At 41.9% G+C, this 57671-nt stretch carries 48 protein-coding genes and 2 pseudogenes (2 of these 50 only partly in view); 17 read left to right on the top strand and 33 right to left on the bottom strand.

What is annotated here, in order from left to right:
* The 3 genes from HGD77_RS01325 to ahpC form a co-directional block, all read right to left on the bottom strand.
* A protein-coding gene (locus HGD77_RS01325) for an SAM-dependent methyltransferase (protein WP_004729214.1) crosses the window boundary here: on the bottom strand, window positions 1-217 show its 5' portion. Its footprint begins 632 nt before the window's first position; only the first 217 of its 849 coding nucleotides appear in the window; it begins with the start codon at window positions 215-217; the stop codon falls past the left edge of the window.
* A gap of 3 nt (window positions 218-220) precedes the next feature.
* Window positions 221-1528 carry an FAD-dependent oxidoreductase gene (locus tag HGD77_RS01320; RefSeq protein ID WP_004729213.1) on the bottom strand — a complete coding sequence of 436 codons (1308 nt, stop codon included), beginning with the start codon at window positions 1526-1528 and terminating at the stop codon, window positions 221-223.
* A 621-nt stretch (window positions 1529-2149) separates the two neighbouring features.
* Window positions 2150-2713 carry an alkyl hydroperoxide reductase subunit C gene (gene ahpC / locus HGD77_RS01315; protein WP_004278673.1) on the bottom strand — a complete coding sequence of 188 codons (564 nt, stop codon included), beginning with the start codon at window positions 2711-2713 and terminating at the stop codon, window positions 2150-2152.
* Window positions 2714-3240: 527 nt separating this feature from the next.
* Between ahpC and HGD77_RS01310 the strand changes: the two genes are divergently transcribed.
* Window positions 3241-3798: a sce7726 family protein gene (locus tag HGD77_RS01310; RefSeq protein ID WP_168730622.1), complete on the top strand. Its 558-nt coding sequence runs from the start codon at window positions 3241-3243 to the stop codon at window positions 3796-3798.
* On the opposite strand, the gene HGD77_RS01305 is transcribed toward HGD77_RS01310, so the two are convergent.
* Genes HGD77_RS01305 through HGD77_RS01290 form a run of 4 tightly spaced genes read right to left on the bottom strand, consistent with a single transcriptional unit; the run spans window position 3778 to window position 6632 of the window.
* On the bottom strand, window positions 3778-4887 hold the full coding sequence (locus tag HGD77_RS01305; RefSeq protein ID WP_168730621.1) for a beta family protein: 1110 nt from the start codon (window positions 4885-4887) through the stop codon (window positions 3778-3780). The genes HGD77_RS01310 and HGD77_RS01305 overlap by 21 nt on opposite strands.
* Entirely contained in the window at window positions 4877-5704 is an 828-nt protein-coding gene (locus HGD77_RS01300; protein WP_168730620.1) for an ImmA/IrrE family metallo-endopeptidase, read from the bottom strand. The genes HGD77_RS01305 and HGD77_RS01300 overlap by 11 nt, the downstream gene beginning before the upstream one ends.
* Window positions 5701-6381, bottom strand: coding sequence for a hypothetical protein (locus HGD77_RS01295; protein WP_168730619.1), 681 nt, complete (start codon window positions 6379-6381; stop codon window positions 5701-5703). The genes HGD77_RS01300 and HGD77_RS01295 overlap by 4 nt, the downstream gene beginning before the upstream one ends.
* A 44-nt stretch (window positions 6382-6425) precedes the next feature.
* Entirely contained in the window at window positions 6426-6632 is a 207-nt protein-coding gene (locus tag HGD77_RS01290) for a helix-turn-helix domain-containing protein (RefSeq protein ID WP_168730618.1), read from the bottom strand.
* Between the two features lie 117 nt (window positions 6633-6749).
* Between HGD77_RS01290 and HGD77_RS01285 the strand changes: the two genes are divergently transcribed.
* Window positions 6750-7211: a hypothetical protein gene (locus tag HGD77_RS01285; protein ID WP_228761454.1), complete on the top strand. Its 462-nt coding sequence runs from the start codon at window positions 6750-6752 to the stop codon at window positions 7209-7211.
* Between the two features lie 15 nt (window positions 7212-7226).
* Here the strand turns inward: HGD77_RS01285 and HGD77_RS01280 are convergent, their stop codons facing one another.
* The 11 genes from HGD77_RS01280 to HGD77_RS01230 all read right to left on the bottom strand — a co-directional run bounded on the left by HGD77_RS01280 (window position 7227) and on the right by HGD77_RS01230 (window position 18937).
* Window positions 7227-7973 (bottom strand): aKG-HExxH-type peptide beta-hydroxylase, encoded by a 747-nt coding sequence (locus HGD77_RS01280; RefSeq protein WP_168730617.1) that lies wholly within the window; start codon window positions 7971-7973, stop codon window positions 7227-7229.
* A gap of 5 nt (window positions 7974-7978) precedes the next feature.
* The gene (gene yhhC / locus HGD77_RS01275; RefSeq protein WP_168730616.1) at window positions 7979-8563 is read right to left on the bottom strand and encodes a cyclophane-containing peptide 2OG-Fe(II) oxygenase YhhC; all 585 of its coding nucleotides are present in this window, start codon (window positions 8561-8563) and stop codon (window positions 7979-7981) included.
* The gene (gene yhhB, locus HGD77_RS01270) at window positions 8560-9684 is read right to left on the bottom strand and encodes a cyclophane-forming radical SAM/SPASM peptide maturase YhhB (RefSeq protein WP_168730615.1); all 1125 of its coding nucleotides are present in this window, start codon (window positions 9682-9684) and stop codon (window positions 8560-8562) included. Before yhhB ends, yhhC begins: the two co-directional genes overlap by 4 nt.
* 2 nt (window positions 9685-9686) lie before the next feature.
* Complete coding sequence (yhhA, locus tag HGD77_RS01265; RefSeq protein WP_168730614.1) at window positions 9687-9845, bottom strand: YhhA family cyclophane-containing RiPP; 159 nt, start codon at window positions 9843-9845, stop codon at window positions 9687-9689.
* 212 nt (window positions 9846-10057) lie between these two features.
* The gene (locus HGD77_RS01260) at window positions 10058-10474 is read right to left on the bottom strand and encodes a hypothetical protein (RefSeq protein WP_168730613.1); all 417 of its coding nucleotides are present in this window, start codon (window positions 10472-10474) and stop codon (window positions 10058-10060) included.
* Window positions 10471-12630: a hypothetical protein gene (locus tag HGD77_RS01255; RefSeq protein ID WP_228761453.1), complete on the bottom strand. Its 2160-nt coding sequence runs from the start codon at window positions 12628-12630 to the stop codon at window positions 10471-10473. Before HGD77_RS01255 ends, HGD77_RS01260 begins: the two co-directional genes overlap by 4 nt.
* On the bottom strand, window positions 12627-14180 hold the full coding sequence (locus HGD77_RS01250) for a site-specific integrase (RefSeq protein WP_228761452.1): 1554 nt from the start codon (window positions 14178-14180) through the stop codon (window positions 12627-12629). Before HGD77_RS01250 ends, HGD77_RS01255 begins: the two co-directional genes overlap by 4 nt.
* Window positions 14180-15547, bottom strand: coding sequence for a tyrosine-type recombinase/integrase (locus tag HGD77_RS01245; protein WP_168730612.1), 1368 nt, complete (start codon window positions 15545-15547; stop codon window positions 14180-14182). The genes HGD77_RS01250 and HGD77_RS01245 overlap by 1 nt, the downstream gene beginning before the upstream one ends.
* A gap of 144 nt (window positions 15548-15691) precedes the next feature.
* Complete coding sequence (ssb, locus tag HGD77_RS01240) at window positions 15692-16279, bottom strand: single-stranded DNA-binding protein (RefSeq protein ID WP_004281391.1); 588 nt, start codon at window positions 16277-16279, stop codon at window positions 15692-15694.
* 51 nt (window positions 16280-16330) lie between these two features.
* Window positions 16331-17695 carry an MFS transporter gene (locus HGD77_RS01235; protein ID WP_035340698.1) on the bottom strand — a complete coding sequence of 455 codons (1365 nt, stop codon included), beginning with the start codon at window positions 17693-17695 and terminating at the stop codon, window positions 16331-16333.
* 153 nt (window positions 17696-17848) lie between these two features.
* A complete protein-coding gene (locus HGD77_RS01230) occupies window positions 17849-18937 on the bottom strand; it encodes a DUF475 domain-containing protein (protein ID WP_004729211.1) in 1089 nt (362 codons plus the stop codon).
* Window positions 18938-19159: 222 nt separating this feature from the next.
* On the opposite strand from HGD77_RS01230, the gene tenA reads away from it, so the two are divergent.
* From tenA to HGD77_RS01210, 4 genes are all read left to right on the top strand, one after another.
* A complete protein-coding gene (gene tenA / locus HGD77_RS01225) occupies window positions 19160-19831 on the top strand; it encodes a thiaminase II (RefSeq protein WP_004729210.1) in 672 nt (223 codons plus the stop codon).
* A 222-nt stretch (window positions 19832-20053) separates the two neighbouring features.
* Entirely contained in the window at window positions 20054-20422 is a 369-nt protein-coding gene (locus HGD77_RS01220; protein ID WP_004729209.1) for a hypothetical protein, read from the top strand.
* A 181-nt stretch (window positions 20423-20603) separates the two neighbouring features.
* Window positions 20604-23435 carry an excinuclease ABC subunit UvrA gene (gene uvrA, locus HGD77_RS01215; RefSeq protein ID WP_004729208.1) on the top strand — a complete coding sequence of 944 codons (2832 nt, stop codon included), beginning with the start codon at window positions 20604-20606 and terminating at the stop codon, window positions 23433-23435.
* A 117-nt stretch (window positions 23436-23552) separates the two neighbouring features.
* The gene (locus tag HGD77_RS01210) at window positions 23553-24407 is read left to right on the top strand and encodes an AbiJ-NTD4 domain-containing protein (RefSeq protein WP_004281382.1); all 855 of its coding nucleotides are present in this window, start codon (window positions 23553-23555) and stop codon (window positions 24405-24407) included.
* A gap of 122 nt (window positions 24408-24529) precedes the next feature.
* On the opposite strand, the gene HGD77_RS01205 is transcribed toward HGD77_RS01210, so the two are convergent.
* Entirely contained in the window at window positions 24530-26236 is a 1707-nt protein-coding gene (locus HGD77_RS01205) for a sensor domain-containing diguanylate cyclase (protein ID WP_129716247.1), read from the bottom strand.
* 1118 nt (window positions 26237-27354) lie between these two features.
* Between HGD77_RS01205 and omp33-36 the strand changes: the two genes are divergently transcribed.
* Complete coding sequence (gene omp33-36, locus HGD77_RS01200) at window positions 27355-28269, top strand: porin Omp33-36 (RefSeq protein ID WP_257220113.1); 915 nt, start codon at window positions 27355-27357, stop codon at window positions 28267-28269.
* 68 nt (window positions 28270-28337) lie between these two features.
* On the opposite strand, the gene HGD77_RS01195 is transcribed toward omp33-36, so the two are convergent.
* From HGD77_RS01195 to HGD77_RS01185, 3 genes and pseudogenes are all read right to left on the bottom strand, one after another.
* On the bottom strand, window positions 28338-30308 hold the full coding sequence (locus tag HGD77_RS01195) for a BCCT family transporter (protein ID WP_004729199.1): 1971 nt from the start codon (window positions 30306-30308) through the stop codon (window positions 28338-28340).
* 172 nt (window positions 30309-30480) lie between these two features.
* Window positions 30481-31197, bottom strand: coding sequence for an ion channel (locus tag HGD77_RS01190; RefSeq protein ID WP_004729196.1), 717 nt, complete (start codon window positions 31195-31197; stop codon window positions 30481-30483).
* 245 nt (window positions 31198-31442) lie between these two features.
* Window positions 31443-32195: pseudogene (locus HGD77_RS01185) on the bottom strand (sodium:solute symporter family transporter); the annotation flags it as partial.
* A 56-nt stretch (window positions 32196-32251) separates the two neighbouring features.
* Between HGD77_RS01185 and HGD77_RS01180 the strand changes: the two are divergent.
* Window positions 32252-33280 (top strand): transposase, encoded by a 1029-nt coding sequence (locus tag HGD77_RS01180; RefSeq protein ID WP_080591915.1) that lies wholly within the window; start codon window positions 32252-32254, stop codon window positions 33278-33280.
* Between the two features lie 16 nt (window positions 33281-33296).
* Here the strand turns inward: HGD77_RS01180 and HGD77_RS01175 are convergent.
* Together HGD77_RS01175 and HGD77_RS01170 are read right to left on the bottom strand one after the other, a co-directional pair.
* Window positions 33297-34256 (bottom strand): annotated as a pseudogene (locus HGD77_RS01175) (sodium:solute symporter family transporter); the annotation flags it as partial.
* Between the two features lies 1 nt (window position 34257).
* Window positions 34258-34590 (bottom strand): DUF485 domain-containing protein, encoded by a 333-nt coding sequence (locus HGD77_RS01170; protein ID WP_004281374.1) that lies wholly within the window; start codon window positions 34588-34590, stop codon window positions 34258-34260.
* Between the two features lie 182 nt (window positions 34591-34772).
* On the opposite strand from HGD77_RS01170, the gene HGD77_RS01165 reads away from it, so the two are divergent.
* Together HGD77_RS01165 and HGD77_RS01160 are read left to right on the top strand one after the other, a co-directional pair.
* Window positions 34773-38264, top strand: coding sequence for a PAS domain-containing hybrid sensor histidine kinase/response regulator (locus tag HGD77_RS01165; RefSeq protein WP_004729193.1), 3492 nt, complete (start codon window positions 34773-34775; stop codon window positions 38262-38264).
* 409 nt (window positions 38265-38673) lie between these two features.
* On the top strand, window positions 38674-39435 hold the full coding sequence (locus HGD77_RS01160; protein ID WP_004647267.1) for a hypothetical protein: 762 nt from the start codon (window positions 38674-38676) through the stop codon (window positions 39433-39435).
* 88 nt (window positions 39436-39523) lie between these two features.
* Here HGD77_RS01160 and HGD77_RS01155 read toward each other — a convergent pair whose 3' ends face one another.
* Entirely contained in the window at window positions 39524-40174 is a 651-nt protein-coding gene (locus HGD77_RS01155; RefSeq protein WP_004281370.1) for a response regulator, read from the bottom strand.
* A gap of 376 nt (window positions 40175-40550) precedes the next feature.
* On the opposite strand from HGD77_RS01155, the gene msuE reads away from it, so the two are divergent.
* The 3 genes from msuE (at window position 40551) to HGD77_RS01140 (ending at window position 43980) form a co-directional block, all read left to right on the top strand.
* On the top strand, window positions 40551-41285 hold the full coding sequence (msuE, locus tag HGD77_RS01150) for an FMN reductase (RefSeq protein ID WP_004647265.1): 735 nt from the start codon (window positions 40551-40553) through the stop codon (window positions 41283-41285).
* A 26-nt stretch (window positions 41286-41311) separates the two neighbouring features.
* Window positions 41312-42424 (top strand): dimethylsulfone monooxygenase SfnG, encoded by a 1113-nt coding sequence (sfnG, locus tag HGD77_RS01145; RefSeq protein WP_004647263.1) that lies wholly within the window; start codon window positions 41312-41314, stop codon window positions 42422-42424.
* A 146-nt stretch (window positions 42425-42570) separates the two neighbouring features.
* Window positions 42571-43980, top strand: a complete 1410-nt coding sequence (locus HGD77_RS01140; protein ID WP_168730611.1) for a cryptochrome/photolyase family protein — start codon at window positions 42571-42573, stop codon at window positions 43978-43980.
* A gap of 61 nt (window positions 43981-44041) precedes the next feature.
* On the opposite strand, the gene HGD77_RS01135 is transcribed toward HGD77_RS01140, so the two are convergent.
* Window positions 44042-45223 (bottom strand): acyl-CoA dehydrogenase family protein, encoded by a 1182-nt coding sequence (locus HGD77_RS01135; RefSeq protein ID WP_004647261.1) that lies wholly within the window; start codon window positions 45221-45223, stop codon window positions 44042-44044.
* 128 nt (window positions 45224-45351) lie between these two features.
* Window positions 45352-47298 carry an acetate--CoA ligase gene (gene acs / locus HGD77_RS01130; protein WP_004647260.1) on the bottom strand — a complete coding sequence of 649 codons (1947 nt, stop codon included), beginning with the start codon at window positions 47296-47298 and terminating at the stop codon, window positions 45352-45354.
* A 269-nt stretch (window positions 47299-47567) separates the two neighbouring features.
* Between acs and HGD77_RS01125 the strand changes: the two genes are divergently transcribed.
* Complete coding sequence (locus HGD77_RS01125) at window positions 47568-48146, top strand: DUF805 domain-containing protein (protein ID WP_004729189.1); 579 nt, start codon at window positions 47568-47570, stop codon at window positions 48144-48146.
* A 106-nt stretch (window positions 48147-48252) separates the two neighbouring features.
* On the top strand, window positions 48253-49233 hold the full coding sequence (locus HGD77_RS01120; RefSeq protein ID WP_004729187.1) for a mechanosensitive ion channel family protein: 981 nt from the start codon (window positions 48253-48255) through the stop codon (window positions 49231-49233).
* Here HGD77_RS01120 and HGD77_RS01115 read toward each other — a convergent pair.
* From HGD77_RS01115 to prfB, 5 genes are all read right to left on the bottom strand, one after another.
* Entirely contained in the window at window positions 49207-49920 is a 714-nt protein-coding gene (locus HGD77_RS01115) for a 16S rRNA (uracil(1498)-N(3))-methyltransferase (RefSeq protein ID WP_004729185.1), read from the bottom strand. The two genes, HGD77_RS01120 and HGD77_RS01115, sit on opposite strands and share 27 nt — an antisense overlap.
* A gap of 400 nt (window positions 49921-50320) precedes the next feature.
* Window positions 50321-51601, bottom strand: coding sequence for a 3-deoxy-D-manno-octulosonic acid transferase (locus HGD77_RS01110; protein WP_004729182.1), 1281 nt, complete (start codon window positions 51599-51601; stop codon window positions 50321-50323).
* Between the two features lie 82 nt (window positions 51602-51683).
* Window positions 51684-52769 carry an alkene reductase gene (locus HGD77_RS01105; RefSeq protein WP_004729181.1) on the bottom strand — a complete coding sequence of 362 codons (1086 nt, stop codon included), beginning with the start codon at window positions 52767-52769 and terminating at the stop codon, window positions 51684-51686.
* A gap of 15 nt (window positions 52770-52784) precedes the next feature.
* The gene (locus HGD77_RS01100) at window positions 52785-53084 is read right to left on the bottom strand and encodes an ArsR/SmtB family transcription factor (protein WP_004281346.1); all 300 of its coding nucleotides are present in this window, start codon (window positions 53082-53084) and stop codon (window positions 52785-52787) included.
* 147 nt (window positions 53085-53231) lie between these two features.
* A protein-coding gene (gene prfB / locus HGD77_RS01095; RefSeq protein WP_101627160.1) for a peptide chain release factor 2 occupies window positions 53232-54327 on the bottom strand; the annotation gives its coding sequence in 2 pieces (ribosomal slippage) (window positions 53232-54254 and window positions 54256-54327; 1095 coding nt in all).
* Between the two features lie 500 nt (window positions 54328-54827).
* Here prfB and HGD77_RS01090 point away from each other — a divergent pair.
* A complete protein-coding gene (locus tag HGD77_RS01090) occupies window positions 54828-55607 on the top strand; it encodes a putative porin (RefSeq protein ID WP_004729179.1) in 780 nt (259 codons plus the stop codon).
* Window positions 55608-55782: 175 nt separating this feature from the next.
* Entirely contained in the window at window positions 55783-56661 is an 879-nt protein-coding gene (locus HGD77_RS01085) for a putative porin (RefSeq protein ID WP_004729177.1), read from the top strand.
* 53 nt (window positions 56662-56714) lie between these two features.
* Here the strand turns inward: HGD77_RS01085 and recJ are convergent, their stop codons facing one another.
* On the bottom strand, window positions 56715-57671 hold the 3' portion of the coding sequence (recJ, locus tag HGD77_RS01080; RefSeq protein ID WP_004729175.1) for a single-stranded-DNA-specific exonuclease RecJ. It continues 744 nt past the right edge of the window; the window shows 957 of its 1701 coding nt (coding positions 745-1701); its start codon lies beyond the right edge, outside the window; its stop codon occupies window positions 56715-56717.

Genomic DNA, 57671 nt, shown 5'->3' with positions numbered 1-57671 from the left:
CGCAGCCTAAATCCAGCAGTTTATCTTTTGAATTTAAATTTACAGTTTGCGCAAGGTGATCGGCCAGCATACGACAGGCAGCCGCATAATCCTGCTGACCTGCTTGCCAATACCCTAAATTGCTCCAGGGCAATTGCGCGTGATCGCCCAACACAGCGGCATCAATCGCATACTTGTGCTGGGGAAGACGCTGACGCAGTGCCTGAAGCCATTGCATGGATTAATAACCCAGTTGTGGAGCCACCTCAACCACAGGTTTTAAACCCTCAAATGGTAAAGGTGCACCAAAGATTTCTGCAATTTTCATCGCTGAGGTCACTGCCGATTCCAGAATTGGCAAACCGTCACATGACCATGAACCGCAGAAGAAGACTTTACGATTGGCATCCAGATGACGTTGCTGCAATTCCTTATTCAGTGCCACGGTATTGGCATCGACCACTGCACGCGTTAGCATCACCGATTTGATCACTTTTTTCGGATCAATCTCGGTTACCGGACGCCAGGTCTGAAATACGGCCGACTTGCCGACCAGAGAAGGTTCAATCGAGTTAAGCCACACGGTAAATTGCTGACGGGTAAATTTACGATCCATCATATAGCTGAGTACGGCCCAGTCTTTACGCTTTGGCGGCATCACGCTGGCATCGGTATGGATGACCAGTTCACCCTGTTCGAATTTGAATTTCTTCAATAATTCAATTTCACTGGCAAACTGTTCTGGATCCAGGAACTCCTCAATTTTGGTGGTCGGTGTCGCGACAATCACCCGGTCAAACAGTTTTGAATAACCGGCCGCATTTTCAACTTTGACCTGATCGCCCTGCTCTTGTACCAGTGTAATTGCTGAACCGTCTTCAATCTGAATGCCTTCAATCAGCTTATCGACCAACGCTGGTGTACCGCCTTGCAGACGCAGTAACGCATCGCCATCGGTTAATTGACGCAGAAAAATTAACAACGGTTTAGCTGGCCATTCACCAATGGTTTTCGGATTGCAGGTACAGATGGTATATAGCACCGGCATCACCGCACCGTGCCAGAACACTTCTTCAATCTCGTTACGATTGATAAATTCTGCCAGGCTGATGTCCTGATTTTTCGATTTAAAGAATTTGGTCAATGCAACTTTTAACTGCAACAGGCCTTTGACCAGACGCCAGCCATATTGTTGCAGGCCTTTCCGGTTATTGATGATCGGGATATTGCCAATTCGGCTACGCGATGTGGTCAGCCAGGTTTCAGTTTTATCTTCAAATAACCAGCTGCAGGCCATATAGGTCCGCACCGGATAAGTTTTAATGCCCAGATGTGTGGCTAGACTCAGGGTGTTTTTCCACAGATAGGGGTTCATCACACGTAAAGGTGCGTCAATCAGGCCCCCTTCAAATTCAAGGCTATGACTGTCCATGCCGCGACCTGGAAGTGCTTCAAAAATCGTGATGTGATGCCCTGCGTCCTGGAGAATTCTGGCTGTAGCCAGTCCGGCCATGCCACTACCAATTACTGCGATATCCAAACTGATCATCCGTCATTGAAAAACTACAGAAATTATGTACCATGCGCCAATCAAACAGGTTATTAAAATCTTCCAGAATATATGTTTTTCGTAAAGGCCTTTTTGTTCAATTTCACCTGCTTTTTATTCATTTTTCTGCCTTAGTTAAAATTCCATCAAATCTAAGATTTTATTCATATTTTTATCTAAAAACTTGAAAATTCGCTTTAAAAACAAATAATTTAATTAACCATTTTTATAATCCTTGGTTGACAAATACTTTTTAAATACCTATGATTCGCAGCATAAGAAAACCATAAATTCATCCGGTTCCATTCAGATGCGTTTATGCGAAAATTGTTTAAAACGACAAGAAACTACAGCGCCTTATAAAATAAAAGCCTCTGCGAAAGCAGAGGCTTCTTTGTTTTCAGGCCTAGTCAATCATGCAGCAGGGTATTGCGCTTACTTGATTGCCTCGCATAAGCCGCTTAAAAAGCATAGAGTGCAATTCCTCAATTCTCATTTTGTTCTCAAATAGAAATCAAATGGCATGATGTTTTTGTCTAGAATTCATAAATCTCTAAACTAAAAAAATAAAAAATCCAGCAACTTGTGCTGGATTTTTTGCTTCAAAGAACTAGGTTTGAATTAGATTTTACCCACCAGGTCGATTGATGGAGCAAGTGTTGCTTCACCTTCTTTCCATTTTGCCGGACAAACTTCACCTGGGTGCGCATGTACATATTGTGCAGCTTTCACTTTACGCAGAAGCTCTTGTGCATCACGGCCGATACCACCCGCGTTGATTTCAATGATCTGGATTTTACCTTCTGGATCAATCACGAAAGTACCACGATCTGCCAGACCTTCGGCTTCAATCAATACTTCGAAGTTTTTAGACAAAGTCCAGGTTGGATCACCAATCAATGGATACTGGATTTTACCAATCACGTCAGAGGTATCATGCCAAGCTTTATGGGTGAAATGAGTATCGGTAGACACGCCATAAATTTCTACACCCATTTTCTGGAATTCAGCATACTGATCAGCAAGATCGCCTAATTCAGTTGGACAAACAAAGGTAAAATCTGCAGGATAGAAAAACACCACTGACCATTTACCTTTCAGGTCTTGCTCAGAAACTTCGATGAACTGACCATTGTGGTAAGCAGTTGCATTGAATGGTTTGATTTCAGTATTGATTAAACTCATGATATATTTCCTCTGGCTTATTTCTGGGATTGCTTATCTTGTGAAGCTAGAATACGAAAAATTTTAAAATAGGTAAAACCGCAAGTTTTTATAAAAATGATCGCTTTTTTAGATCATAAATTTCTATCAGTATTTATTATCTTATTTATTTTCTCGATGCAGAGTTGTCCCCATCAAAAGCAACCTGATGTTTTAAGATTTATGATTCTTTTAATAAGTCGGGCTTTATTCAAACTTAATATAAATCTCGAGGATATAAAAAACCCACCGTATTCAGGTGGGTTTTAATGATAATTTACCGTTCTGATAAATCAAAATGGTTAACTATATAAAAAAGAAAATTATAAAATTTACTTAAAAATTTCATAAACTTACAGATTTTTTAATTAATTTTTTATCAAAAAATTTGATTTTATGCACTTTTTTATAAAAATTAGCTATAAATACAATTTTTACTATTAATTTTTAAATTAGAGGTAAGGCTAAAATCAGCTATAATTATTACACTATTTACATAGCGCAAAGTCATGCTTGATATGAATGATGCTGAAATCAGGTTAGCCCTGATTGATTGGCTGAACCAAAAGAAAATTGCTCCTCAAAAGATTCTGAACGAAGTCACTATTTCGGATGGTTTAGCACGCCCAGACCTTATAGCAATTTATAGTTATTCTCATTGTTATGAAATTAAAGGCGATAATGATCAAATACAGCGTATAGTCAAACAGTACGCCCATTATCAGTCATCATTTAAAAAAAATACACTTGTTACCACTCAAAAGCACCTAAAAAAAGCATTAGGACTTATTCCTAATTTCTGGGGAATTATTGTGGCAATGAATGAAAATGAAATAATAAAATTCAAATATGTAAGAAAGTCTTCTCACAATCCATTTTATCGTAAAGATATAGCTTCCAAAATCCTATGGAAAAGTGAGATGCAGCAACTTCTAGAAAAAAAAGATATAAATTTTAAAGCAAGCTCAACACGAAATGATCTGATTGACCTAATAAATACTTGTTACACTTCATATGAATTGGATCAATCAATTTGCATCAGATTACTAAATAGAAAAGTCTCTTAACATGAACGTCATATGTAAATTAATATTTGGATTTAATATTGAAGATGCGTTCACTTTAAGCCCTGTTGGTTGTTTGTCAAAAATGTACTTATCACCAAATGAATATGATTTCCCTCTATAGAATGGCTTACTAACTATCTCATCAAGTAGAGGTTTAAATGGTGTAATTACTCCTTTAGTTTTCCCACTTCTTGTCACATAAAGTTGATTATCATAAGGATAAAAAATCTTCCCAGTCATATAGGATTGAATTTCTTCAATATAGATATCTAAAAAGCTAGTTTCAGGACTAACACAAGTATAGTCTCCATAGTCGAAACTAATTCCCTCATCTTTTAAATACTTAAAGATCAAAACCTCATTTCTCTCAACAGTTACATTATTTTTAGTTTCCACTAGTTCAGTGATGATTTTAGGAATTGTTGAGCCTGTGATAATTAATCTAGAAAATTTTTTAACATCTATTTTATTAATGAAATCTTTGAGATTTTTCTTACAGTCTTCAATATCTGAGATCACTCTTAAATCAAATATAAGTATAATTTCTCTAAAATGATTAGCTAATCTATCCACACAGCTTTCAAACTCGAACTCATTATAATCATAATCTTCAATTACTGAATTGGTTAGTCTAATAGCTACCTTACTTTTTACAAACTTGCCTTTTTGTGCACTTCTTAATATACACTCCAAATGCTCTGGAATACGATCATCTATTCCACATACTGGTATCATCCCAAAAGGAGAAAGTTCATCTATAATTGTTTGATAATTATACTCTTTACCATCAATCTTAACCAAAGGATCAATATCATAATTATCAACAAATAGATCATTCAAAAAATTGATCTTACTTTTTAAATAACCTTTTTGTGCTACTATTTTTCTAGTTAAAGCATCAGTTTTAAATGCTATTAATTCTTCTGGGGAAAAAGAATCAATCCCTGCATTACGAGATTTTGAGGGAAGCTCATTAGGTAAATCAAAAAAAACATCTATACCTTCTGCTTTCAGAGCTTTATCTAAATAGTCTAATGCATAAATTTCATTCTTTTTAAATTTTAAAAAGGGGATATACTTAGAAGTCATAAGCTATTTTATACTCTGATCTCAATCTTGAATAAGTAGCCCAATCATCATTTTCGAAAGATAATCGACCAGCGATAATGCTAGGATGTATATTATAAAGCTGTGAGTAGCTCTTCAATTCCTCTAGGTTTCTAGTATTTTTTATAGTTCTCCAATGAGCATTTGGAATCATGGTATCTCTTGCAAGCCTATTAGCTTGTTTCTCCAATTTGTTAATGTCTATATCTGTACTATCATCAAAATAGTCAATGATCGGTTCATTAAGCTCATCAAAGTGTAATATGATATGTGATAGTTCATGAAGTAAAGTAAACCAAAAACTATCTAAACTTTTCAGTCTTAAAGACATAGCAATAACAGGTTTTTCATTAATTTTTAAAGAGACACCATCAACTTTTGTACCTTCTTTAGCGGTCTCAAAAATTAGATATATACCTTGTTCTAATAGGAAACTTTGTATTTCTATCAAATTGGTTTGTTGGATGAATTCGTTAAATAGTACTCGCAGAAAATCTCTATTTATTCCTTTATACGGTTTATTCAAAAAACCATCTAAAAATATAGCTTTACCACTTACAGTAGATACCCAAAAATCAATTAGATATTGATCAGCAGAATCTGTTTTTTTAAACAAACTTTTGGTTGGACTATTAAGGTAAAGTCTAAAAAACTCATGATAGTTATTGTCATTTATTCCTATTTTGGTCTTTACCTTAGCAGGCATGTTCAGGAAATAAGAATGAAAATTGTTGAATTCATTGTAAATATCACTACTGTTAGATGAATAACCACCTATCGATTCTATTTCTAAGCTCATGCTACTGCTCCAATAATATTTGAAACTTCATGCTCTGGTAATTCAAAATACTTTAATTGAGGCTTATCTTGAGTTTCAACATGTTGCATCTTCAGTCTATTAACATAATAACCTTCAGCTTGCATTAAGGAATGTAACGAGAAACGTCCAGAAGTATTATATTTTATGGCTAGATAATTAATTGCTTTCAATAGTAATAAGCTACCCAACCCTTTGTTACGCTGTTCTTCAAGAGGTGTATATCTATTCCATGGAGCAACTGCTAAATACTCCACATAAAAGATACTTTCTAAAGGATGCAGGTAGCTATTTTTGGGATAATAAATTAAACAAGCAGCCTCTACTTTTGAATCAATTTCAAGATAAAACCACTCATTACAATTATCAGTCTTCGTATGATATGTTTTATTGATCCATTTCCATTGCCAATCTTGATAGTCAATCTGACTCAGCTCTTGACGGGCATTCGCTTCATCCAAAGTCCTTAAGTGAGCTAAAACCTTTGCTTGATACGACTTCCAATCTTGATCACAACTCAAAGATTTTATAAAACTGTATCCATTTGAAATTTTTAAAATGCTTTTTGAAGCTAATCCTTCTGAGTACACCACTTGTTCATTTTCTGTTTGGAGTTGTATCCCCATTTTTTCCAAGTCAGCTAGAATATTCTGTCCCATACCACACCCATTTTTCTTTAAATTATAACAAATAAAATTAATAATTAAGGTAAAAGAGAGCAGAAATTTACTTCTAATATTTTGGCAATCTCATATGCTTTCTCTAAAGTAATATTCACTTCTCCACGCTCAATACGTCCCATATAACTACGATCAATATTACAAAGCAGAGCTAACCTCTCCTGAGAGATATTTTTCTCTTTTCTATGTTTCCGAACTAATTGTCCAAAAGCCATACTAAGTTCTGACATTTCAATTCAAGTGATCAAAAAACAGAACTATTACTATTTGAGGACTATATATCCACGGACTATAATCCTCTTTTGTATTTTTATGCTGTGATTGTTATGTCTATAAGCAATATGCCGATGTTTGAACTTTTCCCACCACTTTTTAAGCGCAAAAAGATTGAAGAGTGGACAGCAAATGAGTTTTGGAAACACTTAAAACTTAGTAAAAAAGAACGTAATCGCTTTAATCGACAACGCATGTATCGATTACTGAGAAAGCTAGTAGAAGATGGTTTTTTAACAAAAGAAACCAATTTGGTTAACCCTCGTTTTTCAACATTTTCGGAAACAAGTAAGCTCGATCAATTGCGAGAAATTACAGGGGCATCTTTAGATTTTATAGAAATGAGTCACTCTATAGAAGAAACTCAAAAGGAAATCTCAATATTAGAGAAACAACGGGAAAGCTTCTCTTTATTAGAAAAGAAATACCCAAATTCAGCTATTAGAATCAATGCTGAAAAAAATAAATGCATTGAGAAATTAAATGATCTCAATGCATACACTACTGCTTTAAATTGCGTCCTAACCTCTCTTTAGAGGTTATGGCTCCATTTACGGTTTAAGACAAAACTTTAAAATATCCTTTCCAGCTTTAGTATAAAAATCTGATAATTGATCAAAATTTAGTAAATTAAGCTGTTCCTGAATATCGTCTATACGATGTTTAGCAAATATAGTCTGGTTAGCAATATAAACTTTTTCCCAAAAACTCTTTAAATGTGAAAATACATATACAGCATGTAATATACCTTTATTATTGCGAGGCTCATGCTTCCAAGGAGAATAAATCTTAGAGTCAGTTAATGTATAAAAATTATATTTTCTTTCAAGTAACGATAACTGTAGATGCATAGCTTCATGAATCACATTCTCCACAGTCCTCTCGAGCCAATTCTTTAAATGTATATTAGGCAGATTTATGAAAATCGTATAAGGTAAATTAGGGTCGCTAAAACTTATATCATTGTCTTCATGCTTTGTTTTTAACAGGTGAATTGATTTGACTAAAATATCAACGTAGATACCAACAGAAAAACTATCATTTTTCCAAATATATTCAAAAACCTCATTTATTTGTAATAAAGCATCTTGCTCATTGTATTCTTGATCTAACTCAATACCGACATCTAGCCAAGTTTCTGAAAGATTTTGGGGAAGTTTTTGTAATATCCTTGGAGTAGTTTTTTTTTCACTAGATGAGCCATTTATATAATCAAGAGTATTATAATTTTTATAATAAATATCACTTAAAACTATGTTTAAAATTTCATGTTTATCAGGATATAAATAATTAATCATAACCTTTAACCTGAATAAAAAGTAAAAATGATTGTTAATCTATTACCGGAATATATCTCACTCACTGCATGATGAGAATTCTCTGATATTTCAAAGCCTTGTAATAAATTTCCTTCTGGAATTATTATATTATGTATTGATGAAGCATCATTACTAGAAAAGACCATACATAAGCCTCCATTCTCCACATTCCAATTAGAGTTGAAATGCATAAGAAGCCTATGACTTTCTTTTAATTGATCATCAACTAAAAAATCATTATGTATTTTAATGACATGTCCTTTAGTTAATTTGTGTGCTACCACATCAACCTGATTATGTAGACTTACTTTATATGTTTTTTCTACAATTTCCTTTAATTCTGTAAGATAGTCTTTTGATATTATAAATTTTAAAAATTCAGGAAGCTCTATATCTTTTAGACTAAATTCATATTGTGTATAGAAACTAGCTTTTACCAAATTCCATGGTGCTTCATTTAGCAACCAATACTGGATATTTTTCTTCAAACTATCATCAATATAATACTCTGAAAAAAAATGTTTATATGGGGTTAATTCCAAAGAGATATAACTAGGAATAGAGATCATTTAATACCCATTAAATCCAGTAATTTATATATATAATATTTGTGATCATTACAATAAATAGAAGGATTATCAAATTCCTTCTCTTTACTCCATCTTGATAAAGGCATACCACCACCACAAATAAAATTAATTTCGCAATTTATACAATTTTGGCATGTAGGTTTTTGAATTTTAGATGCCTCTACATATTCTTTAGATTTAAGGGTATCTATTAAGGTATTTGGCTCATTAATATTAGGATGTTTTTCAAAATAATCTGCACCATCAAAAGTAGCTCTTAATGTATCGTTTTTACGTATTTCACCATTAGTTTCAATTACTAAGATACCAAAATTGTTTTCACCCTTACCTTCTTTATCAGGATTTCCTCCTAGAATTATTTTTATTAAATCATCAAAAAAGCGAATTGGTACAGGTTCAGGATCTCTTAAATAATATTCTAATAGCTCTCCTAACCATTCACCATATTCAATACTTTCAAAACTTTCTTTTCCTTTGGGAAGATAAGTATGATTCCCGTCCTGCAAAAGTACATCAATACTTTTACTACCAATACTTTTTAAATATTTATAATTTTCAATTGGTGAAGTTGTTGGCTGAATTACTGATAAAGTACCTGAAAATAGAAAATCTCTATCAGGATGTGAAACCAATTTGTCTATACCATTAACAACTTTTTGAAATGAGCTTTTACCATCATGGGTAAATCTAGCTATATCATTTGCCTTTTTCACACCATCCAAACTCACAGAGATACTAGTTTTATATCGGCTACAAATTTCTAGTATTTCATCATTTATTAACATCCCATTTGTTTGAATAGCAATTGGATACTTATGATGGTTTGGTAAAACCATACGAAAATTTGAAAGCATTTCTTCTAATCTAGTAGCCCCCAACAGCAATGGCTCTCCACCATGCAAAACAACGGCAAAACCACTTTCTTGGAAAGAAATTACCTGATTCAAACTGTTGCAAATCGAGCCAATAGTTCCTTGACTCATTCTTTTTGGCTGATTTACCCAGTTTTGATCTTGCCCTTGATATACATAACAGTAACTGCAATCAAGATTACATCGGCTTGCAACCTTGATTAACAACGTATCGAGACGATTTAACATTATTAGCGATTATGACGGTTATGAACTCGATCATAATTACCACCAACGCATGACATTTTCTCTTTCTCCATCTTAACTTCTTTAATAAGCCTTTGTAAAACAACACTATTTAAAGAAACTTGTTTAACATTTTGTGCTACTGATTGTGATTGTGGTTGCATTGTAAGACCCTCTTTGTTTATTTCTTAATCTAATTCTAAAATAGAATTTCAAAAAAATAAATAAAATAAATAACTTACAACACTTTAAAAATACAAAAAAACAATTAAATAATTGTTTTATAATCATATTTATTTTAAAAAATAGATATCACTATAAAATCTCGCAAAACATACAACTCTCGATCTATTACGCAAGAAGGTGAATATATAAATTATTTCTTGGTTAATGATCTATCCAATGTAGCCAAATCTACATTCGGCATTTGAGATAAATTATATTGCCATCGTCTGTACTGGTCTGCCCATAAACTTTCTTTTGCTTCAAGTAACTTTTTCAAATGTGAAATTTGGCTTCTTAACTCTTCATTCTCTTTGATAAGCATATCAATCGTTACATCACCCATTGAAGCTATAACAGTCGATTTTGCCTCTCTGAGCGTCTTTTTTCGAAAATTAAAAGCCTGTTTTACAGGCTCATAGCTCATTAAGGTAAATTTAGAAATAGAGGGTTTATCTAATGCTCTAGCTACTGACACTGCGAAAAGATCCCAAGTTAACTTACCTGACCATTTATTAAGGATACTTTCGATAACTTTCATTTCTTTGACATCAATGAATTTATGTTTCATAAGCCACCTTGCAATAATGCTAAGAATGAACTCTTTGACTCATTCGCTAATTGTTCAGACATAGGATTCTTTTCATCTACCGTATTCATAAAATTTTGTTCACCTAATGCAATTTTTGTCAGGCTCACATCTAACTCTTCTGGGATACGAAGTATTAAGCCATCAGGTAATTGATCATCTTCTAGATACTTTAATAATGTCTTAATAATGGCGAGTTTTTTACCATGGTAAACTAACCAAGCATTTGCACCATGAAAGCCTTCTTGCGTAGCAGCAGCGGCTCGATTAAGTTCATTTTGCACAACATCTTCTAGCTGCTTGAGATGTTCAACATTTTTTGGCAATCCTTTTACACATGCATGTTCTTTACAACTGATACATTCACCTGCTTTAGTACAGGGTGTCATTGTCCAGTCATGCTCACAGTATCCATAACCTGAGACTTGTACTGTACCTATTCGATCTTTACGACCTAACATTTCAAATGTTACAGGCACATTGACTTTGACAGCTTCTAATGCGGTTGTACCATCCAAGCTTTCTAGTCCTAGTTCTAAAAGCTTTCTAGATTCTGCCTTAAATTCACTCATTGGGCGCAAATCATAAGCACGATTATCTTCAATTCTTGAACGTCCAGCAAACATAGCTAGATCCAGAGAGTCCATCTCACCACGCTCTGCCATCGTGGATAGCCAAACTCTAATTTGATGGGAGGAAATAACTATTTCGCCTCTCTCTTCATTTTTAATGCCTAATTCACTGAATAGAGAGTGTGTACCAGGTAATCTCTGATGTATTGCACCTAATGCGTCATTTAGTAAGTTTAGATTTGGACATTCAAAACTATACTCTTTGGGTGCAAATTCAATATGAAATTCATTCTCTCGAACCAAGCACAATAGATCATAAACTGGCTTATCAATTTCAGCTATTTGAGGCCAACTTGGGAATTTTTTCTTATATTTTTCAACAGTGAATTGAGCTAAGTCTCTGTAAGTAATATAACTCTTTGAACCAATCAGATTTGTAACCCATTTTTGTCTATATAGTTTCTTAATAACCTCAGTATCTGTGGATGTACTTTCTAAACTTGTAGAGCGATCTACTAAATTGAATGCAGCAGCGAATTCACCAACTGTAAGTGGTGTATCTTCATCGTGTTCCTTAGATGTTATGCAACCATCATGTCGATAAAATTGACTGGATTTTTCAATAGCCCATTTTGCAGCTTTTCTTGCAGGCTCTCCAATCATAATTAGTCGCTTAACAGCTTCCTTAACTGTAGATGCTATTAACGGATGAACAGGTTTAGAAATAAGCCCCCCACCTTTTTCAGCCTTCCATCGAATATAAAGAATTGTCGTTTCTTTATCCTCAAGCTGCTGATTTTCCTCATTTCTTACTTTTTCACTATGAGTTTCTTCAAACAAACAATCTACTGTTAAAAAACTTAACTCCCCACCACGACTAGGAGCACACATCAGTAAGACAGCTTGAGCTGAATAAAATTTTTGATAAGCTGTTGTTGCTAATCTGAACGCATCAGCTAATGCTGTAATTTCAAAACTTGTTAATAGCCTATCTTTTTGCCATTTTCTATCTTCTTCTGATGTTCCCTGTGCTTTATTTCCAGGCCGTTTCCACGGATTTGTCCATACAGGAATAGTTATATTAATTTTAAGAAGTCGCAAATCTTCTAAAAATTTTTCCAACATTTGTCCATAACGGTATCTTGAAGATTCAGAACTCCGTTCATAAATCAGCTCAGTAATCTTTCTTAATACAATCCCATCAAGTAGTAAAACATCTGCCTTAGAGTAAACAAAGAGTAGTGCATCATGACAAGTCTTTAATACCATCATCATGTTACCGGGATTTGTTGCATTCCATGTTTGGCTATCTCTTACATAAGCTTTAGCAAAATCAACAAAAGGGGGTTCCATCGGAGAACCAGTTTTTCTACCTTTTTCCGCTAAACCAGTAAACTCCATAGATTGAGGACGACCATTAGCTAAATAATGCTTCCAATTTGAGCTACTGAAACCACCTTGATCTTCATAAATAGTTAATTGATTCTTGGCCCGACAAATGAAATCATTTAAGTTTTTTTGACAATCTAATTCATATTTGGGTACAAATGGAATAACTTCACTCATGCTCTTATTTCCTCCATTTTAATGCGCTTATCACACGCATCTAAAATGGCTTTTACACGAGATAATTGTAAGTCATAAGATTTTATAACTAATTCGCTAGCACCCTCTTTATGTCGCTGTTCAACTTCTTCTAATAGATCTAAAAACAATTCATCCCAAGGTGCATAGAGTAAAGGTTGAAATTGATCACATAGCAGACATGCTTTCATACCAGCTTGACAGGATGGAGAGCCTCCACAATTACCAATCTGTTTATTGTCCCCCTTATAAATTCTGCTACTAATATCTTGTCCTCGTCTGGCTTCTCTCTCATCCTCGATTAGTCGGCCTTCAAATTTAGTAGCTAGGAAAGTCATAGGATCATTCATATGCTCAAAGATGCGTAAGGCCAATTCATGGGTATGAGCTGTATAAACTTTCAATTGTTGAGTATCTGAATGATCCATTAAATATGCCATTTGAACTCCCGTGATTCCATGTCGAACTAGGTTTGTTGCACGTGTTCGTCTGCATCGTACTGGAGTAAAGTGAATATAATCTGATGTTCTTTCAGAAATAGCGTCACACTTTCGAGATAGACTTGTAGTTAAAATATCAACATCTTGGATTGAAGCATGAAAATAATCAGGTGTTGTCTTCAATTTTTCGCGGAATAATTCTACCGAATTGACTACCTTAAACCTATTAACATTGAAAAAAATCGGAAGTTCTTTTAAGTCTTCTTCTGTTAATTTTGGGATGTATTTTCTAGCTACTTGCTTGTTTTGCTCAATTAAATTTTTCAGAACCAGATACATATCTTCACTGATACATATTGACCTTGATTCTCCTCTGAACTTACTACCTCTTTGCTTAGCCCTTGGAACATCAAGCTCGTACTTTAGACCATCAACATCAGTTTTGACGGTTAAATCAACTGTTCTTAATGCTCGTATTTGATTTGATCGGCGAGCCGTAGAATAAATTGTATAAAACCATGCAAACTCTTCTAAACTAATCAATTCACTTTTGAATGCATTACCAGCCCATACTAACAGTGATTGTTGTTCAGTTAATGTATATGGACCTGTATAAGGACAATGGTGAGTAACAGCTTTTCCTTTAGTATTTCCAGCTAATACAATCTTATCTAAAACTTCTTCAACACCAATAGTTAAGCCATTAAATCCCCAAGAGATCCAACTACGTAATAGGGCACGAATAGTTCCTAATTTATATTCATCATCTTTACTTAAACTAGCTTTAATATTCAAAATCAATTCAGGTGTAATAAGTCCACCATCATAAATATCTGTATCTAGGAGGTATCTTCTAAAATAACTCCAACAATTATGCGTGTAATGAGCTGATACTTCCTCAGCTAATCTTGCAATTGTTAAGCGGAAACCCTTAAGTACTTCAGGATGGATTTTTTTATTTACAATATCCCAGTTTATTGTCAAAGAATTATCTAAAGACCAAAGAGAATTGAAAAAATCAAATCCATAACCAGCCTTACTTAAGCGTGTTTCAAGATAGAATTCAGCAACATCTGAATGATCGTGTTTCATTAAACCTCTCCAATTCTTAGATGTTCATCAATTCTATTTTGTTCATTTTTCAATAGTTTCTCTGCCTGCTCTTTAGTATGTCTCAAATTATAAACTGTGGCAGAATCAGCACTACGATGACCATTTAGATACATCCTTTGTTCTATTTCCTTTTTTTCTGAAATAACATCATTTAGCCTACCTTCCTCTACTGCTAAAGCATTGTTTGTATCAATAATTTTAGAAAATCTATTATTAAAATTATGTCTAAAGCTGTGTTTGGTTAGAGTTATAGATGTAGAAAAACCGTTTTTCTTAATAAAATCGGCTAGTTTTTCACTAACAGCGACTTTCTCTACCATTTTAGAAAATTGAATTAGCGACAATGGATCCCCTTTACTTTTTCCTTTATTTGAAACAAACAAAAAACTATGTGATTTTGTATTAGGTATTTCTCTACGCTCATATAAAATATAATTTCTAAGTTCATTAGATAGTTTACGTGAGATAGGAATATCTCTTTCTTCAGTTTTTGCATTCGGTTCGAATCTACGCTTTGTATCTTCGGGATCGTTATGCCTTCTTCTTATTTGAATTGCTGAGTCCGAAAAATCAATATCTGTAATCTTTAGCTGTAATATTTCACCCGTTCTCATACCTGTTTCATAAAGCACTCGAAACAATAAATAATTTCTAGTTCTAACAGCAGAAGTAAATGGATTCATTGGATTCTCTAAATCAACAATCCTCATGACTTCATCAAAGACTTCGGCAGGAGGTGCCTTTCTATCAGGATCAGTTACTTTGTTTCTGGAACTACGGCCTTTACTCTTTTGCTTCAAAATATTGCTTTTAATTCGAGATATCTGATCTAAGTAAGCTGAAAAAGAAGGTTTAGATTTTAAGATATTGATTGCTAAAAATTCAAAATATTCTGCGAATTCATGAATTCGACCTATTTGTTGCTCTACCCCCACTATCGGATCAGGGATTTTACTTACCGGAGATATGAATTTAATTAAGTTATCATTTCTTGTTTTTTTCGATGAGGCTTTTAAATTTCTTCTCGCAGCCTTTGAAGTTAATTTACAATGATAGCCAATCTGATGGATTTCATTTGTCGTAAATAAATCATCATTTAGTATTTTAGTATGGTCATTAAATGCACGGATTATCGTATCTGATAAACGTTCACCTACAATTTGTTCCCAAATATTGATATGAACCAAGTTGTTTAAATGTGCTCTTTGAGTAGCCTGAGTCTGAGATCTTACTTTAGTAGTCATATAGAGTGTAGTCCAGAAATCAGGAATACCATCTTCATTAACCAACAAAGTAAATCGCTCACCATCTTGAGCTATGAAATTTTTACGGTGTAAGTCAGGCATACTTAAGAATAATAAATACAATGTTTTATATTGTATAAAGTTATTTTACAAGAAATACAAGTTTTTTAGAGTAAAAAAAATAAGAACCCAATCTAAATCAGGTTCTTACTTTATATTAAATACAATATTTAATTATTGTATAGTCTAAAATGGTAAGTCATCATCTAGATCTGCTGCAGGCGCTGCTGTTGGAGCAGGTGCAGATTTCGGCGCAAAACCACTCGGGTTATTGTTGCCATAACCGCCGCCCTGATTGTTGTTAAAACCGCCTTGCTGTGGCGCTGAACCATAACCTGATTGCGGGTTATTGCCATAACCACCCTGGTTGTTGTTCGCCTGATTATTGTTATTAAAGCGTGGCTGGTTAAAGCTGCTCTCGCCCTGATCATTTTGAGGACGGCTAGAGTCTAACATCTGCATTTGTTCACCACGAATTTCCGTCGTATAGCGCTCCTGACCATTCTGGTCAGTCCACTGACGGGTACGTAATGAACCTTCAATATATACTTTTGAGCCTTTACGAAGATATTGCTGTGCAATTTCACCTAAACGGTTATGCAACACGATACGGTGCCATTCCGTTTGTTCTTTACGTTCACCGGTACTTTTATCTGTCCACGAATCGCTGGTTGCGATCGAGAATTGAGTGAGAGAGCCACCATTTGCAAAAGTTTTGGTTTCCGGATCTTTACCCAAAGTACCCACTAAAATAACTTTATTTACACCACGCATTTGCCGTTTACTTCCTATATATTTCTGTATTTTACTTTATAAGAGTTATGCTTAAATGGCTACCTCTTTACCCAACAAGTGCGTTAATTGTTGTCGCGAAGCATCATCAATCTGCTGTTTATCGACTTTTACATAGGCAACTTGCTGTTCAGACATCACCACGACCTCTTCAATACCACGAATCGCCAAAAGCTGAGAAGTCCATTCGTCAGTTTGTCTGCTTTCCGGCAAGCGCAACACCAGCGATGACAGATAGCGTGGCTGTGCCAGGCCAAAACTCATCAGCAGCCAGATTATCGCAATCCCTGTCAGGATACTCCAGCCCATCGAGGTATTGTTCAGCAGTAATAATTGTCCGCCAATCATACCGCCAAAGAACGCCCCTAAAAACTGGCTGCTGGCATTTACGCCCATTGCGGTGGCTTTGGACTGGATCGGTGCCGCTTTCGACAACCAGGACGGCAACAAGGCTTCCATCACATTAAAAGCAATAAAGAACAGCCCTAGACCAATCAGCAAGACATATTTGGATTCAAAACCAAATGCCATCACCATTAGGCCCAGAATAATGCCAGTAATGGCCACCAGAAAAATCGCGCGCATTTTGTGGTATTTTTCTGCCAGGATAATACTTGGAAAAGCAAAAAACAGGCTCAGCACCAACAGCGGCAAATATACCCAGCCATGACTGGACAGTGGCAGATCAGCAAATTCGATCAGCTGCGAAGGTACATAGATAAACATCGCGGTGAGCAATAAATGCAGGGTAAAGACCGACACATGCAGACGGTTCAGATCCCCGATTTTGATTACCTGTTTCAACTGTGCCAGATAGCCCTGCTGAAAGTTTTTATGATGCCGCGTGACTTTAGGCACCATCAACAGCATGGCAATCGCCGCCAGGCCCATCACCGTGGTCACCCAGAACAACCCAGAGATACCGACCAGACCCGTCAGCCAAGGCCCCAGACTAAAGGCCACCACAAAAGACAGGCCGATACTCATGCCCATCATGGCCATGGCTTTCATGCGGTTTTCTTCACGGGTAACGTCTGCCAGCAGTGCCATCACCACAGCGGATACCGCACCACCACCAGCGATTGCACGGCCGATAATCACGCCATAAATGGTGTCCGACATGGCCGCAATTGCACCGCCCAGCGCAAATAGTAGCAGCCCTAAAACCACCAGTGGCTTACGGCTATAACGGTCCGCAATCAGGCTGAATGGAATCTGTAACAGTGCCTGGGTCAGACCATAGACCCCGACCGCCAAACCGATCAGTGCAGGCGTCGCATATTGATATGCCTGCCCTGCCACAGAAAATACCGGGATAATCATAAACAACCCCAGCATGCGCAGTGCAAAAATACTGCTCAGGGCAAAGGTTGAACGACGTTCTAAAGCATTCATCATAAATTATGGCGATTGGGTTAATTAATCTGGAGCCCAGATTATAGGACATTCAGCTCATTAATAAGACATGAATTTTATTTGAAATAAAGATGATGCCAATCTAAAAACAAAAAAGCGCAGCAGGAGCTACGCTTTTTATTCAGGAACAGCGCTTTATTTGTCTAAAGCCGCCTGACGCTTTTTGTATTGAATCGAGGCAAATACTGCCCAGACAATAAAGGCTACACCGATCAGACCGGTTACCACTTCTGGCACATGCAGACCGGTTCCGCTGGCAATCATAATGAAAGCCAGTGCACCGATGGCATAATGCGCACCATGTTCCAGGTAGATATAAGCATCCAATGTGCCCTGCTCAACCAGATAAATCGTCATTGAACGGACAAAGATCGCACCAATTGCCAGACCAAGCATGATGATGACCACGTCTGAGGTAATCGCAAAGGCACCGATCACGCCATCAAAACTGAATGAGGCATCCAGGACTTCTAAATAGAGGAAACCACCAATACCCGCTTTCACTACACCCGTCGGTACGCCATTTTCATCATGACGAATCGCATTGCCTTCTTTATCGACTTCTGGTTCACCACCGAGCATATGGCTCAGAACCTGCACCCCGATATAAATCACGATGCCCCAGATCCCGGCCATAGTCACTGCCAGACGTTTGGCTTCATCGACATTGGCTGCCATGATTAACAAAGCCACCAGTGCAATAAACACCGACATCGCCGGCACATTGGCCAGATTGGACAGACGGCGTTCTACGCGTCTAAACCAGTGCGTGTCTTTTTCTTCATCCAGGAAGAAGTTCAGGAATACCATCAACAGGAAAGCACCACCAAAAGCAGCAATTTCAGGATGATGTGCCATTAAACGTGCTGAATATTCTTTCGGATCATTCAGGGCCAGGCGTACCACTTCCATAAAGCCCAGGTCTGCAGTCACTGCAACAATGACCACTGGGAAGATCAAACGCATCCCGAAAACTGCAATCAGAATACCGACTGTCAGGAACAGCATTTTCCAGAAATGATCCCAACCCCGTAGGACTGAGGCATTGACAACCGCGTTATCAAAGGACAACGACACTTCCATAATCGCCAGAATAGCGGTAATGGTCAGCGCTGTGAGCATGGTTTGCAGGCCTGCGTCAGGACCATGGGTATAACCCCAATACGCAGACAAACCAAGACACACGATCGAAAATGCAATCGAGAAACCAAAATGTTTCAACATACACAACGACCTTGGATAAATTAAATAAATGTATGGCTGCGAGAGAGCAGCTATACGAATAGGAAAAGTTAAGCTAATTATGAAACTTTTAGCGCATAAACCAAAGCACTTCCTGAGCTGTTTTATCTTATTTTCTGTTTTTAAAATTTGCCGATCTTTTAAACAGCCCGATCTTTGCTATAGTGCCGCATGGTTTAACTTGAACTGCGAAGGATTTTCAGCATGAGTTTTTCACAAGAGGTATGGCAACGTAATCTCGGACTTTATCAGAAGACCCTGGCCCTGCCCTTTAATCAGCAACTGGCGCAAGGTACTTTAAGCCGTGAAGCCTTTAGTCATTATGTGATTCAGGATGCGCATTATTTACTGGCCTATGGCCGTGCACTGGCCGTGTGTGCCGCCAAAGCTTTTGAAGCGGACGATGTAATCCAGTTTGCCGAGGCAGCCAAAATTGCGATTGTGGTGGAACGTAGCCTGCATGATGGCTTTATGCAAGATTTTGGCATTAGCAAAGAGCAATTTGAGCAGACACCGTTGACGCTGGCATGTCATCACTATACTTCTTATCTGACTTCGACCGCCTGGTCAGAAAGCTACCCGGTGGTGCTAGCCTCGTTGCTGCCTTGTTTCTGGATTTATGCCGAAGTTGGTAAAGATATTGTCGACAACTCTGCGCCGAATAATCCGTATCAGGCTTGGGTGGATACCTATTCAGGAGAAGAATTCCACACTGCGGTGCGGAATGTGATTGCGACCGTTGACCGTGTTGCGGCGCGTGTTGATGCCGATACACTAGAAAAAATGCATGCAGCTTATACGCATGCGGCCCGTCTGGAATGGTTGTTCTGGGACAGTGCCTTTGAGCAACGCCAGTGGCCTGGTCTGGATGAATAAGACGGACGAATAAAAAAAGCCCTGTTTAAGATAGGGCTTTTGGGTTATAGCTGATCAAAAAATTTCTACTGTCATAAACCGATCATAAAAACGGCTTAGTCTGAAAAAAACAAGGATAGAACTGGCCGGTACGCTAGACCTAGCTATAAGCCCCAAATTGCCGAACAATAATTGAGAATAATTATCAATTAATAAAATCAATCCCGGAAAGAGGCAGATGATATGCACACTTTAGGCACCGAAGCGATTCGGGCATTTTTTACCCTGCAATGTTGCTGGCTCAATAATGAAGAAATCTATTTGGAACAAGGCTGTCCAGATTGTAGCTCGGCAGCGACTTATCTGATTTACCATACCAACACGCATATCCAGAAACATCTGCTGAAATTTATTGAAAAGTATCGCTGTCATCAGGCGCGACGTAACGATTTGCTCGACCTGGATTTTTTCCAAAAAGACTATGAGGACTTTCTGCACATTCTGGAAAATGAAGTCAATTTTTATGCACGTCTGCATCATGATGTGTCACGTGAACGCTGCTTTGAAGAGATCGAGTCTATCTTTGAACGCCATTATGCAATGGCTTATTAGGTATTGGCCTTGTACATGATCATTGTGAATATTTAAATGATCTGCTGTTGTGTTTCTTAATGTTGTGATGAATTGACCAATCACCGACATAACTTGACGTTTAAAATACTTTTATTTGCACTTGAACATTTTTCATCCGGTATCATATAAGGGTTTTTGATGAATATTCTAGGATCCTTGCATGAGCCAAAGCCACATCCGTATTCGAGGCGCACGTACCCATAACCTGAAAAATGTGAACCTTGATATACCACGCGACAAGTTTGTGGTGATTACGGGACTGTCTGGTTCAGGAAAGTCCTCGCTTGCCTTTGATACCTTATATGCCGAAGGTCAGCGCCGTTATGTGGAATCGCTGTCTGCCTATGCCCGCCAGTTCCTCTCCCAGATGGAAAAACCGGAAGTGGATTCTATTGAAGGCTTGAGTCCAGCGATTGCCATCGAACAGAAATCTACCAGTCATAACCCGCGTTCGACCGTGGGTACCATTACCGAAATTTATGACTATTTACGCCTGCTGTATGCGCGTGTCGGTACACCGTTCTGTCCTGAACATGATCTGCCGATGGTGGCACAAACGGTTACTGAAATGGTCGATGCAGTCAAAGCATTAGAAGAAGGCACTGCTCTTTTACTATTAGCACCGGTGGTGCGTGAACGTAAAGGTGAATATACGGCGCTGTTTGAACAGCTACAAAGCCAGGGTTTCGTCCGCGCCCGCGTCGATGGCGAGATCATGGAAATTGATCCGCCACCAGAACTGGACAAAAAGAAAAAACATACCATTGAAGTGGTAGTCGATCGTTTTAAAGTGCGTGATGATCTGGGCAACCGTATTGCCGAAAGTTTTGAAACGGCGCTGCGTCTTGGTGGTGATATTGCGATTTTATCCTGGATGAAGGGCGAGCATAACGATCGCGTATTTTCAGCCAAGCACTCCTGCCCGCAATGTGACCGCGCGGTGGCTGAACTGGAACCGCGTTTATTTTCGTTCAACAACCCTTTTGGCGCCTGTCCGGTCTGTGATGGTCTGGGGACCCGCAGCCATTTCAGTGCCGACAAACTGATTCCCAATCCTGAAGTCAGTGTCAGTCAAGGCGCGATTCGTGGCTGGGACCGTCAGCGTCCTTACTATTACAGCATGATCCAGAAAGTCGCCGAGCATTTTGGTTTTTCTCTGGAAACTCCATGGAATGAACTGGATGCTGACACCAAGAAAAAATTTCTGTACGGCACTGGCAAAGAAAAAATTGATCTAAGTTATATCGATGAACGTGGCCGACGTCATAATCGGGTCATTCCTTTTGAAGGGATTTTGCCGCATCTGGAACGCCGTTATCGTGAAACTGAAAGTAATTATGTGCGTGATGATCTGGCGCAGTATTTATCCAATGCTGCCTGTGATGCCTGTGATGGTTCACGTCTGAATGAAATTTCGCGTAATGTGAAAATTCTGGACAAGACCATTGCTGACATTACCCGCATGTCGATCGGCGATGCTGAAAGCTATTATCAGGGTATTCATTTGGAAGGTGCACGGGGTGAAATCGCCGACAAGATTTTCAAGGAAATCCGTGAACGTCTGCACTTTCTGGTTTCGGTCGGCCTGAATTATCTCAGCCTGTCGCGTTCTGCCGAAACTTTGTCTGGTGGTGAAGCGCAGCGAATTCGTCTGGCCTCACAGATCGGTGCTGGCTTGATGGGCGTCATGTATGTGCTGGATGAGCCATCAATTGGTCTGCATCAGCGTGATAACGACCGTCTGTTACAGACCTTGATCCGTCTGCGTGATCTGGGCAATACCGTCTTGGTGGTCGAGCATGATGAAGATGCGATTCGTGCCGCCGATCATATTATTGATATCGGTCCGGGTGCCGGTGTACATGGCGGGCATGTGATTGCCGAAGGGACTTATGATGAAATTCTGGCCAATCCTGACTCGCTGACCGGAAAATATTTATCTGGCAAGTTAAAAATTGAAGTCCCGAAAAAACGGATTCAACCGCCTAAGCCTGAGGAACAGATCAAGCTGATGGGGGCATCCGGGCATAACCTGAAAAAAGTCGATCTGACCATTCCGTTGGGCATTATGACCTGTGTCACCGGGGTGTCCGGTTCAGGTAAATCGACCTTGATTAACCGGACTTTATTGCCATTAGCAGCGACCCAATTGAATGGTGCCACCACCCTGACGTCGGAAAAATTTGAATCGATTGATGGTTTGCAGTTCCTCGACAAAGTCGTGGATATTGACCAGAGCCCGATTGGACGAACCCCACGTTCTAATCCGGCGACTTATACCGGTCTATTTACCCCGATTCGTGAGCTGTTTTCCCAAACTCAGGAAGCCAAGGCACGCGGTTATGCTGCCGGTCGTTTCTCGTTTAACGTGAAAGGTGGCCGCTGTGAAGCCTGTGAAGGTGACGGCATGATCAAGGTGGCGATGCACTTCCTGCCGGATATGTATGTGCCATGTGATGCCTGTCATGGCAAACGCTATAATCGTGAAACGCTGGAAGTGAACTACAAGGGCAAGAATATTTCCGATGTCTTGCAGATGACCGTTGAAGATGCGATGCATTTCTTTGATGCCATTCCGGTGATTCACCGTCGTCTGGAAACATTGCATCAGGTGGGTCTGGGTTATATCCGTCTGGGTCAGTCTGCGACCACTCTTTCTGGTGGTGAAGCACAGCGTGTCAAACTGGCGCGTGAACTGGCCAAACGCGATACCGGTCAAACCCTGTATATTCTAGATGAACCGACCACAGGTCTGCATTTTCATGATATTGCCAAACTGCTGGATATCCTGCATCAGCTCCGTGACAAGGGTAATACCATCGTGGTGATTGAACATAATCTGGACGTAATTAAAACTGCCGACTGGGTGGTGGACTTAGGCCCTGAAGGTGGTTCGGGTGGCGGTATGATTGTCGCGGAAGGAACGCCTGAACAGGTCGTGAAAGTCAAAGCTTCTCATACGGGTAAATTTTTGAAACCGTTGTTGAAATAAAAATCTCCTCCTAGCCTCCTCTTTGATAAAGAGGAGGCATTCCCTCCTTTCGCAAAGGAGGGTTAGGGTGGATTAAAAAAATAAATCTATTCTTAAATTTGTTTGAGGGGGAACAAAATGCGATTTTCTGAAAGATATGGTTATAAGCCCGTACGTGACATTATTCAAAAAGAAAGTATAGATGATGCTTTAAAAAATGGTTTGTGGAGTGTTTTTCATAGCTATATTTGGAATCGGATTGAACATGGACATAATCAAAGCTCTTTTACCCGTAATTCAAATATATACTCGTTAGTAGAATCTTATTGGCTTAATCTTTTTAAAAACCCTACAGATACCATCCCTCAATGGACATCTGATTCTTTAAAAATAATTAGAGATTACTTTTTTAATTGTGCATGGCACGAAATTTATAGCTTGATTGAAGAAACAATTGAGCACTACCCCTATCAAAGAGTAAGTAATAAAGATTCATTTATAACTAATATCAACAATATGCTAGAGCGTGAAAATAGTGCTTACCGAATTATAAATGACGAAATCATTCCAATAACTTCCGAACAAGAAATTCAATCCATCGAAACTGCTTTAGAAAATACAAATCAATATTTAGGTGTTCAACAACATTTAAATCAAGCTTTAAAACTGATGTCAGATCGTCAAAAGCCTGACTATCGAAATTCGATTAAAGAATCTGTTTCGGCATTAGAAGGTATGTGTCAAAAAATATTAAAGAAGGACAAAGTAACTTTAGGTGATGCAATTGGTCAAATTGAAAAACAATATCCAATACATCCTGCATTAAAAGCCAGTATTAAATCTTTATATGGTTATACATCCGATGCAGATGGTATTCGCCATGCAATGTTAGACGAATCAAATCTTTCTTATATCGATGCAAAATTTATGCTTGTTGCCTGCACAAATTTTATTAACTATCTGATCGACAAAACCAGAGATCATCCAAATTAGATCACATGACTGGCGACATGGATGTCGCCCGTTCGACTGTGCTAAAGGGACTTAGCATCAGTCGAACAAATGCATTTTGCTACTTTTGTGCAGTTCAAAAGTAGAGAAAACAGTCTTTTGAACTAAACCTCTGCCACCGCATTACGTCCTTTGGCCTTTGCTGCAAACAAAGCATCATCTGCATTTGACAATAAAGCCATCCAGGACACGGCACCAATGGCAACCCCAATACTGACCGAAATCTGAATCTCGTCTCCTGCTGCAGTCACAATATGACGCTCAGCCACTTCAGCCCGAATGTTATCGGCCACAATCAATGCCTGCTGCATCTGGATATTTTCAATCAGCACCAGAAATTCATCGCCCCCATAACGTACCAGCAAATCTGTAGCACGGACATTGGCCTTTAAACGCTCGGCCACCAGCTGAATCACCTGATCGCCAATAATATGCCCATATTGATCATTCACCTGTTTAAAATGATCAATATCAATAATCATCAAACAGGTTTGGCTCAATTGACCCGGCTGATTTTCCATAAAACGAATATATTCTTCTAGCGCGAAACGGTTGGATAATCCGGTTAAAGAATCGGAATGGGCAATATTCTTTAAACGGAACTCTAGCGCATCACGTTCTTGCAACATCTGTTGCAATTTCTGAATGGCAGCGAATAAAGAATCAGAATGATTCACTTCACGCAGCCGCATATCAATTTTCTGACGACCCAAGTTTTTAGACAAACTCAACAACATGCGGCGTGCCTGAATTAGCGGCAGAAAAACCTGTTTACGTGCAAAAATCATGGTTGAAATCGCGGTCAGCAATGAAATCAGCGATACCAACACGCTCCAGATCAAACGCTGCATATTGCTGTTCATCTCTTGAATAGCGGCATCTCTGCTATATTGCAGCAGGTAAGTTTGCAGGTCTACCACAGTCGAAAATTTATCTACGATCGCTTCAGTCAGCTCTGTTCCGCTCAAACGGTAGTCACGTTGCTCCAGACTGTCACTGATCAGCTCACTCACAATCGGTAAGCCTTGCTGAATAAACTCGGTTTCCACCCGCCGATGTAAACGGATGAATTCCTCAGTCTTATCTTTAACAGGTTGAATGGTATCAATCAAGGCCCACAAATAACGCACCTGATGTTGGGTCTGTAAAGAGCGGGTAATATTTTCAGTGGGAAGCGGAGCTTTAAAAGTCACATGCGCCATGATAGACGAGGCCACACGACCGGCCTGATCACGTAAATCAGATAAAAATAGAATCTGGCTAATATAGTTATTCAGAGGGGTCGATGAGCTATCTGAAGCCACCGCCACGTCACGCAAAAGTTCACGGCAACTTTCCCAGGCAGCAAACATCGCCAGAATCGCCTGATCAAGTTCTTGTGCACTACGTTGCTGACGTGGCATCCGGGTATAGGCATCAACCTGTGCACGCCCTTTTTTCAAACTATTCTCAAGCTGTGAAAGTTGCTGACTCAGGTTGTTAAAACCGACCTCCGTCAAAACATCAGCCGTCTGGGAGAGCTGCCGATCCACCTGTTGACGGTAGCTGATTAACTCTTGCTGATGCTGGGCAAATTCCTGCACCGAACTGGACATGGCCTTATTGGCAGGCGCACGCTCACGCGAAATTTTATTTGCCAGGTCAGCGACCTGCTGCAATGCATTCAATTGTTGATAGGTTTGTCTGGATTTTAAATAACTTTGACTGCTACTCACAATTAAGGGAATACAGATGCAAAGTAAACATAAAATAATAATCGACATCGACCAGTACAAACGTTTACTGATCCACTCAGAGCGTAAGGTATTCATGCTGTTGTATTACGCCCCAATATGACAAGCAAAGCTAAATAGATTGATTATTATACAAATAAAACAGGATGGTCTTAAAGCCTTTAGTCTTACTTCACTTATGTTTTTAATGAATTTTTATCATCTATTATTTTCAGATACTTAAGTTAGTTCATTTGAAACTTTAATGCAGGGTTTCATAACCACAATTCCCTATAAAGTCTTACAAAAGCAAGGGAATTTAAGCAGCTAAAAAATATAAAAACTTGCTTTCTGCACTATTTACACCTGCAACAAATAGGTGCATAATGCACCGCAATAGGGCGAGTTAAATTATTCCTCAGCAGATATTTTAGTTTACCCGCAAATTTTGGCGAAAAAAGCCCGATTTTCTATGAAAATCGGGCTTTTTTTTAGCTATTGAATTTTAGACCTCTATTTTTACTTTTCAATATGCACTATTTTGGTGCTTAAAATTATTCTAATATTTATTTTTCTCATCTTGTTTTGAGTTGAAGGTTTTTTCAGAAACGGAATGATCCGAAATAAAAAATGCTGGACAAAAAAAAGCCCAACCTTGGGGAAAGCTGGGCGATAAAACAAAAAATTGTGGAGAATCAGGCTAAATCACTATAAAAGTGTGAACTCTAACTTGATTTTCATATTATGTAAAATTCCCCTCAAAATGTAAAGCCGATTGCTCCAGTCAAGATTATAAAACATGCCCATTTAGCTCAAAAAACAGACACCTATTCTAAGATCCAAGCTGATGATGCTTTAAAATCAAGCAATCCAATCAAAGACCTGATGCGCCAGACATTTTGCACTTCTTGACACATTTATGAATTAACTCACCTATTATTAATTGTTTTAATAGATAAATGTATTATAATTAATCGTATTAATTGATTAAAATAACAACATAATTTCTCCTTAATCTTTAGTCCCGATTCTATATTTAAAGTCTAGATTTTTGTTATACAAGAGTTTTTATATAAAATAGCTTCGGAGCCTAATACTTGAATTTTACACAAAATTAATACAATGATTTAGCTTAAAAAATAGCGATTTCGAATTGGATTGACTTAATAAATTGTTACAATACAATACGTTTTATGTTGTACATCTTTTGTAACAAAATGGTAAATATCATGAAAAAACTAGGTTTAGCCACTGCTGTATTATTAGCGATGACCGGTGCTCAAGCATATCAATTCGAAGTTCAAGGTCAGTCAGAGTACATCGACAACACTGCAAATGACAAAGACTTCACTGGCGCTGTTCAAGGTACTTACTACTTCAAAGATGTAGACGCTTCTAAAGGTCCTTTAGCTGAAGCTGCTTTCCTGAACCAAGCTTCTAATGTTGCTCTAGCGTATAGCTATGGCGAAAACGGTCAAGAAGAAGCTGGACGTTCACGTACTGTAAATCATACTTACGGCGTAAAAGGTGAAGCTTACGTTCCAACTTCAGTTGTGCCTGTTTATGCAAGCGCTTCTTATAGCCATACCATTGCTGATAGCAAAACTGCTAACGCAACTGACGATCAAGGCGACCGTTATGCATTAGAACTTGGTGCTTTAGTTGCTCCTAACTTCTTAGTTGCTGTTGGTTATACCAGCGTTGCTGACCAAGCTTCTTTAGATGCATTCAATATTGTGTCTAACGGCGTTGCTAAAGCTGCTCTTGAATCTGCAACAATTGCTGATAAGACAGATGCGATCACTGCACGTACTAAATACGTTGGTGCAATCGACGGTACTAACATGTCAATTGGTTTTGAAAGCGGTTTAGTTTATGGTGAAGATACTGCCTACAACTTAGGTACAACTCTTTTCCTTAACCCACAGTTAAGCGTTGGTGCTTCTTATATGGAATCTAGCTTTGCTGGTTCTCCAGACAAAGCTTGGGGCGCGAACGTAAACTACTTCATTACTCCTGCTGTTGCAGTTGGCGCATCTTATGTAAATGCTAACTACGAAGCAAATCTTGCGCAAACTGCTCAAGTTCGTGATACTCAAACGATCGGCGTAAATGCCAAATTCCGTTTCTAATTTCTGATTAGATTCTGAATCAAAAAAGGACGCATATTGCGTCCTTTTTTATTGTTTTATGACTCTGTTTACTCAGGCGTACGTACCAGACTTAAGAAGTGCAAATGACGTTCATATTGATCAATGATATCCTGCAATAGATCTTCTTGCGTCCACTCCATCACATCATAACCCTGCCCACCTTCTCTTAAAAAGACTTCTGCCTGATAGGAATCTACTCCCGCATTCTCCAGTTCAGCCATAAAGCTTGGACTTAAAGTCTGAGTGGCATTGACCTGATAGATAAAATTAATTTCATCCTGATGATCAACACGGAGCTGTATACCGTCTTCTAGCGGGCTAATCGCTACATGTAATCGGCGCCGTTTCAATTCACTTTGAAAGCTGAGAAATGCCTTATTCACCGTATTGTGAATATACTGCTGCACCTCTTCCTGAGTATGCGGATAATGCATGATCAGGCCTAAGCGCTGTTGCCAGCTGCGTGGATTCTGGATCGCACGCGGGGTAATCCGTGCGGCTTGCAGTGCATGCATTTTGGTGACATCCAGATGTAGGGCTTTGATTAATCCCCAACACATCAGCAGCATAATAAATGTAAATGGCAAAGCGCTCATAATCGTGGCCGATTGCAAGGCCTCTAAGCCACCGGCCAGCAAAAGGATGATGGCTAATAAAGCCATGAGTACGGTCCAGAACAGACGCTGCCAAGTCGGTGAATTATCACTTTTCGCTGTCAGATAATCAGTCACCAATGCCCCTGAATCGGCAGAAGTCACAAAGAACAGCATGACCAGTAAAGTTGCAATGATGCTGGTCACTGAGCTGAAAGGCAGATTGTTCAGAAACTCAAATAGGGCCACTGATGAATCACGCTGAACTGCCTCTAATAAGCCAGTATTGGCTTCATGCATAATGCTGTACAGTGCGGCATTGCCCATAAAGCCCATCCAGATCAGGGTAAATCCAGTCGGAATCAGCAATACACCCACGATAAATTCACGAATACTGCGGCCTTCCGAGACCCGGGCAATAAACATCCCGACAAATGGCGACCAGGAAATCCACCAGGCCCAGTACATGATGGTCCAGCCCCCAATCCAGCCACTTGGCTGATAGGCATACAGATTAAAGGTCATACTGAACAGATTTGAAACATACTGGCCGGCATTCTGAATAGTCGTCTGTAACAGATAAATACTCGGACCTGCCACAAAGACAAAAATCAGCAACAGCAGTGCAAGTACCAAATTTAGTTCAGATAAACGTTTAATTCCTTTGTCTAATCCAAAAAATACGGAAGTCGCCGCCATGACACTGACCACAATAATCAAAATGACCTGAGTACTGGGTGCCTGTTCAATGCCAAACAAATAGTTCAAACCTGAATTGATTTGGGTCACCCCGAAACCAAGCGTAGTAGCGACACCAAATACCGTACCAATGGTGGCAAAGGTATCGACGCCATCTCCAATCGGTCCATAGATCTTTTGACCAATCAGCGGATACAAGGCCGAACGGATTTTTAAAGGCAATTGATGCCGATAAGCAAAATAAGCTAACGATAGGCCAACAAGCGTATAAATGGCCCAGGCATGTAAGCCCCAGTGGAAAAAGGTGACCCGCATAGATTGTTGTGCAGCCAGTACGGTTTCAGGTTCACCGGCAGGTGGCGTGACATAATGCATCACCGGTTCGGCCACACCAAAGAACATCAGGCCAATCCCCATCCCTGCGGTGAATAGCATCGCAAACCAAGAGGCGCTGCTATATTTCGGCTGGCTATGGTCGGGTCCCAGTTTGATTTTGCCCATATCCGACAGGGCAATATAAACCAGAAGGATGAGAAATATCGCCACCGACAATACATAGAACCAGCTAAAGGACGTAGTAATCCACTGGTTCAGTTGCTGGGTGAAAACTGAAAAAGCATCGGGTGCAAATACGACCAACGCTAAAAATATCGCAATAATGGCGACAGTACTAATAAAAACATTTGGATTGATATTGGCAAAACAGGATGGTTTTGTGGAAGGCATACATCCTCCATTTTTTAAAAATTGGATCGACAAACAGCGTCAAATAATTATTGGTAAGGTCAAAATGATCAGACAGATTCAGTCTATGGGAGCTAGATCTCCTGCTATTTTAGGATGTGACACAAAATAAAGCCGTTAAGTTACTGTAACAAATACAATAAAAGGATGAGTCTTATTGCCCAGGCGGGTTTTCTCTATTTTTCACGTTCTTTTTATGCGGTAGACGTGCGATATATTGCAAGGCAATTAAGCGGGATACAATCAGCGCCAGATACATCACCCCGACAAACATCTGGATAATGGCTAGCATCCGTGCGACCGGACTGACCGGCATGATATCAGACAGTCCTGTTGCAGATTGCACACTGAAACTAAGAAAAATCAGATCCAGCCAGGGTTGATAGGCTTGCAGATCGGGGTCTGAAAAGCTGTACGGCACCAGCAGCTGACAGATACTGTAGAGGAAGGCAAAGCCCCAGGCCAGCAAGGTAAATACTGCGCCAGCGGCAAAGAGTTCATCCTTGGTCAGATAACGGTCATGAAACATATAACGCAGTAGGCCATAGGCTGCACTAAAATAAGCACCAGCTTCAAACAGGTGGGCGGTGACATGGATCCAGGTATAACGCAGTCCCAGCACAATCAGGGAGGAAAAGAGAATTGCACCGGCGACAAAGCTGAGTCCTAAAATGGTAAACATCGGAGTCTGGCGAATGACTCTGGCAATCACCAGCAAAACCAGAACACCCAGTACCCAGGTTCCCGCCCGATAAGACATGCTTCCATAACTCAATACCGACAAGATCAGGATCAGCAATTGCAGGCACAACAGCCATGCCGAAGGCAAATGGGTAAAGCTGTTCCAGAACTGCTGCAGAGATTGCTTCATAATGCCCTTCTTGTTGCTATTCTTGTTACTATCTTCATGTAGGGAATACATTGTTATTGTTAACAGCTTTTAACATAGCATGCTCAAAGCCACTTGCAGATATACGATTTGTATGAAAATTACTGAAATAACACTGCACAAATCCAGCCAGCTCAATGCAATACGGCATTTATCCTAAAGAAAAAACTTGATGATATCTCCATAAAAAAAGCCCCTGACGGGGCTTTTTTAGCGTAGCGCAGATCTTAGTGATCCGATGCGCCTGAGATACCAATACCGGTTTGTGAGCGTACAAACTGCGCATCAAAGGCTTTGCGTTCTGCCTGAGCCTGTGCCGAATTATCCGTCACAGAGAACAACCAGCAGCACAAGAATGATAATGGCATCGCGAAGATTGCAGGACCATTGAACGGGTTCACTGGCGTATCAGAAATACCCAAAGTATCGACCCATACTGCTTTAGACAGCACAATCAAGGTTACTGCGGTTACCAGACCTGCAACACCACCAATCACTGCACCACGTGTCGTCAAGCCTTTCCAGAACATAGACAATACCAGTACCGGGAAGTTGGCACATGCCGCAACAGAGAATGCCAGACCGACCATGAAGGCTACGTTTTGTTTCTCGAACAGAATCCCGAGAATCATCGCGAAGATCGCAAGACCTAAAGTCGCAATCTTAGACATACGTAGTTCCGATTCAGGCGTGGTTTGGCCTTTCTTCAACACGTTGGCATACAAGTCATGCGAAATTGCTGAAGCACCTGACAGGGTCAAACCTGCAACCACTGCAAGAATCGTGGCAAATGCAACTGCAGAAATAAAGCCCATGAACAGGTCACCACCGACTGCATCAGACAGGTGAACCGCCGCCATGTTATTACCACCCACCAGCTCCAGCTTGCCAGTCACTGCCATTTTCGCAACATCAAGGAATTGCGGGTTGTTCGATACATAGAGAATCGCACCAAAACCAATGATGAAGGTTAATAGGTATAGGACTTACGCATTGACGGATTCAAAAAAGTATTAAAATAGTTTATAAAGTATCTGTGATCAGACGAACTAAACATGCTTCTACAGCAACTTGTACATTACCCATTTATATGGGCTTTCTCATGACAGAACCGAACTCTATTAGCTGCACACAACTTGCCGAGACTTATAATATCTCGCATGATAGTGTAAATCGCTTTCTAGAGCGTGAAGACTACACACCTCACGACCTATATCAAGAAGCAATTCAACATATTGATAATAATAAACTTATAGTCAGTATTGATGATACTGTTTTAGATAAACCATATAGTCAACATATGGACTTGGTTAGCTATTTTTGGTCAGGCAAACACCACCGATCCGTCAAGGGGATTAATCTCATTACCTTGTATGCGACAGATCAGAATGGTCAAAATATTCCAATTAATTTCCGAATTTATGACAAATCTGAGGGTAAAACCAAGAATGATTACTTTATGGATATGTTAAGTGAAGTACTTAGTTGGGGTGCAAAGATTCAATTTATTACAGGTGATAGTTGGTATTCATCGACTGCAAATCTAAAAACCATAAGAAAACATGGTATTCGATTTATGTTTGGTATCGACTGTAACCGTAAGGTTTCCCCTGAAAAAGGACAATGGTTTCAACTGCGTTTATTGCCGAATTTCCATCAGGGTCAAGTGGTCTGGCTCAAAGATTTTGGCTTTGTACAATTATTTAAGACTCAGTTAAAAGAACAGCAGAGGTTTTATATTGTGTATCAAGATGAAGATGATTTATTGTCCTTTGAGGGTTTTCATGAATTACATTCAAGTCATTGGAAAATAGAACAATATCACCGAGTGATTAAACAGGTTTGTCATATTGAAAAGTTTCAAGTAAGACGGTCTAAACTGATTTTGAATCATATTTTTTCAGCCTTAATGGCCTACGTTGAGATACAAAAGAACCAGTTTGAGGGGATCTTTGAAAATGTATATCGTTGGCAGAAGAAATTATTTAGACCAATGATCAAAAACTTCATTGATGACTTTATTCTCGATAAAAATCATCTGCTACCACAGAGAGTCTATAAATAACAGTGCGTAAGTCCTATAGGTAGAAATAACCAATAAAACCTGTAGCAACTACGACTGATTTACGCGCTTCTTTGGCATCTTTTACCGTGAAGAAACGCATCAGGATATGTGGCAGACCTGCGGTACCAAACATCAATGCCAGACCTAAAGAAATCGCATCAATCGGATTAGATGCCAGACTACCCGGACCCATGATTTTGGTCGCATCTGTCAGGCTCAAGTCATGTACTTTTGAGTAGACTCCAATCGCCTGTTCAAACATGTTGGTAAAGCTGAAGCCCACACCTTTCATAACCATGAATGCCATAAAGGTTGCACCAGACAGCAACATCACCGCCTTGATGATCTGTACCCAAGTGGTTGCCAACATACCGCCGAACATCACGTAGGCCATCATCAACAAGCCAACGATCACGACTGCAATGTTATAGTTCAGACCGAATAGAAGTTTGATCAGCTGACCTGCACCCACCATCTGTGCAATCAGATAGAACGCGACCACAACTAGTGAACTTAAAGCAGCCAAGGTACGTACCGGTTTTTCCTGCAAGCGGAAAGACACTACGTCTGACAGGTTGTATTTACCCAGGTTACGCAGACGTTCTGCCACCAGGAACAATACAATCGGCCAGCCCACCATGAAACCCAGTGAATACAGCAAGCCATCAAAACCGGACAGGAATACCATCGCGGAAATACCCAGGAACGATGCAGCTGACATATAGTCACCGGCAATCGCCAGGCCATTCTGGAAACCGGAAATACCGCCACCGGCAGTATAGAAGTCTTTGGTATTGGTGGTTTGTTTTGCTGCCCATTTGGTAATAAACAGCGTAGCACCTACGAAAATCACAAACATGATAATCGCGTGCCAGTTGGTCGCCTGCTGTTCTGCTGCACCCAGATCAGGACCAGCGAATGCAACGCCTGAAGCCACTATCGTGGTCGCTAGGGCAATAAGAGAATTCCATTTCATCTTAGTGGTGTCCTTTTTCATGCGCAATCGCTTCGACTTCACGGATTGCTTCTTCAGTCAATTGATCAAGTTTGTTATTGGCAATGTAGGAATACACACCACACAAGATAAACGACAGGACAATGATACCTAGACCAAGTGGAATACCCCACGTGGTCACACCACCTGAAATTGAAGACAATAGAAATTCTTTGTTGTAACCAACCAGCAACATGAAACCCACATAGACAAATAGCATAATGCCGGTCAACGTCCAGCTGAGCATACTTTTCTTGCGGACCATTTCCTTGAATTTTGGATTTTGTAGAATACGATCTACTTGTACCTCATCCATAATTACTACTCCTGTAGCCCAACCTTGGGCCTACTATTTTTAATTCGAATTATCACTATCACAAGTTAACAAGATTCGTATGTGCTTGTAATTTAGACTTTGGTCGTTAAAAAATGATCAATTTAAACTGCAGCGTTCATGATGCGCTATCATAGCGGCATGCTCAGCACACATCAGGCTATATGAACAGTTGGCTCATCATAGGGGTACTTGCCCTCTATATCGCATTACTCTTTATCTGCGCTTTTTACGGAGAAAAACATGCCAGCCGGCTGAGTACCCGTGGGCGCATGTTATTGTTCAGTTTAACTTTAGGGGTGTACTGTTCCTCTTGGACCTTTTATGGTGCCACGGGTGCTGCGGTACGTGAAGGGATTATTTTCCTGCCGATCTATCTGGGTCCGCTGCTCTTTGTTGCTGTCGGCTATGACATCTGGCGCCGTCTGGGACGGGTGAGACAACATCATGCCATTTCTTCGATCGCTGACTTTGTCGCAGCACGCTATGGTAAAAGTGGTCCCCTCGCCTCGCTGGTAACCATTCTGGCAGTGGTAGCGATTGTGCCTTATCTGGCCTTGCAGTTACGTGCGATTGCCTTAAGTGCCGCCGTCATTCTGGAACCTTCCGCAGGTGTAACCGGCACGACCAATGGCGTACTGTTTCTGACTGGGGTTCTGGCAATACTGGCGATGATGTTTGGTACCCGGCAGATTGCCAATACTGAACAGCATGGCGGCCTGATGCTGGCCGTGGCATTTGAGTCTTTTGTCAAACTCTTCGCCCTGCTGGCAGTTGCCTGTTTCTTTATGTTTGAAGCACCAGAAAATCTGGCACAGATCAGTAGCGATATCAGCACTACTTTTCATGATGTACAACTGTTTGGCGTGCCACAAAGTTTCTGGATTCAGACCCTGCTCGCGGCACTGGCCATTATCTGCCTGCCGCGTCAGTTCCATGTAGCTGTGGTTGAGCTACGTGATGAAAAACATATTCGTGGTGCGCGGCGCTGGTTTGCGGTCTATTTGATTCTGACTACCCTGGCGATTATTCCAATTGCCAGCTGGGCGCTACATGCTGCACCGCAATATCTGGCCATTCCGGATGTGGCGGTCCTGTCCTTACCACTTAGCTATAATCAGGACTGGTTGACCTTATTGGCATTTCTGGGTGGTTTCTCTGCCTCTACCGGGATGCTGCTGGTGTCTTCCGTGGCACTGTCAATCATGCTCAGCAATGACCTGATCATGCCGGCGTTGTGGCGTTTAAAGCTGATTTCCCGGCATGACAAACGCTTGCCGCTGGTGCTGAAATTTACCCGCCGGGTCTGTATTCTGGGCGTGATGTTGATGGGCTTCCTGTTCTTCAATTTCTTTAATGATATTGACCAGTTGTCGGTTTTTGGTCTGTTGGCATTTAGTGCGGTGGCACAATTCGCCCCTGCCCTGATCGGTGGCCTGTACTGGCGTGGCGGTAGTAAACAGGGTGTCTATGCTGGACTCCTGACCGGTTTTGCCTTGTGGGCTTATACCCTGCTGTTTCCAACCATTTTGCGAAGCCTGCCAGAAGCCTATAGCAGCTTTAGCCAAAGCTTGCTGAATCAAGGGCCTTTTGGCTGGAACTGGTTAAGACCGGAAGCCCTGATCGGTTTTGAGTCTTTTGATCCACTGACGCATGGCGTAGTTTGGGCACTGGGCTTAAATACCCTGCTGTATATCTGGATTTCCCGTATTTTCCGTCCGAGTATTGCCGAACAGATTCAAGCCGAAAGTTTCTTCTATTATGAAACCAAGCCACTACCCTCGCAGAGTCCTTCTAACGAGGTCAGCTATTCGCATCAGGATGTCGCCCGTTTAAAAGTCGGTGATCTGATTACCCTAGCTAAACGCATTACCGGCGAAGGCCCAACCACACGCGCTTTCCAGCAGTTCTGCACCCAAAACAGTGTTGAGCTGAATGAAAACAGCAGTGCCAATGGCATGTGGTGGCGTTTCACCGAACAGTATCTGGCGGGGACTATCGGGGCAGCCTCGGCACGTACCCTGTTGACCACAGCTATGGTTAATAATGGTTTGGCATTGGGTCAGGTCGCCAATATTCTCGATCAGGCCTCGCAATGGCAACGCTTTAATCAGAACCTGATCATGACCATGATTGATCACATGACCCAAGGGGTCAGCGTAGTTGATGAAAATATGTGCCTGGTCGCATGGAACAATCAATATCTGAAACTGTTCGATTATCCGACCGATATTGTCTATGTCGGTTGTCCAATCGCAGACCTGATCCGTTATAACGCTGAACGTGGTGAATGTGGCCCGGGCTCGGTTGAAGAACATGTACGGAAACGGATTCACTGGATGCAGGTCGGCAGTGCCCATGAATTTGAACGGATTCGTAAAGATGGCCGCGTCATTCAGATGCGCGGCAATCCGATCGAAGGCGGCGGGTTCGTTACCACTTTCGCCGATATTACTGCCTTCCGTGAAAATGAAGCCGTACTTGAAGCCCGGGTTCAGGACCGTACCCAGCAGCTGGCCGATGCCCTGTCCGAGCAGCAACTGGCGCGGGAACAGGCGGATAAAGCCAATATGTCGAAAAGCCGCTTCATTGCCGCCGCCAGTCATGACCTGTTGCAACCAATGCATGCTGCGCGTCTGTTCAGTACCGCACTCGAACAAAGCGTGCAGAATGATGAAGACCGCAAGACCTTACAACAACTGGATCGTGCTTTGCATGGTGCAGAAAGCATGTTGTCTGCCCTGCTGGATATTGCCCGACTGGAAGGCGGCACCATTCAGCCGAAACGTCAGGCTTATCCGCTGCATGACCTGCTCAGCGATCTGGAACTCCAGTTCAAATCCATCGCTGCACAACGTGGTATCAAGTTCAGTGTGCATGATGCACAGTTCTGGATTGATACCGATCCACAATGGATTCGCCGCATTATCCAGAACTTTGTCAGCAATGCGTTGCGTTATACTGCCAGAGGTAAAGTGGTGGTCGGTGTATTACGTTCGAGCAGCAGACCGAATCATATCCGTATTGGCGTTTGGGATACCGGACCCGGCATTGCCGAAGAACAGCGCATCAAGCTGTTTCAGGAATTTGAACGTTGCGGTCACACCTCACCTTGGGGTGAACAGGGTCTGGGTCTAGGTTTGGCGATCGTACAACGCATGACCAGCATGCTGGACTATCCGGTGCATGTATCTTCTGCGCTGGGCAAAGGCTCCTGCTTTATGATTGAAGTGCCTGTGATTGAGGCACCTAAAGTTGTTGCAGCACCGGTTCAGGCCGTACCTTTAAAGAGCAAGGCCTTTAAGATTCTATGTCTGGATAATGATGAAACCATTCTGGAAGGCATGTCGACCTTATTGACTAAATGGGGCTATCAGGTATTTAAAGCCACCGAACCTGAGCAAGCAGCCATGCTGATTCAGCAGGAAAATATTCAGGTTTGGCTGGTGGATCAGCATCTCAACCAAGACAAGATTGGTCTGGATTTCATTCTGGAACATCGTTCAAAGGATATTCCGGTCGCCTTGATTACCGCTGACTCCGATCCGGAATTACCGCAACGTCTAAAAGAGCTAAACATTGTTCTGCTGAAAAAACCGCTGAAACCGGCCTCATTACGTTCATGGTTATCTGGACTGAAAATTTCCGACTCCTAAGTAGATACTGATCTGATCAATGCCCATTTCAAACCTTGAGATGGGCATTTTTTATACTCAACTGCCACATAAACTTACCTAGCTTGCATAAAATTTATTCTAATGTGCTAAAAGCAGCAAATATGCCGAAAATACAGCTGAATAAATTGACCAAAATGCTCATTTTTTAATTCACTATGGCAAAAACTGACGAATGTATTAATATACATGTGTACACTTAGTTACAATTAATTATCTTATTGTTTTTAATAAAAATTAAAGAGTAATTTTCCACTACTATAACTTTAGTCGTATTTTTATCCCTTGTACTTGGCTCTAAAAATAGAGGAATAAGAAACGATCAGTTCCCATCTCATGCAGCCTTAATTTTTTGGTCGCTGATCTATTTCTGCATATCGGAGTTCTTCACATGAACATAGATCAAAACCATGGCCTGAATCAGACCCAGCAGTTTCACCGTCAATATGGCGCCAATGCCTTATTGCCAAGCATTGACTGGGCACAGATCTTTAAATACAGCAAGCTGAATGATGCCCAGTATCAGGCACTGGAAACGCTGTATCAGAGTGCAGTCCCTCTGGCACTGCAAGTCTTTGATGAATTACATTTTGATGTCTTTGAACCTTATGCCTACAAGCCGCAAGGTCTGGGTCTATTTGAAAAGATTGCTGAACAGGAAGACAAGCTGATTCAGTCTTTAGAAGCTGAAACAGAGGATCTTCCGGCAAAGACCCGTCATCAGATCTGGAGCATGTTGCTGCGTGGTGGCGCGGTACTGGTCTTTAAGGCCTGGCTGGGTAAAGTCAAAAATGAAGAAGATTGTCTGGACACCAGCCAGTTTGATGAGCTGTCTGATCTGTTATTTATCAAAACCTGCCCACATGAACTGGCACAACGTTTACATGTCGATCCGAATACGCGCGACGAACATGTCTTCCTGATGTATGACAATGAAGTTTATCTGGATCGTTTTAACAGTCTGGAAACTGCAGCACTATTTGTCGATCTCGGTGTTTATGATGCGACTTTCCTGAGTCTGCGTGATGATCGCGTGGCGGAATATCTGAAATCGAAAGGTTATGTCACCGAAGAGCAGATTGACGAATTGCAATGTGCCTTAAATCCATTGTTTTGTGATGATTTCACCCGCAAGCAGGATTATATCGCCTAGCTGATTCAGGCCTTTGCACTCAATTTTGCAGATTTTGCCCATAAAAAAGACCTCCAAGGAGGTCTTTTTCAATTCGTATATGCAGAATTTACATTTTGCGGTCTTCAATATTCAGTGCATTAATGGCCAATACCGCTTGTGTCCGGTTTTGTACGCCAAGCTTACGGAAGATTGCAGTCACATGCGCTTTAATCGTCGCTTCTGATACATCCAGTTCATAAGCAATCTGCTTGTTTAATAAACCTTCAGCCACCATCATCAATACCCGGAACTGTTGCGGCGTCAAAGACTGGATCCGTTCTGCCAAAGCCGTTTCATCGGCAGCACGCGGATCAAAATTCATATTGGCTGGCAGATTTGGCGGTAACCAGATTTCACCTTCCAGCACTTCACGAATCGCTTCACCGATATGGCTTGGGTGAGCAGATTTAGGAATATAGCCCATCGCACCATGCGCGATCGCACGCTGGATGATGCTGACTTCTTCATGTGCAGACACAACAATAATCGGTAAAGACGGATACTGTGCGCGGACATGCACCAGGGCAGAAAAGCCGGAAGCGCCCGGCAGGTTTAAATCCAGCAGCACAAGATCAGGCTCAGGGCCATTTTCTAGACGTTCATAAAATTCATTGACTGCCGCAGTTTCATGAATCTGGGCTTGTGGCAGGCTATAACGTACAGCTTGAATCAAGGCATGACGAAATAGTGGATGATCATCAACGATTAAAATATTCATAGGCAACGTGAGAGAGATCTTGGCACGGTAGTCCCTATTCTAACCATACAACCCGGTTAAGGATATGCAAGACACTACAATTTTTAAAATAATATGCAGTTTTTCTTCAAAATTGCCCATTTTTGCACTATTGCAATAATTGTTTAATTCTCATCACTTTTTTATATATCACTTATTCCTCACTGAAAAAGCTTATCTTTATTCAATATAAATATAAATATCATTCACTTACCCACAAAAACTTCCTTAAAAATCAGGCCTTTGTCGTATATCGCAAAATCAGATAACTTTTCAGCTTTTCGTTATTTTACAGCCCTTCGCTGAATCGGGATTAATAGGGTCATTCCGAGATTAACCCTATTTTCAGGTTCTAAATATGTCTAATTTTAATGCGCAAAAACCCTTAAATATTGTTGCCGTATCTGGCGGTTTAAATCACCCCTCAAAAACCGAAGCCTTGGTTCAGGCCATTCTGGATGAGCTTGGGGAAGCGACACCAATCAATGTGCATTTCATTAAATTTAGTGAAATTGGTTCGCTCTTGGGCGGCGCGATTTATCGCAATCAGTTGCCGCAACGCGTTCAGAATGATCTGGCAGCAGTAGAAGCCGCAGATGCGCTGATTGTTGGCACTCCTGTGTACCGCGCTTCATTTACCGGCCTGTTCAAGCATTTCTTTGACTTTGTTGAGCAAACGGCACTGGTCGATGTTCCGGTATTACTGGCAGCTTCTGGTGGCAGTGACCGTCATGCGCTAGTGCTTGAACATCAACTGCGTCCTTTATTCAGCTTCTTTCAGGCACAGACTTTACCGATTGGGGTCTATGCCACCGACCGCGATTTCACCCCTGAATATACCATTCACAGTGAATTGCTCCGCGACCGGATTACCCTGGCTGTGGCGCGTGCATTGCCGATTCTTGAATGGGCACCAGCCAAGGGACAACGTGCTGAAGTCATCAAAGAAAAAACCATTCAAGCGAGTCAAAATCTGGGCATTAACAAGCAGATCGAACAGGAAGAAGTGCTGCCTTCAGCAGCCGTGCCGAGCCTGGATGCCGCAGAATCGCGCTTGCACAGCAAGAAAGCACCAAAGACTCAAGTGGCTTGAACACAGCATTGCAGAGGGCGATGAATATGTCGAATGATAAAAATATCGTATTTGCCTATTGGGTGCCGAATGTCAGTGGTGGCCTGGTGGTTAGTAATATCGAGCAGCGCACCGACTGGAGCTATGACTATAACGTGCGTCTGGCACAAACCGCTGAACAGGCAGGCTTTGATTATGCCCTGACCCAGATCCGTTTTACTGCCGGCTATAACGCAGAAAACCAGCATGAATCGGTCAGCTTCAGTCATGGCATTCTGGCCAAAACTGAACGCCTGAAAGTCATTGCCGCGATTCTGCCGGGTCCATGGAAGCCGGCACTGGCTGCAAAACAACTGGCGACGATTGACCATCTGAGCAATGGCCGGATCGCGATCAATGTGGTCAGTGGCTGGTTCCGCGGTGAGTTTGATGCCATTGGTGAAGAATGGCCGGAACATGACGAGCGTTATGCCCGTTCGGGAGAGTTTATCCGTAGCCTGAAAGGGGTCTGGAGCCAGAATAACTTTAATTTTGAAGGTAAATATTATCAATTCAAAGACTATACCCTGAGTCCAAAACCGCTACAAAAACCGCATATTGAAATCTTTCAGGGCGGCAGTTCCCGGGCAGCACGTGATATGGCTTCTCGCGTATCTGACTGGTACTTCACCAATGGCAATACCCCGGAAGAGCTGAAAAAACAGATCGATGATATTCGTGAAAAAGCCAAGGCAAATCATCACTCGGTGAAAATCGGCGTAAATGCCTTTGTGATTGCACGGGATAGCGAAGAAGAAGCTCAGGCTGTATTGCAGGAAATTATTAGCAAGGCCAATGTGCAGGCAGTGAAATCTTTTGGTGAAGCGACCCGTGAAGCCGGCGCAGCAAGTCAGGAAGGTGAAGGCAACTGGGCCAAATCCACCTTTGAAGATCTGGTGCAATACAATGATGGTTTCCGCACCAATCTGATCGGAACACCGCAGCAGATTGCTGAACGGATTATCGAACTAAAAAAAGTGGGCGTAGATCTGATTCTGTCAGGCTTTTTGCACTTTATTGAAGAAGTCGAATATTTTGGCCAGAAGGTGCTGCCTTTGGTCCGTGAGCTTGAAGCACAACAGGCAACGCCTGTACAGCAAGAAGAAGCTGAGCCCGTATAATCCTTCCAATAAATCTCAGCAGATTCACTCCCCCCTCAAGGCTCGGCTTGGGGGATTTTTTTATGTGATAAAATTGTTGTCTGGCTAGGCTTAAGACCAGCAATTCCTTAAAATTCTGCACTAACGACTTTCCAAGAATTTTAACAATGCAACTGATCTGGTTTCGTCAAGACCTCCGCATTCATGATCATGCTGCGCTCTGGCATGCCACCCAGCAAGGCAGCTGTATAGCACTGGTGGTGCTCTCTCCTGAACAATGGAAGCGGCATCAGGATGCCCGGATTAAAATCGATTTTTATCTGCGCCGCCTCGACGTCTTAAAGCAGCAGTTAGCGCAGCTGAATATTCCATTAATCATTTTAAATGTTCCCTTATGGCAAGACCTGCCGGCCGAAATGCTAAGCCTGTGCCAAAAACTGCAGATTGATACGCTACATGCCAATATTGAAGTGGGCATGAATGAACTGCAACGTGATGCACAGGTACAGCAGATGCTGGAACAGCAGCAGATCCGGGTCGAGCTGTATCATGATCGCAGCCTGTTTCCACTGACCAGTATCCGCAATCAGTCCAATCAACCCTATCAGGTCTATAGCGCATTCAAGAAAAAGTGCTATGAGCGACTGATTCAGAATATACCGGGCTGCTATCCTGCCATTCAGCCTCAAGATCCGCTTGAATTACCAGACCAGCTGACCAGATTTGATCTGCAAAAATTTGCGGCTGATTATTCTGTCGATCATACTGCCCAGCTCTGGTCTACAAAAGATCAAGCTGCCTTTGAGCTGCTCGATGATTTTATCTTGGATAAAATGGCTCACTATAAAACCGAGCGTGATTTACCTGCAGTCGATGGTACCAGCCGCTTGTCACCATATCTGAATATGGGGATCCTCTCGATTCGCCAATGTATGCAGGCCCTATTTAAGGACGGATATTTCCAGATTGATGATATCGGTCAGCAGACCTGGCTGGATGAACTGCTCTGGCGCGAGTTTTATCTGCATACCCTGTTTGATTTTCCCCGTGTATCTAGGCATCAGCCTTTTAAAGAAAATACCGATAACATCCAGTGGCGCGATGCTCCTGAAGATCTGGCTGCCTGGCAACAAGGACAAACCGGGATTCCAATTGTCGATGCCGGTATGCGGCAAATGCGGGCCACTGGCTGGATGCATAACCGGGTGCGCATGATTACTGCGATGTTTCTATGTAAAAACCTGCTGATTGACTGGCGCTTGGGAGAAAGCTGGTTCATGCAACAGCTGATTGATGGTGATCTGGCGGCCAATAATGGCGGCTGGCAATGGTGTGCTTCGACCGGCATGGACGCCGTGCCCTATTTCCGGATTTTTAATCCAGTCAGCCAGTCACAGAAGTTTGACCCGAATGGGGATTACATCCGTCAATGGGTGCCAGAACTGACACATCTGAATGCTAAATCTATTCATGAACCCTATGCTAAAAATCCGGATCTTGCACTGGATTATCCAAAACCGATTGTGGATTTAAAAGCCTCTCGTGTAAGAGCGATTGAAGCGTTTAAGCAAATTTAAAACCAAACTTTTTCATCCCGAATAAAACAGCCTCCGATAAAGAGGCTGTTTTATTTTTAGATCAGGAATAAAAACTCGGATCAGGCACTTTTCCAGTCAGCACCCATTCCCCCACTTCCTGATATTTATAATCGATCGGGTCATGCAAGGTCTGGGTGCGGACATTGCGCCAGAAACGGTCAAGATTGAGCTTGGCCGTGGTGGCCCGCGCACCCATCACCTGGAAAATATTCTGGGTAATATAGAGAGAGGTATTGGTTGCGGCAATTTTGGCTGTGGCAATGGCAACTGAGACTTCACCGCGCTGCTCAGCTGTTAAATCATTCCCAAGCTCCCAGGCTGCCTGTAAAGTCTGAACCGCTTTATCTGCCAGTAAGCGTACACTTTCCAGTTGTACATAAAACTCGGCAAAATGCTTCTGGATAAAAGGATCATTCACTGCATCGTCTGCCAGTGATTTGGACCAGGCTTTTTGGGTTTGTACGGTCTGCTTGGCGACGTCAAATGCCCCTTCTGCCACGCCCAAAAACAGATGCACAAAAATCAGCTGGGCAATCAAAGGCCGTAGACTGGAATATGGCGTACTCAGTGGACCGGGATTTAACAGCAATTCATCTTCATGAATGTTGACCTGCTCAAAATGGCTGGTACCACTGTCGGTCTGGCGTTGGCCCATATTGTTCCAGTCGCCCAGAAAGCTCACGCCCTCTCGCCAGGTAGGAATCACTCCTATCAGTAATTTTCCTGCTTCGTCATAACCTGAACACAGCAACATATCCGAATCAATCGAACCTGAGCAGAAGCTTTTATCACCATGGAAAATATATTCGTTTTCTGAAACTTTTGTAACTGTGGTGCGATGGTCCAGCGGATTTAGAGTATTACCCCAGAATAGATTATTTTGGGCAGTCTGTTCAAACCACGGGCCATATTGTTCCGATTGGGAAAATAATTGCACGGTCGCAATCAGCAAATGATGAAAGCCATAGACATGCGCCAATGAACTGTCGACTTGGGCTACAATTTGAATAGTTTTAAAAATGGTCTGCCAATCTGTCTCCTGACCGCCATACTGTTTTGGAATGGACAGGCCCAGCAAGCCACTCTGGCGAATCAGGTCACGTTCGGCTTTAGGATTCCCACCTTGCCGATCCCGCTCTGCTGCAGTCAAAGCAAAAATTTCAGCAAGTTTCTGGGCAATATCGACAGGAGACTGATTTAAATATGGGGATTGTGCATTCATTATTTTAACTCATGTTCAGCATGGAAACAGCTTAGCAGATCAGGGTACTGACCTGTATCCGAAAGCATGCAGAGCTTATGACTGATATAAAAATACCGGCAGAATGCCGGTATTGGAACCGCTTGAATTTAAACTTTATTACGCTGTACCTCTGCGATCAAATGATCCACCACCTGCGGTTCAGCCAGGGTTGAAGTATCTCCGAGACTATCCAGCTCATCGGCTGCAATTTTTCGCAGGATCCGCCGCATGATTTTGCCGGAGCGGGTTTTTGGCAAGGCCGGTGCCCAGTGCAAGGCGTCTGGTGTAGCCACTGGACCAAGAATCTTGCGTACCCAGCTGACCAGTTCTCCACGTAATTGATCTGAACTGGCAACATCAGCCTGCAAAGTCACAAAGGCACAAATGCCCTGACCTTTAATGTCATGCGGCATACCCACTACAGCGGCCTCAGCCACCGATTCATGCGCCACCAGTGCACTTTCAATTTCTGCAGTACCTAAACGGTGTCCGGATACATTCAGGACATCATCGACACGACCGGTAATCCAGTAATAACCATCTTTATCGCGACGCGCCCCATCTCCGGTAAAATAAGTACCGGGATAGGTAGAGAAATAAGCTTCAATAAAACGCTCCGGGTCTCCCCAAATGGTACGCATCTGACCCGGCCAGGAATCCTTAATCACCAGATTTCCCTCAGCTTCACCCTCCAGTTCCTTGCCATCGGCATCGACAATAGCCGGTTGTACCCCGAAGAAAGGCCGTGTCGCAGAACCTGGTTTTAAATCAGTCGCACCCGGCAATGGCGTAATCATAAAACCACCAGTTTCGGTTTGCCACCAGGTATCGATGACGGGACAGCGGCTTTCACCGACCACGGTGTAGTACCAGTTCCAGGCTTCCGGATTAATCGGCTCACCCACTGATCCTAAAATTCTTAAGCTACTGCGGTCACTTTCCCGCACAAAAGCATCACCCTCGCGCATCATGGCGCGGATCGCGGTCGGTGCGGTGTAAAGAATGGTCACGTTATGCTTATCTACAATATGCCCGGTACGCGCCCAGCTTGGATATTGCGGCACACCTTCAAACATCACGGTGGTGGTCCCATTCGAGAGTGGTCCATACAGCACATAGGAATGCCCGGTGATCCAGCCCACATCTGCGGTACACCAGAATACATCATCCTGTTTGATATCAAATGCTTCACGGAAGGTGCAGTTGACGTAGGTCAGATAACCGCCAGTGGTATGCATCACGCCCTTGGGTTTACCGGTGGAACCTGAGGTATACAGGATAAACAGCGGATCTTCGGCATTCATCGGTTCCGGTGGACAAATGTCATTCACTGACATAATTTCTGTGTGATACCACAGATCACGCCCTTCCTGCATTTCAATCGGGTTACCGGTGCGGTGTACCACCATTACATTTTGAATCGAGTCTGTACCCGCCAGTTTCAGTGCCTCATCGACATTGGCTTTCAGCGGAATAGCCTTACCGCCGCGCATGCCAGAATCAGCGGTAATCACCATTTTCGCCTGACAGTCTTCAATCCGGCTGGCCAAAGAATCTGGCGAGAAACCACCAAATACCACGCAATGCACCGCCCCGATCCGGGCACAGGCCAGCATGGCAATCGCGGCTTCAGAGACCATCGGCATATACAGCATGACCCGGTCGCCTTTCTGGATGCCATTTTTCTTTAGCACATTGGCGAAACGGCAGGTTTCATCATGCAGCTCGGCAAAGGAAATAATCTTGTGCCGCGAAGGATGATCCCCTTCCCAGATGATCGCCGGTTTATAAGGATGTTCTTTCAGGTGCCGATCCAGACAGTTGGCACTGACATTGAGCTGACCATCAGCAAACCATTCGATTTTAAAATCGTCTTTATTAAAACTGGTATTTTTGACTTGGGTAAAGGGCTTGATCCAGTCCAGACGTTGCGCCTGTTCTGCCCAAAATTTATCTGGCTGTTCTATAGAATACTGATAACGTTCGAAGTACTGGTCTTCAAGCGTACGTGCTGTTTTTTTAAATTCTTCGGGTACTGGATAGATCTCTTGCATAGGTCACTTCCTTGATTTTGTTCTATCTCATCACGAGAGGTTAATGCGGCGTTGTTGATTGTTTTTTATGCATAATGGCAGTATGGCCTGCTTATTTCAAATCCGGCAATCATGCTTTCGTCGTAGATTATTTATACAAATTCAATCAAAATAAACCACAACTTACAGTACAGAATCTTCTGCGCAACTGTGTATGATCTGTAGCACAGTCCTTAAAAATAAAACTGACCGCTTGTGGTTATTTCATCTGATTTAGCAGGATACACTTTATGAAATCGCCTGAATCTCCCTACTTTAGCCCGCCTGCATTGCCCGCAACCGATCATCCCCTGTCGATGAAAGGCCGCTTCGGACGCTTGAGCTTTATTGCCTGGTCGGCATTTCTGTATTTCATTTTTTTATTTGGCAGTATCGCACTGGGTCTCAGTATTGATATTGTGAATATTTCTACCCATTCCCTAGATCCCAACTGGCTGATTTCATTGCAAGGCTTGGCCAGTATCGGTGTACTGGTCATGGTTCTGGTCTATGTGTATTTCGCTTTAGTGGTGACTGTTCGCCGTTTGCATGATATGAACCGCAGTGGCTGGTGGGCGCTATTATTTTTACTGCCGCTAGTCAACATTTTTGTATGGCTTTATATCGTTTTTGGTTCGGGCGATCGCGGCAGTAATCAGTATGGTCCGGCACGGATCACCTTGCTCTGGGAAAAAATTCTGGCCTGGCTGATGATTATCCTGACCCTGCTTAGCCTGTTGGGATCTATCGCTTTATTCAGTTATATGAGCGGTGAAGAACAAACACCTACCCCCACGGAAATGATGCAAAAAACCACCAAATACTTTTAACAACAGCGCCGTTATTTTTAAAATTATCCAATGGTGACTTCGAGCCCTTATTAATTTTTTGCTGAACATCAGGCAAAATAGGCAAAATTTGAATTGTGGAATTTTTGTGGCAGAGCAAAACAATACCTTAAGCCAGGTAACTGAGGGCACCACGGAGTTGTTACATCAGGCAACTGAAAAAACGACCAAGACCGTGATTGAACATACCGCCAAGTATAATGATGCCTACAGCACCATTGACAAAATCATGGAGGGCTTCTGGGAGCGTGTGCCTTATTTCTGTATCGCACTGATCGTGATTACGATTTTCTGGTTACTCTCCAAAGTCTTCAAGTTTTTCGTACGTAAAACTTTGGAAAACCGTTCTTATACCCGCCAGAATCTGGTGTTGGTACTCAACCGTGTCGGCAGTACCTTTATTATTTTCTTTGGTATTCTGATTGGACTGGTGATTGCTGTTCCTGGCTTTACCCCGGGTCAGCTGATGAGTGCCCTCGGAATTGGTTCGGTCGCGATCGGTTTTGCCTTCAAGGATATTTTCCAGAACCTGCTCTCTGGCGTGTTAATTCTGCTCAGTGAACCGTTCAAGATTGGCGACGATATTATCGTGAATGGCATGGAAGGTACGGTTGAAGATATCCAGATTCGTGCGACCTTCTTACGTTCACCAGATGGCCGTCGTATTGTCATTCCGAATGCCACGGTCTACACCAGTGCGGTCACGGTGAATACTGCCTATACCCGTCGCCGCTGCGAATTCGTGGTGGGCATCGGCTATGAAGATGACATCCAGAAAGCCAAGGACCTGATCACCGCTATTTTAGATAAAGATCCAACCATCCTGAGCCAGCCTGGCTTTAGTGTCAACGTCACGGCGCTGGCTGACTTTTCTATTACCCTAAAAGCCTTCTGGTGGGTCGATACCACTGAAACCGGCACCGGAACTTCAATCAGTGCGGTGCAGGAACGGGTGATTCAGGCTTTTGCCGAGCATAATATTTCGATTCCGTATCCGGTACAGGAAGTCAAAGTCTACCGCGGCGAAGGCAATGATGATGCCTCAGCCCGCGCTAAACAGACGACCTAAAACATAGGGAATCACAGTTTCTGTACGAATAATACGGTTGCCCAGACTCACAGCCTGACAGCCGTTTTTTATGAGTAAATCGACTTCATATGGAATAAATCCGCCTTCCGGACCAATAACAATCGTACAGGGATGCTCAATCGCAAATGGCATCGCCTGCTCTGCATAAGGATGTGCCACATAAGCCGGGCAATCTGTACTAATCAAACCCGGCAAGATATCTTCAACAAAGGGTTTAAAACGTTTATACAGCTCGATTTTTGGAGCAACCGTATCCCCTGCCTGTTCTAGCCCCAATTCGATATAATGATTTAACTGCTGTAAAAATGGAGTTTGCCAATAACTTTTATCGACGCGGTAGCTATGCAGTAAAATGATTTTTTCAACACCCAAGGTGACACTGTCCATGATCAGACGGCGCAGCACTTTCGGACGTGGCAAAGCAACAATTAAAGTCACTGGCAATTTTTCTGGAACAGCTTCTTCTTGTAGTGGTTTTAGCCACACAGCTTTTTCAGAGATTTCAATAATTTCAGTTAGGTAGCGCTGACTTTCTCGAATTCCGACTTTTAAAGTATCTCCCACTTGAATCTGCACATGCTGCTGTAAATGTTCCAGTTGCCGAGTTGAGGTAATGGACCAAAGTTCAGTTTCGGTTTGGCGTGGATCAAGCAGGATGATGTTCATAAAAAGAAGACCAAAAAAATATGATATATCCCTCTATTGGCTAGAGGGTGGCGACAGGGATGTCGCCAATTTCACTGTGCTGCAGGGATGCAGCATCAGTGAAATAAAGGGCTTTTGTCTTGCAGGGTATGCCCTTCATGGCCCGACAAAAGTAAGGTAATCACTTTGAAAAAGAAATACAAAGAAATACTAAGCCAAATCGAAACTCGGTTATTGTAGGACAAGCCTTAAATAAAGCTCTATAGTGACTTATCATCGTGTAGGCTTCTCCCTACTTTTTACAGCGTAAAAGTAGGCAAAACGCTTTTGTTAGGTTGATGATACTTCCCTGTATCATCAGCCTAACGACGGCATCCCTGCCGTCTTGGTAAATCCAATATCTGTTACTTATCAAGGTAAATTAAAGATACTGATCAATCACCTGAATATGCTTGGCAAGCGATCCTGTATTTAACTGCATAATTTGCTGCGCTGCCGCATTCAAGTTTTCCGCCTTAACCTGATCTTGCAAAAGTTCCAGTAATACTTCTGCAGCCTGCTGGGCATTATGTACTACTGCGACTGCATCCGATTGAACAAACTCATCCACGATGGTCTGAAAATTAAAATAGTTTTTGCCTAAAACAGTCGGCACATTCAGCGCAATCGGCTCCAGAATATTATGTCCTCCACCTGGCTCATTTAAAGAACCACCGACATAACAGGCCTGGCTCAAAGCATACCAGAGCCACATTTCACCCATCGAATCGGCCAAATAAACCTGGGTATCTGCTTCGATACGTTGCCCTAAACTACGACGCTGAGTTTTTAATCCCAAAGACTGTGCAGCCTGGAACACCTCATCAAAACGTTCCGGATGGCGCGGTACCACAATACAGACCAAATATGGATCAGCTTCTAAAGCAGCTTTTAAAGCACTCAGAATTTCTTTTTCTTCAGGAGCATGAGTACTAGCTAACGTGACGATCTTTCGCCCCCCTAACTGCCACTCCTGTGTCAATTGATCTGCCTGCTGGATAAAGCGCTCGGGCGCAGTAATATCAAATTTGATATTGCCCAAAACCTGGGTTTTTTCGGCTGCTATTCCTAACTGGATATAACGTTGCTGGGTGGCAATATCCTGTGCCAAAAGCTGGGTTAACTGCTGTAGCATGCCGCGAGTCAGACCTTTGACCTTGGTATAACCTTTGGCAGATTTTTCAGACAGACGCGCATTCAACAATACAGTTGGCACATTAAACTGGGGTGCCTGATCCAGCAGATTAGGCCAAAGCTCAGTTTCCATCAGCAATAAAAGTTTCGGCTGATACTTTTGATAAAATTCACGAATTAAAGTTTTCTGGTCAGCAGGCAAATACACGGCTTGAAACAAATCGAGATAAGGCGCTTTTAAAAAAAGTGATTTAGCGCGTGCCTGACCGGTTTTGGTGGTATTGGTGACCAACACCGGATGGCCAAGTTTTAAATAATGTTCAATTAACGGTTGAGCCGCATTGGTTTCACCCACCGACACCACATGAAACCAGATGGCATGCAGGTTTTTGGGTGGCTGAAACGGGCCGAAACGTTCTGTCAGTTCTTGTTGTAATTGTTCAGGATCGGTCGCACGTTTACGGATACGCGATTGATATAAGGGTTTAACCAGCGCCAAGGCTGCGTTATACCAAAATGGAGTGGCCACATTGCGCCCCTGTCCAAAGATTCAATGGGCAGAATATAGCAGAGCCACATCAACATGTTAATCAATGTGGCTCATTTTTAGATTATTCTACTGTAGTTAAAGCTTCTGCTTCAGCCAATGTCGGATAATCAATATAGCCTTCCGCGACATTGGTTCCGATCATATTTTCCAGCTTCAGTTCATTCAGCGGCGCATCTTCGAGCAGACGTTCGTATAGATCCGGATTGGCAATATACGCCTTACCAAAAGCCACCGCATCAGCCTTGCCTGAAGCCAGTAATTCAATGGCATCTTCACGACTTAGTTGCATATTGGCAATATAAGGCACTCCATTTGAGCGCTGTTTCATATATTCAGAAATACTGTCTTCTGCCAGATATTCACGGGTAAAGAAGAAGGCAATCTTGCGCTTACCCAGCTGCTCCATGGCATAGCCAAATGTTTCACGTGGATCATTGTCGCCCATGTCATGATCATCACAACGCGGCGCAAAATGCACCCCTACACGATCTGCGCCCCATACTTCAATCAGTGCATCAGTTGCTTCTAGCAGGAAACGTGTACGATTTTCCACTGAACCGCCGTATTCATCTTCACGCTGATTGGTTTTGCTTTGCAAGAACTGGTCAATCAGATAACCATTGGCAGCATGTAATTCAACACCATCAAAACCGGCTTCTTTAGCACGAATCGCGGCTTGCTTATATTGCTCGGTAATGGCATGAATTTCCGAAATTTCCAGCGGACGCGGCAACACATAAGGACGTTTTGGACGTAACAAGCTGACATGACCCGCCTGTTGTACTGCACTTGCAGAGACTGGTGTTTCACCATTTAACAGATCCGGATGCGATACACGACCAACATGCCAAAGCTGGGCAACAATCAGACCGCCCTTCTCATGAACCGCTTGAGTAACCTTTTTCCAGCCTTCGACCTGAGCATCGGTAAACAATCCTGGAGTATTTAAATAGCCATTGGCTTCTTCAGAAATCACTGTGGCTTCAGAAATAATCAGGCCAGCACTTGCACGTTGCGCATAGTACTCAACCATCATTGGGGTTGGAACGCGATCAGCAGTTGCGCGGTTACGGGTCAGCGGCGCCATGATGACACGGTTTTTAAGCTCTAACGCACCGAGCGTTAAAGGAGAATTTAATTCAGCCATCGTTACTCCCACCTGTTAAAGGTGTTGTTGTAGGTGTTCGATAAATTGTTGAATCAAAGTTTCATTGCGGGAGAAATATGACCACTGTCCATGCTTGGTCGCAGTGATCAGGCCAGTCTGCTGTAACACCGACAGGTGATTGGACATGGTGGACTGGGAAACCTGGCCCAAACGTTCAATTTGACCTGCACAGACCCCACGTTGAAAGCCACCACACTCTTCCGCAGACAGATATTGCTCCGGAGATTTTAACCACTCCAGAATTTGTCGACGGGTCGGATTGGCTAAGGCTTTAAAAATTAGATCAAGGTCCATAGGCACATCACAATCAGTGGCGCAACGAAACTTTATTCAGCATCTGCGACCATTATATCGTATTTTTACGATTTATATATCGAATAATTTAGATATAAGAGTCACAATCTGTACAAGCTTGGTTACGCCAGCTATTTAAACAACTTCTTACAAGCCCTGTTTCAGGCTTGCTTCGATAAATTTGTCCAGATCACCGTCCAGAACTGCGCCAGTATTGGAATTTTCCACACCTGTACGCAAATCCTTAATACGTGAATCATCCAGGACATAAGAACGGATCTGACTACCCCACCCAATGTCAGACTTGGAATCTTCCAGTGCTTGTGCCGCTTCGTTACGTTTGCTCATCTCGAGCTCATAAAGTTTGGCACGTAACTGCTTCCAGGCGTGGTCACGGTTGGCATGTTGTGAACGCTGGTTCTGACAGGCCACCACAATTCCGGTCGGTGCATGGGTTAAACGCACGGCAGAATCTGTTTTGTTAATATGCTGACCACCCGCCCCTGATGCACGGTAAGTATCGGTACGAACATCGGACGGATTGATTTCAATTTCGATATTGTCATCTACTTCAGGTGAGACAAACACGGCAGAAAATGAGGTATGACGACGGTTGCCCGAGTCAAATGGTGATTTACGCACTAAACGGTGTACACCAGATTCGGTACGTAACCAGCCATAGGCGTACTCACCTTCCACACGAATCGTCGCAGATTTAATCCCGGCAACATCGCCATCAGATTCTTCCATCACTTCTGCTTTAAAGCCATGACGTTCAATCCAGCGTAGATACATACGTAGCAACATAGACGCCCAGTCCTGTGCTTCTGTACCGCCTGAACCAGCTTGAATTTCAAGATAGCAAGGGTTTGGATCCATCGGATTATTGAACATACGGCGAAATTCAAGCTTGGCCAGTTCTTCTTCAGCCGTGCTCAGTTCAGCCTGTACGTCTTCTAGCAAGCTTTCATCATCCGCTTCAACCGCCAGATCAAGCAAAGCCTGTGCATCTTCAAGCTGGGTACTTAAGCGATCCAGCACATTTAATACATTTTCAAGCTCGCCTTTTTCTTTGGCCATTGCTTGAGCACGACTCTGATCATTCCAGATCGTTGGATCTTCTAATTCACGCAGGACTTCTTCTAAACGCTCTTTTTTCAGATCGTAGTCAAAGATACCCCCGTAGTGTTTGACCACGTTCGTTTAAGTCTTTTAATTGGTTTAGATACGGATTAATTTCCACGTGAATTACTCTCAATCAAAATTAGGCACAAAATTCTTAGCCCGATATTATAGCACAGTCTATTTCCGCTATTTTAACGATCCATTCAGTCTAAAGCTCGAATATCTTGAGCATTTAGACCTGTATTTCCCTCACCCAATTTTCAACATCTCATAGACTCTTTTGCGTCTTTTTATCGGAAATTTTTATCGGCTTTTTAGCCCCGTTTTATGACCGAAATATAATTTTGTAATTGATTTTATAATTTAGGATTTCTTATTGTTCTGTATAAAAAATCAGCGAATTCAATAGATTCCACAATATCTACACACTTTTAATAAAACACTACATTATAAATTTAATTTTATTATTCAGTCACTTGTTCAGCAAAAATTACACAAGATTACGCTATTCACATTACTGTAACTTTCCTTTGATTGACGATCTTTGGAATTGCTCTAGACTGAAAGTTGTAACAAAAAGTGTAATGTTTTTAACTCACGATTTGAGGGGTAGTAACCATGAAAAAATTAGCGATTGCTTCGGCACTACTTTCAGCAATAGCAATGACTGGTACAGCAGCACATGCTTACCAAGCAGAAATTGGTGCATCAGCAGGAGTGTTTGATCCTGACAACGGTGGAACTAGCGGTTCTTTCGGCGTTGATGGTACATATTACTTCAATCCAGTTCAAACACGTAATGCACCATTAGCAGAAGCAGCATTCCTTGATCGTGCTAGCAACGTGAGTGCGCAATATCAATATAATGAAATTGGTGATTCTGAAGCGCATCGTTATGGCGTAGGTGCAGAGTACTTCGTACCGAATTCTGACTTCTACTTAAGCGGTAACGTCAATGGCCATGATCTGCAAGACAATGATGATGTAGAAAATGATTTAACCACCTATGCAGCTGAAGTCGGTTATCTGCCAGCGCCAGGTCTATTGATTGCGGCGGGTGTAAAAGGTTGGGATAACGACAATGATGATGGCGTAGATCCAACATTGCGTGCTAAATATGTCACTACACTTAGCAACGGTAAAGACATCAACCTGGAAGCAGGTGCAGCGTTTGGTGATTTAGATGAATACAATCTGGCAGCAGATTATTTCATCGACAAAACCTTGAGTGTCGGTGCTGATTATCACAACAATGATATTACCGACAAGAGCGAATTTGGTATCAATGCACGTAAGTTCATTAACCAGCAAGTGAGCTTAGAAGGCCGTGTCGGCTTTGGTGAACAGTTTAACAATGACTACAATACCTTTGGTGTAGCAGCGAAGTACCGCTTCTAATCTAAAACCAAAAATTAGTCATTCATAGAAAACCCATCCTCGGATGGGTTTTTTTATTGCACTCTTAACAAGCATTTAGGTATTTTTGCACATTGACGGGGCGAATATAAACTGTACAATTTGTTACAACTGTTCATCAAACAGTCATATTTTTATAACAAAGAGAGAAATCTAAATGCTTAAGAAACTTGCTCTTGCTACAGCGCTTCTTGCTGGCCTGGGAACTGCACATGCTTACCAAACTGAACTTAATGTTGGGTATGAAAACACTGACTTTGAAAATAATCTAGGTGGATTTGAACTTGACTCTGATGGGGATTTATTTTTTGTTAACGGTAAATACTACTTAAATACCGTAAATACTAAAAATGCTCCTCTAGCTGAAGCTGCCTTTTTAAATAAAGCTAGTAATATTGGTTTAGGATACGTTAATGCTCAAAATGAATTGAGCGAAGCTGGTATTAATGCAGAAGAAGAGTTTGAGATTATTGGTATTAATGGTGAATTCTTTATTCCTAATTCTCAATTTTATATCGCTGGTAGTTTAAACCAAGTAGATTATACAGCTAGCGTACGTGCTCCTGGATTAACTTCTGAAGAATCTGATGACACTACTGGCTATTCTTTAGAAGCGGGTTACCTACCAGTTAATGGATTATTATTGGCTCTAGGAGTTGCTAAAGAAAGTGTAGATCCTATGCTTGCTTCTAAAATTGGATTTGCTAGCACCCTTGGTTACGGTGTAGCTGTAGGTGAAGACACCGCTGTTTCTTTGCGAGCTAAATATGTGACTCAAATTGGTAATCATTTTACTAATTTCGAGGGAGTAACATATTTCGGTGATGAAACTGCTTATCGCTTAGCTGCTGATCTTTATATTGATCCTACACTTAGCGTTGGTGTTTCTTTTGCTGACTCTACTGCTGATGAATCAGATACTATTTTTAGTGTTCGTGCACAAAAATTCTTTACACCTGTTATTGCGGCTGGTGTGAACTACACAACCACTGACAGTGCTGACTCTTTCGGTATTAACGGTACTTTCCGCTTCTAATCTCTCCAATTAAAAGCAAAAAAACCGCTCACTCGAGCGGTTTTTTTTATGGCCTATTGTTCTAAATGGATAATCCGCATTTGCAGACTGACATTGCCATTAAAGACATTTTTATCCAGCTCGTAGACCAAGCGTGTATCTTTCATCGGATCGAAGTCATATTTATCGGCTGCATTGAAGGCGATGGCATCAATGATCTGACCATTTTGCAAAGCCACACGTAATTTAAGATGCACATCTTTGAGCCAGCGATAGTCCATGATTTTAAATATACCGTCAAAAATCGGTTGGGGAAATTTTTGCCCCCATGGGCTTAAATTCTGCAATAAATCGACTGTTTCGATCTGAAAAGCAGAAGCTGGCAATTCTCCATCCGTCCATAAAGTCGCAGTAAATAAATCCTTGTCCATCGCAGCAATCAGTGCTTCAAAGATCTGCTTAAATTCAGCGAAATTTTCTTTTTTCAGGGTTAAACCGGCTGCTGCTGCATGGCCGCCAAAATGACTGACTAAATGGGGATATTGTTCCGCCACCTGTTCAATCGCATCACGGATATGAATGCCTTCTATCGAACGCGCCGAACCTTTAATATGAATCCCATCCTGATCCGCTGCAAAGACAATGCTCGGACGATGAAACTGCTCTTTCAAACGCCCTGCCACAATCCCGATGACCCCCTGATGCCAATGCTGTTCAAACATGATCAGTGCAGCAGGCAGTTCAGCTGCATCCCACTGAATTTTATCCAGCTCAAGCAAGGCTTCCTGCTTGATTTTGCCTTCCACCTGACGGCGTTCGACATTGAGCTGATTCAGCTGTTCAGCCAGTGGATAAGCCGTTGTCAGATCAGGAGCCAGCAAACATTCGATCCCGATATCCATGGTTTCCATGCGTCCAGCCGCGTTAATCCGTGGGCCTAAAACAAAGCCCAAATCTTGAGCTTTCAGACCAGCAGGATCACGCTTTGCAATATCAAGTAGCGCACTGATTCCTGCTCGGCATAACCCTTG

It is taken from the genome of Acinetobacter sp. NEB149 (assembly GCF_012516415.1).
Classification (GTDB): Bacteria; Pseudomonadota; Gammaproteobacteria; order Pseudomonadales; family Moraxellaceae; genus Acinetobacter; species Acinetobacter lwoffii_V.
This window is presented reverse-complemented; position numbering and strand designations above follow the sequence as displayed.

Bases quoted from the DNA above. Each gene is read 5' to 3' on its own strand.
- HGD77_RS01320 (WP_004729213.1), bottom strand. From the start codon at position 1,528: ATGATCAGTTTGGATATCGCAGTAATTGGTAGTGGCATGGCCGGACTG.
- ahpC (WP_004278673.1), bottom strand. From the start codon at position 2,713: ATGAGTTTAATCAATACTGAAATCAAACCATTCAATGCAACTGCTTAC.
- HGD77_RS01310 (WP_168730622.1), top strand. From the start codon at position 3,241: ATGCTTGATATGAATGATGCTGAAATCAGGTTAGCCCTGATTGATTGG.
- HGD77_RS01305 (WP_168730621.1), bottom strand. From the start codon at position 4,887: ATGACTTCTAAGTATATCCCCTTTTTAAAATTTAAAAAGAATGAAATT.
- HGD77_RS01300 (WP_168730620.1), bottom strand. From the start codon at position 5,704: ATGAGCTTAGAAATAGAATCGATAGGTGGTTATTCATCTAACAGTAGT.
- HGD77_RS01295 (WP_168730619.1), bottom strand. From the start codon at position 6,381: ATGGGACAGAATATTCTAGCTGACTTGGAAAAAATGGGGATACAACTC.
- HGD77_RS01290 (WP_168730618.1), bottom strand. From the start codon at position 6,632: ATGTCAGAACTTAGTATGGCTTTTGGACAATTAGTTCGGAAACATAGA.
- HGD77_RS01285 (WP_228761454.1), top strand. From the start codon at position 6,750: ATGTTTGAACTTTTCCCACCACTTTTTAAGCGCAAAAAGATTGAAGAG.
- HGD77_RS01280 (WP_168730617.1), bottom strand. From the start codon at position 7,973: ATGATTAATTATTTATATCCTGATAAACATGAAATTTTAAACATAGTT.
- yhhC (WP_168730616.1), bottom strand. From the start codon at position 8,563: ATGATCTCTATTCCTAGTTATATCTCTTTGGAATTAACCCCATATAAA.
- yhhB (WP_168730615.1), bottom strand. From the start codon at position 9,684: ATGTTAAATCGTCTCGATACGTTGTTAATCAAGGTTGCAAGCCGATGT.
- yhhA (WP_168730614.1), bottom strand. From the start codon at position 9,845: ATGCAACCACAATCACAATCAGTAGCACAAAATGTTAAACAAGTTTCT.
- HGD77_RS01260 (WP_168730613.1), bottom strand. From the start codon at position 10,474: ATGAAACATAAATTCATTGATGTCAAAGAAATGAAAGTTATCGAAAGT.
- HGD77_RS01255 (WP_228761453.1), bottom strand. From the start codon at position 12,630: ATGAGTGAAGTTATTCCATTTGTACCCAAATATGAATTAGATTGTCAA.
- HGD77_RS01250 (WP_228761452.1), bottom strand. From the start codon at position 14,180: ATGAAACACGATCATTCAGATGTTGCTGAATTCTATCTTGAAACACGC.
- HGD77_RS01245 (WP_168730612.1), bottom strand. From the start codon at position 15,547: ATGCCTGACTTACACCGTAAAAATTTCATAGCTCAAGATGGTGAGCGA.
- ssb (WP_004281391.1), bottom strand. From the start codon at position 16,279: ATGCGTGGTGTAAATAAAGTTATTTTAGTGGGTACTTTGGGTAAAGAT.
- HGD77_RS01235 (WP_035340698.1), bottom strand. From the start codon at position 17,695: ATGATGAATGCTTTAGAACGTCGTTCAACCTTTGCCCTGAGCAGTATT.
- HGD77_RS01230 (WP_004729211.1), bottom strand. From the start codon at position 18,937: ATGTTGAAACATTTTGGTTTCTCGATTGCATTTTCGATCGTGTGTCTT.
- tenA (WP_004729210.1), top strand. From the start codon at position 19,160: ATGAGTTTTTCACAAGAGGTATGGCAACGTAATCTCGGACTTTATCAG.
- HGD77_RS01220 (WP_004729209.1), top strand. From the start codon at position 20,054: ATGCACACTTTAGGCACCGAAGCGATTCGGGCATTTTTTACCCTGCAA.
- uvrA (WP_004729208.1), top strand. From the start codon at position 20,604: ATGAGCCAAAGCCACATCCGTATTCGAGGCGCACGTACCCATAACCTG.
- HGD77_RS01210 (WP_004281382.1), top strand. From the start codon at position 23,553: ATGCGATTTTCTGAAAGATATGGTTATAAGCCCGTACGTGACATTATT.
- HGD77_RS01205 (WP_129716247.1), bottom strand. From the start codon at position 26,236: ATGAATACCTTACGCTCTGAGTGGATCAGTAAACGTTTGTACTGGTCG.
- omp33-36 (WP_257220113.1), top strand. From the start codon at position 27,355: ATGGTAAATATCATGAAAAAACTAGGTTTAGCCACTGCTGTATTATTA.
- HGD77_RS01195 (WP_004729199.1), bottom strand. From the start codon at position 30,308: ATGCCTTCCACAAAACCATCCTGTTTTGCCAATATCAATCCAAATGTT.
- HGD77_RS01190 (WP_004729196.1), bottom strand. From the start codon at position 31,197: ATGAAGCAATCTCTGCAGCAGTTCTGGAACAGCTTTACCCATTTGCCT.
- HGD77_RS01170 (WP_004281374.1), bottom strand. From the start codon at position 34,590: ATGGATGAGGTACAAGTAGATCGTATTCTACAAAATCCAAAATTCAAG.
- HGD77_RS01165 (WP_004729193.1), top strand. From the start codon at position 34,773: ATGAACAGTTGGCTCATCATAGGGGTACTTGCCCTCTATATCGCATTA.
- HGD77_RS01160 (WP_004647267.1), top strand. From the start codon at position 38,674: ATGAACATAGATCAAAACCATGGCCTGAATCAGACCCAGCAGTTTCAC.
- HGD77_RS01155 (WP_004281370.1), bottom strand. From the start codon at position 40,174: ATGAATATTTTAATCGTTGATGATCATCCACTATTTCGTCATGCCTTG.
- msuE (WP_004647265.1), top strand. From the start codon at position 40,551: ATGTCTAATTTTAATGCGCAAAAACCCTTAAATATTGTTGCCGTATCT.
- sfnG (WP_004647263.1), top strand. From the start codon at position 41,312: ATGTCGAATGATAAAAATATCGTATTTGCCTATTGGGTGCCGAATGTC.
- HGD77_RS01140 (WP_168730611.1), top strand. From the start codon at position 42,571: ATGCAACTGATCTGGTTTCGTCAAGACCTCCGCATTCATGATCATGCT.
- HGD77_RS01135 (WP_004647261.1), bottom strand. From the start codon at position 45,223: ATGAATGCACAATCCCCATATTTAAATCAGTCTCCTGTCGATATTGCC.
- acs (WP_004647260.1), bottom strand. From the start codon at position 47,298: ATGCAAGAGATCTATCCAGTACCCGAAGAATTTAAAAAAACAGCACGT.
- HGD77_RS01125 (WP_004729189.1), top strand. From the start codon at position 47,568: ATGAAATCGCCTGAATCTCCCTACTTTAGCCCGCCTGCATTGCCCGCA.
- HGD77_RS01115 (WP_004729185.1), bottom strand. From the start codon at position 49,920: ATGAACATCATCCTGCTTGATCCACGCCAAACCGAAACTGAACTTTGG.
- HGD77_RS01105 (WP_004729181.1), bottom strand. From the start codon at position 52,769: ATGGCTGAATTAAATTCTCCTTTAACGCTCGGTGCGTTAGAGCTTAAA.
- HGD77_RS01100 (WP_004281346.1), bottom strand. From the start codon at position 53,084: ATGGACCTTGATCTAATTTTTAAAGCCTTAGCCAATCCGACCCGTCGA.
- HGD77_RS01090 (WP_004729179.1), top strand. From the start codon at position 54,828: ATGAAAAAATTAGCGATTGCTTCGGCACTACTTTCAGCAATAGCAATG.
- HGD77_RS01085 (WP_004729177.1), top strand. From the start codon at position 55,783: ATGCTTAAGAAACTTGCTCTTGCTACAGCGCTTCTTGCTGGCCTGGGA.